The sequence below is a fragment of the Colwellia sp. MB02u-6 genome (genome assembly GCF_014077095.1).
In the GTDB taxonomy this organism is placed as follows: domain Bacteria; phylum Pseudomonadota; class Gammaproteobacteria; order Enterobacterales; family Alteromonadaceae; genus Cognaticolwellia.
The window spans coordinates 1-44592 of the sequence record NZ_JACGVG010000017.1; the positions used below are offsets into that span (position 1 = coordinate 1).

The window sequence follows — 44592 nt, forward strand, 5'->3', positions numbered from 1 at the left end:
ATTGAGGGTTTATATCAGCTCTTTATAAGGCTTCGCGTAGCGAAGCCGATATTTATGAATATCCATGCTTTATATTTTTTATTCGTTCAAAATTGCTGATGTTGGCTCCTATTTGAAACATATTTTGGTCTTTTAAGGAAAGATTTACCTCTTACGGCAACATCACTTCCTTCATCAATTTTTCTATTTCAAATATATTGAGCATTCTTTTTAAATTATACCCCAATACATGCAGGTTCAATTCTGTACTGACATTTTTAAACCCTCTTGTTAAAAGGTGCGTGGCTCCTGCCCACAACTTAATCGTACCAAATGGATGTTCAACCGATTGTTTTCGTTGAAGAATCTCATGAGACGCTGTTTCGAGCAAGGCTTCCATTTTTTCCATATCAGCTTCATGGATCCAACGTCTCATTCTTCTTGGATCTTTTTTAGAACGGGTACATTGGCTTCGGATAGTACAATTTTTACAAGCCATCCCATTGAAGTAAATTTTGATATCTAACCCTCCTTCTATCGCATTGAATCGATGTTGAAGCTCATTGCCCGCGGGGCAAATATAAACATCATTATCTTGATTGTATTGAAACAGTGACTTGTTAAAAATCCCCTTCTTTTCTGGGCCTGATGTATCGGGTTTAGGTACAAGAGTCGATACACCTAAATCTTGAGTATCTTTAATATCTTGTCGGTTGTAATAACCTTTATCTGCCAATATCGTCGTAACACTTTTCCCTAACGCTTTAAGTGTCTGTTTGGTCATGTTGCACAACTGGCCTCTATCGGTTGTATTGGTGACTTCGTGAGCAACAATTAAATGATGTTTCGTATCGACAGCGCTTTGTATGTTATAGCAAACCGCTCGTGTCATACCCTGTGTTTTCATCAAGCGACTATCTGGGTCGACCGTTGATATTTGTTTATCAGGATGATTATTTACGGCTAACTCCATCTCTTTTAGTTCGACGAGATGTAGTTTTTATCTTTGTTGTTTGACGCCTTAAATTTACTACCATCAATGGCAACGGTCGCTTCACTAAACATATTGAATTTATGGCACATTTGAACGAACGTTTTACAGGCGTTTTTAATTCCAAGATGGTTATCTTTTCTAAAGTCAGCGATTGTTTTAAAGTCTGGTGATAAACGCTCCGTGAGCCACATAAGTTCAAAATTACGTTGTGTTTCTCGCTCTAGACACCGTGATGACTGAATTCGGTTTAAATAACCATAGATATAAATTTTGAGTAATATGGCTGGATGATAACCAGGTCGGCCAGTTGCTTTAGATTGAACACCTTTGAAACCAAGGTTTTCTAAATCTAACCCCTCGACAAATACATCAATTACTCTAACAGGATTTTCTTTAGCGACAAAATCTTCAAGCATTTCTGGAAAGAGGGTTGCTTGGGAGCGAGATGAACCTTTAATATGACGTGACATATAGCCAACATATAATCAATTAACCTAATGAATATTATAGCAAATATAGAGTGATTTATTATCTTGTTTTGAGATTGATTGATCATAAGTATTCGGTGCTTATTCGAAAAAGTGATCAAAACGTTTTCACACAGGCTGAGCCATAACCGCTCATTGATTTTTTGATGAATCAACATCACTGACCCCGTCGATTTGTGGATCAAAAATAAAATGAATTCTGTTTTTCAACGAACCTGACTCCGCAGGTTCAGGCAGCTTTATGAGCAGCTAAGCATGAAAAAAGCCACCTCAAATGAGATGGCTTTGGCCTTAGGTTTGTATGTAAAACGTTGGCAGCGATGTCTCAGGGCTGGCCTGGGAACTAAGGGTTACAAATGCCGAATCGATGAAATATCCCTAAGAATATTTTGTTTTAATAAGGATTATTGAGTATTTCTAAATCGGCTTTGCAAGCGGCTGCAAACGTATCGAAATTTTCTGGATATAACGTATTATCTGTAACCGCCCACGTGCCCCACCACTTGTCAGTGTCTGTGCCGGGCTTAATGTATTGTGTTTTCTGGATCCAATACTCAGAAGAACTATCTACGCGATAGTCGACGATTATCGTTTCCGAGGTGATTCCGACCCATGTGTTTGTGTCATAATCGGTTATCCAATATTCCTCATTCCAAATTTCAAATGTATGTGGGTCCATCTGGTCTTGTCTCGCTAACCATTTGGCTTCTGTGTTCCAAAGCGGGCACACTTTGGTAATCTCAACCGGTCCGCATGTATCACCGATTGTCCGAATACCTATCGCGCCTGTGGCATATAAATTCCCACACTCGACGTCGCTCGTCGCGCCGCTAACGGCACCGTTAATATACGCTTTACCGTTAAACGTTGACCCGGCACCCAATGTGAGGGCTCCGCCCAATATCCACGTGACATTCGCACCTTCCTCCAGCAAAATTTGTGACCCAGCGCCCATGGTCATCGCCCCGCTAGTGATGACGGTTACGTCCCCACTTATCGTCAGCGTGGTACTCGCCGCCAGGTTTATCGCCCTGAAGTAATGAGGACTGTTATCGTCTTTAGGATTAATGGTAAGTTCAGATAGGTCCGTATACGTTTCGACTTCGTCAATAATCACTGGATTATCGACGAACTTCTGGTGTATCGCCTGTATCGCGGCTGTCATCATATTGGCATTATCGGTCGCTTCTTCGGCTTCGTAAGTTTCCCCCTCTATCTCCGCTCCGGCGCCCACTGTGATGGCGGCGCCAGCAGCGACATTGTGGACTGTAGCACTAGCGCCGACTACCACGGCGGCGCCCGCGACGATGTCTAGAGCGGTGGCATTCGCCCCTATTCCCACGCCACCACCCGCGTATATTTGTTCAACCCGTGACCAGGCACCTGTGGTAACAGCAGCGCCAGCATAGATGTCCTTTACGGTAGTATAGGCACCGATAGCAACAGCCGCTTGTGAAGCGAGATGTCCGCCAATATTGCTGGTCCCCGGCTGCGAATGTTTGGGCTGCGCTCCTATACTCACCGCACCACCCGATATTGCAGAATACGAGCCCATGGCGTCCTCAATTGCAGTGGCTTGTTGTGCATTAGCTAAACCAGCAACAGAAACTGCCAAAGCGGTTAAGCAGGTTTTTATTATTTTATTTTGCATTTTTTATACCTTTTAATTCCTTCACAAGCGTCTTGGAAGGTAATTACTAAAAGTGACATGTCATCACCACAATGATAAATAGTATACCCATATGTAAGTAAATGTAAGTAAATGTAAGTAAATGAACGAAAAATAAACTTTAATCTAATAAAGTGCAATAAGCCTTACAATACATCATGAATATATACAAAATGTTAATATTGCAATGGGTAAAAAATTTAGATGATACTTCTCAGTAATGTGAATAAACTGATAGTGCATGTTGGCATTAAACAACGCTCTTGTTTAAATAATCTGATAGAAATTTTTAACTATGCCGCCCATGATAATCCTACGTAATAATAATGCTCGAAACACTGATATCCATTGGTCAACAACAATGCATCTGCTTCATCTGGTAAGCCTTCGTATATCGATTTTTATATATTTTCATTAAATGAGTGAATTTCAGGCAAGCGCTACTTGCTACCCAAAGGGAGCCGTATTTTTCTTGCTGTCTTAGCATGTAGTTAAGTTTAAGCGCTATTCAAACAAGCTTGAGCATTGGCTTTACCGTGTGCTCGCTTTAAACCCACGTGTTTAGTAAATTCACACAAATGCTCTGCGGTGCCCACCGCGCCAGTGAATATACATTCAAAGTTTGTGGTGAGTTTTAGCCAACTTTCATCGCTGATGTGAAGTCTTGACAGTATATTGACAGTTTTAGCATCGATAGCGCCTCGTTTGTCTTCTCTTATGACGCGACCTGTTTCATCTACCAGGGTTAAATAGTCCTTCAAGCTAAAGCTTATACCTGAGGTTTTCTCCTGATGTGCATGGCCAGTAAAAGGTAATAACGTTGTCGGTTGCTCTCCCATGATGGCTGCTTTGATACGAAGTTGAATACTGGTAAAACTCGATTGCTCAGGTGTTTGCGCAATACCCGCACGGACTGGGTTTAAATCTACATAAACCATACAAGCGAGTAATGCACCTTCATCGAGCAGGGCTTGTGATGTAAAGCGTCCTTCCCAAAAGTGCCCTGTGCATTTATCTTCTTTATTGGCTTGTCGAGCAATGGGCTCGTTTAATGCCCGCATAAACCAACTGATATCGATTAAACGCTGTTTATAGACCTGTGCTGTTTCTTCAACGATTTCCATTTCGAATGTAGTTAATGATTGCTCTCGCTGATATTGACGGGTCAAAATGGTGCCTTTAAACAACTTATGCCAACGGGAAAGTACATCTAGCGTAGTCCAGTTTTTAACTTGTTCACTATCAACATGAAGTACTAAATGTAAGTGATTATGCATAACAGCGTGAGCACAAATATCAATGGCAAACACCTGAGATAATTGAAAAATACGCTGTTCAATCCAACTACGCCTATGCTCATAGTTGAGACCCGTTGCTTTATCAACACCACATAAAAAGGCTTTGCGGACGGTTCGACTGCAAATATGATAATACGGCGTATCAGATAAACTGATTTGTTGTGAACGAGGCTTGGGCATAACAACAAACAAGTTATTATGGGTGGCTTAATTAGTGTTAATTAAATAGCCAATTTTTACGGCCAATAACAAACGGTTTATCGAGCGTTCACTGCGATTGTTATCGATATTCCGTCGGCCATCTCCAATGTAACGGGTCAGTTTCATACCTTAGAACTACCTCACTTAGGGGTGGAAGCGCCTTAGAAATAACACTCTATATCATCTAGATTTTAAATAAAGCTAATGACTATATTGGTGGCTTTATTGTCTATCAAGATAAAGGTAAGTCAACGTTCATCGTACTAAAAACAGCTCCAAGAAGTTATTGATGTTAATGTCCATAATGTCGGATCACTTGTAGTTAGATAAACCAAGGCTAACGTCCGGAAAGTGGCAAAAGTTAACGTTCAGAAACGAAATGCGTCTGGCAGCTATGAGCTTGCAGGAGACGCTGATTTTATTTCTTAACCAGTGCCCTATCGACTGGCAATAAAGCCACCATAGTTGCCATTCACTTTTTGAATTGTTAACGGTCACTTTGTGCTTTGCAGACATTAAAAACTTAACTTAACTTAACGAGATGTAGTTATTAGAAAAACGACGAAATGCCATTTCACGTGCTTTTTCATTCGGCGTAAAATCAAGTGCAGTCATTGCTGCGGCTATTCGCTTCCTTGTTTTTTCTCCTACATTAGGTTTTGCGTTTAGTACTCTTGATACTGTTGTAATAGAAACACCTGCCAATTCAGCTACATCTTTTATAGTCGTATTTTTCATTGTTGCACCCTTTATTTATTAAGGTTGAGTATACCTAGACTGTGTAAAATTAATTTACTTGGGTTAATGCGATTCAACAAACGATTATAATTTGATTGATAAATGAAATAAAATCATCTGTTTTCTGCTCACATATCATCCTGATTCAAAAGTCCCTAAATAAAGAGATCGGCCACTGACGCTTAATCTATAACTCATTAATATTGAAATATATAAACAGATCCTAAAGATAGTATTTGAGAATGTTCATCTAATGCCCTTAGTGATTCACTTATCAATTCTGGGCCTCTAAAGTCATTCATCATTAGCTTATCGCGATAGTGTGTATTAACCCATTTAACTAATCGGGAATATAAAGGGTTTATTGGTGTGTTGTTTGCCATTATTCATTATATATTGGCTTTCTTTGTTAAATGTCTAAAATGCGGTAAGTTGTTAACAGTTCGTGGCTTTAAAAAATTAAGCTTGATACACATGTTAGTGGTTTAGAGGTTGCACTTTTATGGTTTACCATTAAAGTTCATTGTATGCCTTGCGGTGAGAAATTGGATGAAAATGGCATATAATAGTTTCAAGAGGAACAAAATATAATCCATTTCAACATATCGGTAGAACATATTAATTTCTGTTTTGTGCGTTATTTTTTCCTACTAGATAAAATGCCACCGGCAGCAATGAGCTTGAAGCTCACAATAAACCATACTTAGTTCTCTATTAATAACGGAGAACTATCATGTTTACTTTAACCGTTTATAAACCATCAGAGCCTTGGAATAAAAACAAAATTGTAGGACAGAAATTACCGCTTAAGCTTCAACAAATTTGGGCAATCCGAATCAGACTAGAATTAGTAAATAATATAAGAGACCTTGCTCTTTTTAATCTTGCTATCGCTAGTAAATTAAGAGGTTGCGATTTAGTAACTCTAAAAATAAGAGATATTGCTCACGGAAAAACTATTCAGTCGAGAGCTATTATTGTTCAACAAAAGACAGGATTACCTGTTCAATTTGAACTTACCGAAAACACTCGTAATTCAGTTCAAAATTTAATTACAAATTTTCAACTAAGCTCAAATGATTATTGATTCAAATCTCGTATTCATTCATCAGACACTTATCAACACGTCAGTATGGAAGGATTGTTGATGCTTGGGTTTCCATAATTGGTTTAGATCAAACCCAATATGGAACTCATTCGATGAGAAGAACGAAACCATCATTGATATATAAAAAAATAAAAACTTGAGAGCATGCCAACTATTGCTCGGACATCGAAAGCTTGAAAGTACTGTCAGGTATTTAGGGATATAGGTAGATGATGCTCTTGAGATATCAGAGAGTATCGATTCATAGGTGTAGGTAATGTGCTAGAACCATAACTGGTATTTGGCTCTCATGCCGCCAGTCACTTAATTATATTATCATGACTTCAAAGTTATCTTACCCTAATTTCGTGGTCACACTACTACTGTATCCACGGTTACGTACTCATAGCTGAAAGCACGAATTTTCATTCCGGAATCCAAAGTAAACTCAACAGTTGTTGAGCGAGGTGACAATAACACTGCATCGTGCTCTTCACCTGATGAGCACGTTTCTTGGCCACAGGCTAAGTCTTTAGTCAATTTTATCCGCATTACTACTCTTCACTATGTTAAATAATTAAACGGATTGTACCAACAATGCCATCATTTAGATGTAAAAAAATGACCTGAGTGACCCGCATCAATAAAAGATTATAAAGAGTTTACATGATTCACAGCATCACCAGCCCCGATTGAACATCACTGTGACTGGCTTCTGCGCCACCATTGCGGCCGTTCATCATCAAATTATTAATGCTAACTTTGTCCGCTTAGTTGACGTTAACTACTGGTTATTCTTTAGGTCAACTGATCGCTAAAAGCTGACGTTTTTTTTAAACTAATACTTGCTTAAAAGCTATAAAATTGAGGCTAGTAGTATTGCATCTTCAGTTGATATGTTTGAAAACTTATACTCATATGATATAGCAAATGATTAAGTATCCTATGGTGGTGCTTTAATAATGAAACTAACTTAATACCAATTAGCATATACAAAAAAACACCAATCATTACAATTGATGTTTTCTAAAATCAAATATTAAAAAACTATATTAATATTGTTTCTTAAATCGACGTGATGCTAAACCCATCATGCCTAATGCGAAAATAGCAAGTGTTGATGGCTCAGGGACCGCGCGAGGGGTCGCGCCCGCTTCGGCAAAAAAGGCAGAACCTCCAGCAGCGAAGAGGCCTTGTCCTGAATAGTCAACCAAGAATGCACCTGCCCCTGTTGCTTCGTTAATTGACAGCACACTGGTACCACCCACACCAAACAAATCGACATTGTTATTTGTTGCCAGACCAAAGACTGCATTAAAGCCGATATTGCCCACTAGAGTACCAAATCCTGTGCCGGTATCAAGTTTGAACAGGTTATCAGGGGTACCATTTGAGCTTAAAAATAGCTCTCCCCCAATAAAAGCCAAATCTCCAGACGAGCTGTATGCATCCCCACCATTGCCGATTATACTTGCCATGCCCGTCGCAACATTAATGGAATAAAGCGAAGTATTTGCCGCATATAAATTACCCGCAGCATCAAAAGTAAGTGAATTGAGAGAGGCACTACCAAAGTTACCAATCAGTGAAGCACTTGCGGTATTCTTATCAATGCTATATAAGTTATCAAAACTGACACCATATAGGTTGCCAAGTGGGTCAAAGGCAATATCAGTCATAAATGTACCCATATTACCGATAACATTTACATTACCGGTTGCAGCATCAACTGTTCCAAGATTACTGCCCACATCCCCAACCCAAAGTATTGGACTAGCGTTTGCCAAGCCTACATTCATTATTAAAGCTGTTACTCCAATTTTTAATATATTTATTATTTTCATTTAGTATTCCTTTTAATTATTTCACAACAAAGTTGAAAGGTTATTATTAAAATGATGCATAACCTTTGTACATGTAGGCACAATTCACGCCAAAACCATAAGGCATTGTTTTTCGATAATATACTTGAAGGTTTACATTTTTATATAATTACATTGTAAAATAGCCTGACACAGAATGAACAAAAATTAATGCTACAGTCACTGTTGATTTTATTAAAAACTTAAATCAAACAGAGTAGCTATAGTTTGAAAATACTATCAATCTTGCTGTTCAAAAGCGTCAGCTATCGTATCCAAACTGCCCCTTAGCTGGGACGATTTCACTCATAAATTTAGACCACTTTGTGGCATTAGCGACATTTTAGCGATATTGTTTATGCAATAGAAGTTCAAACTAAATTGCTACACATGTGCTACAAATAAAGTTACCACTTAATCAAGTGTGCATTAAGTCATCGATTTTAAACTACTAAATTAATTATTAACAAACCATTATTGGGGCGTTAGCAGTACAGGAGGTTTCGAGATTAAATTATGGATACGAATTCATCTAAAACTAAATTTTCATTTCTTTGGGCATTAGACATCTCGAAAGGTATTTTATTCTTAATCTTCGCTGTTGCTGGTATTAAGGTTTTATTATCGCCCGGTGAAGATCCAATAAATGTAATTCTCTGGCACTTGGCTGAGGTTTCGCTAATTCTGATACCTGCGGTAATCTTTTGTGCCTTCATTTATGCGTTATTCAACTATGATTATTTACTTGCAAGTGAAGTTGAGTCTCAAAAGAATAAAAAAGCAAATAGTTAAGTGGTAATGTACTGCTAACAAGGCGTTCAAACGGACAAATAACAGCTGGCTGTGGTTCGTGCCTCACAAATTTTATTTGCCGCTTAACGTGGCGTTAGGACTATAAATGATCACTCGTATTTCGAGCTATATTATCGCGTTAATTTTCTTCGCATCGGGCGGTGCTAAATTATTGTCGTTGACATTCGAAGTTGAAGCCTTTGCACGTTGGGGATACCCAATTGAATTTATGTATTTCACTGGTGTAGTTGAATTTGTTGGCGCCATAGGATTACTTATTCCTCGACTATCTTCGTTCGCTTCTCTATGCCTAGCAGTGCTTATGCTCGGCGCTATTGGAACGCACATCGTTCACAATGAGTGGTTAATGCTCGCTGTTGCTTCTGCTATAGCGCTAGCTGCATTGTGGCGTGCTTGGTTTGGTCGAGCAGAGGTTAAACAATTATTAATAACTCTTCGCCCCAATAAATAGCCCTAACAAGTCACTTGAAAGGACAAATAACAGTTGGTTTTTGCTCCTTTGTCGCTTATTTTAACCAACAATTAAAAGCCTCTTAATGGGGCGTTATCGATACAAAATCTAATCTGAATTCAATGGGTGTGTTAGCAATGAATATGACGCGAAACTTTTGATTGACTCTAACCAATCAGATATAGTCACTTTGGGTGAAGTTGCACTAGCAGATCAAAATTGACCTAATGTAGTTAAAGATAAACAAAAACTACAAGCATTTAGTTTCGACATGTTTAATCCCATTGCCGATCTAAAAATTGCGAACAAGTTTTTAGAAAAAAATGTCTAACACAAAACTTACATTTCTTCGTAGATTTGAATAAAGGAAATAGATATCCTACCAAAATAGCTAGTTGCACATCGCTGTGCAACTAGCTACCGTGCAATCCTTTAGGCTTAGCTTTCGCTACAGGAAGCACTCGGCTAGGTACGTCCATCGTTAAAGAGGCTCAGTAGAGAAAATTTAAAAACAGTTAAAAGATACAACTAAAAATCACAAAAAGACTATAGTCGAATTGAATATATAACAATATTCGATAAAATCTTTAATACGGAAGAAGCTATGTGGGAAGCCTTGCACGACATAGGTGATATGTCAAAACCGTTAGATCTGTGACAATGGTTTTTAAAGCACACTAACCTTTTGTGTTAAGCTGTTAAACGGAGCGTAAAGCTGATAAAGCTCACGCAAGAACTCTGATGTCTAGCTTAGCGTTAGGCCTATCAACGCGTTCATACTAAAAAAGGAACTTATGATGACAAAAACATACAACTTACGACTACTAATTAGCTGCAAAGTAATGCCAGTAGAATGGCGAGCTCGGCGAGCTATCAGTAACTTGGTCGCAACTAAAGCCATTAAGCTATGACGGGCAAACAGTTCGTACCTATGCACAAATGCGAACGGTGCAACGACCACAACATATACGAATTCCATAGTGACTATTGTACATGTTCCTTATTCATCGTTAGCCTTGCAAACAACGAGCAACATGAGGTCTACGCGCATGATAGTAAGTTAGCGGCGCTAAAATATGCAGAGTCCTCAAATATCGATAATGACAATTATTTACTGAAGTCCACCATTGTCGTTACCGTTAATGGCGAGGATTTCGCTATAGGCGCTGAGCCTAAGATCAACTACTTTGCAAATAAGGTAACAGTTTCCGATGATTAGGTTAGGCAGCAGAAAAGCCGTTAGACGAGCCCTTGTAAAAAAGTAACACCAAGTAAAACTAAAATACAAAATAAGTTAGGCCAAAGAGAGCTCAAATCATCCAAAATTTGAACTCTCTTTGGCTATCAATTTTGGAGTAATGCTTAGCTTTGCACGTTGCGCTGAAATTGGAAGTTATTTTGGAACAAGAATGAAAAACTACAAGCGTCGTCCATGGAAAATTCTAGTTCTAACAAAGTGACTTCAAGCATTTCAGAGTCAAATCAGGCTGATTCCCTGACATTAGTAATAAGGTCATTTTGGCATGGTCGAGGCTTGGATACTCAGCCATCATGTGGAACCAACTGTCGTCTGACGGCGCCGCTACCATAGCTTTAAACTGACAGCCGCCATCCTCAGATACAACCACCAATAAGTTAGACATTTATCTGTCACTATGAGCGGATATTAAGTATTACTAATGCTCGCTTTGTATCTAGGCGAGCATTAGATTAGATGATTTCACATAATAAATTAGATTGGCTTTGTAGCAGGAATTAATATGTAGTTTTTGATGTTTTAAGAAAAGAAATTAAAACACTAATGATGGCAGCTGGCCATCCGTGCCGCTTTTCAAAGAACATCCTAAATACCATTGGGGATCAATGAAGCTAATAGATAAATATTACTCATAAGATGATAAAACGTCTACTCAAGAGAATTGTTGATATGAAATAGTAAACCAGAATAACTCTTATGCCACTTCACAACTCAAATAAAACATCACTTCGGATTATATATTTAACTCCCTCAATAATCGGCACTGAACTGTGTATGTAACTTAAAGGATGCATGCCATGCGGAAAGCACAATATACTGCCGGCAGGGGTTCGAATATCAACATGACTAACCTTACCCCCCGCTGCTGCTGGTTTAGTAGGATCATCCGCATTGACCATGAAACGTGTTTCACCACCTTCGAAGCTTTCACTTAATAGCATTAAAAAGCTCATTTGGCTATAACGGTCAGGATAAGCATTAGCGACTAGCTCATTATTAATAATACGACTACCCGGCCAAGAACCATCAGAATGCGGTTTAAAATAATCCTCAGGATTATAACGATAAAATCGAAAACGCGCATTGATACCCAAGGCTTTACTGCCAGAAAAAATAGCTTGTCGGTCATCCATTAAATGTAAGATGCGTTGCCAAATAATCCCATCGGTTTGTTCATCAACAATCCAAGTCAAGCTGTCGTTATGTCGAATACTGCGTGGTAAAGAAACCGCAGCATCGGGCAGATAACCTAACGCTTCACTAATCGCGATCAATCGTTCACATTCATCTTTTGCCAAAACATTTAACAACTGGAATGCACCCGGCACTTTATCCAACTCATGTCGTTTAATATGACTGATGTCATAATGTTCATCTAAGTGTGCCGCATTCATATGGCGGTTACCCCATGCTGGTAAAGCGGGATGCTCGGCACCAGGTTCTAAAGCAGTGACAAAAAAATCGCCGACTGTATCTTTTGTTGTATTCATTGTTTACTCCATTAAATACTGACTTATTTACTGATAACGCGTACTTGCGCAAACTGACGATGTCCAGCAGCAGTACCATGAAAACCAAAACCACTTTGTTTTGCACCAACCCAAGGTCCAATGCCGCCAGCACCTTGGTTGATGCCTACCATGCCAGCTTCCATTTGTTGCGCAACTTTATCTGCTCCAGCGCCACCAAAAACCACAGCACCTAAGCCGTAAGCACTGGCATTGGCACGTTCAACCGCTTCAGATAATTGCTTAAAACGACTTATAGCAACAACGGGACCAAAAGTTTCATATTTTTCTAGCAGCATATCGGGTGTGATATTTGTCACGACTGTAGGCTGTATAAAAGGTAGTTCATAATGGTGCGTTCCTAATAAGAATGTTGCCCCTTTAACATGAGCATCTTTTAGTTGAGATAGTACATTTTTATGTTGCTGAGGGTTAACAATAGGTCCAATATTGACATTCCTTTGATCCCAAGCACCCGCTCGATATCGACGAGCTAAAGCGACGACTTTTTGCTCAAACTCATCAGCTATACGTTCATCAACATAAATGCGCTCAGTAGAGGTACACATTTGCCCCGTATTTTCAAAAGAGCTTGCCACCGCAAACTGAACAGCTTCATCAATATCAGCACTTGCCATTACGATAAGAGGGTCATTACCTCCTAACTCCAGGACTAAACGTTTTAGTCCTGATGCCGCACTAGCCATAATATGTTTGCCTGCGGCAAGTGAGCCTGTGAACGCTACCATATTGATCTCGCTGTTAACTAATGCTTTACCCGTTTGAGCATCACCTTGTGCGATTTGTAATACACCTTGGGGTAACACTTGATTTAACGTTTTAACAAAAAGTTCGGCAACCAGAGGCGTTTCTTCAGACGGCTTTAATACCACACTATTACCAGCAACAAGTGCAGGCAATAACAAGTTATTCCCCATAGCTAATGGGTAATTCCAAGGTGAAATCACAGCAACAATACCTAATGGTCGATATTGCATTTCAGCATTACGTCCCATTGGCTCAGTCTTCAGAGATTGCGCTATTTCCTGAGTAAAATAAGCGGCATTCTGGACGGTGCCAGCCACTTCATAACTTGCTCTACGGTGATCTTTTCCCATTTCTTTACTGATCAATAATGCTAGCTGATCTTCTATTGCAGCAAGACACTCGTAAGCCTGAACGACTATTTTTTGACGTTCATCAAGCGACAATGCTGCCCAAGATTTTTGCGCCTGCTTCGCACGTAGAACAATAGCCGGAATATCTGCCGGCTCGCAAATAGGTACATCACCCAATGGCGCTCGATTAATGGGGTTGTAGGAGGTAAGTGTTGGCATGAAAGGTTTCCTAAAATTACATTAGCTGTAATCTGTTAATTTTATGTTCTAAATCTGATGTATTAGATTTAAGCCATCAAATTTATCAATTGATAACAAAATAGAAGCACGATGATGTGCTGCGGTTATATCATCGTGTCTCATTATTTTTACGCGGTTTTATACGAGTTCATCTGGCCCAACACGTACAACTAACTTGCCGAAATTTTCACCTTGTAATAAACCAATAAAAGCATTTACTGCGTTCTCAAGGCCTTCAACTCTATGCTCTTTGTACTTTATTTCACCCGCATTTAACCATTTAGACATTTGCTGACTAAATTCAGGATAACAATGACCATAATCATCAAACACAATAAAACCCTGCATTTTAATGCGCTTAGTCAATAGTGTGCCCACTAATAAAGACAATCTGTCCGGTCCACTGGGTAATTCGGTTGCGTTATACTGAGAAATTAGTCCACATACAGGCACGCGCGCACAGCTATTTAATAATGGCATTACAGCGTCAAACACTTTACCGCCAACATTTTCAAAATATACATCAATGCCTGATGGACAAACCGCCGCTAATTGCTCAGCTAAATTTTCACTTTTATGATCTAAACAATAATCAAAACCTAAGGTTTCAACCGCATAGTTACATTTGGTATCGCCACCAGCAATGCCTATCACTTTACAGCCTTTTAATTTGGCAATTTGGCAATTTGGCCAACTAGGCTACCTACAGCACCGGTTGCCGCCGCAACAACGACCGTTTCGCCCGCCTTTGGCTGACCAATATCAAGTAAACCCATGTAAGCCGTTAAGCCTGGCATACCTAATACACCTAACGCATGCGAGTGGTTATCCATGTTGTTATCAAGCTTAAGTAATTCGCTACCATTGATAACGCTATAATCTTGCCAGCCACCAAAAGCGACAACCCAATCACCTTTGTTATAATCGCTATGGTTTGACTCTTCTACTCGACAAACACTACCACCGACCATGACTTCATTTAAAGCAACAGGGTCTGCATAAGATTTAGCATCATTCATTCGCCCGCGCATATAAGGGTCGAGTGAAAGAAAAATAGTACGAAGTAATACTTCACCGGCTTTAGGTGTTGGTTTTTCGCTATTTACCAGGTTAAAGTTTTCAGCTTTTGGCGCGCCAAAAGGTCTAGATGCCAAAAGAATTTGGCGATTTATATCAGTTTTTTGAGTCATGTTTATTCCTATGAAGAAAGCGCTAATGTAAAGAGATTGTGTTAATAGATATTAAAAAAGCCTGCGTGTGAACCTTGTAAAGTAATACACACGGCACTTATACCTGTCTTAATTATGATGAATCATTACAATGCTTGAGTTAAGATCTCACGGCTTATTGCTAAGGTAATATCGTCATTTTCGCCCAATGCCGTCATACCATGTTGCTCTAATCGTTCAATCAGTAAGTCGATATCTTTGCTACCAAGATCAACGTGGGATAAACGTGTTGGTACTTGCATTGTTTCGAAGAATGCCTCAGTTAAACTAATCGCTTTATCGATACGCGCGTTGTCATCACCATCCGTTATCTGCCAAACGCGTACTGCATATTGTAGTAACTTTTCACGTTTTTGTTCTTTACGCACTTTCATTACCGCAGGCAATACAATAGATAGGGTACGCGCATGGTCGATACCAAAAGCACCGGTAAGTTCATGACCTATCATATGCGTTGACCAATCTTGTGGTACACCTGCTCCTATAAGACCATTTAAGGCCATGGTTGCCGACCACATGATATTAGCTCGAACTTCTAAGTCTCCTTTAGTCGCTGGTGCTAACGCTTTTGGTCCTTCTTCAATCAATGTTTGTAATAAACCTTCACTAAAACGGTCTTGTACCTTGCCATTTACGCTGTAAGTTAAGTACTGCTCGATAGTATGAATAAAAGCATCAACAACGCCATTGCTGATTTGACGGTCCGATAATGACATAGTCACACTTGGGTCTAAAACAGCAAATAATGGACGAACTAACGGACTAGAGAAAGGTAGTTTATTACCATCACGTGTTACCACAGAGTTACCGTTACTTTCAGAGCCGGTAGCTGGTAAGGTTAATACCGCGCCAATAGGTAATGCTTTCGTGAACACTTGCTGTTTCGCAAGAATATCCCAAGGGTCATTACCTTCACTATTACCTTCGTAAAGTGCCGCTGCGGCAATAAATTTAGCGCCATCAACAACTGAACCGCCACCAACAGCGAGTAAATAATCAATGTTCTCTGCTTTAATTATTGCTTGCGCTTGCATCAAAGTGTCATAGGTTGGATTTGGTTCGATACCTGAAAATTCAAACCAAGTATGCTCTATAAGCGCATCACTCACTTGTTGATATACGCCATTACTTTTAATTGAACCACCACCATAAACCAGTAAAACTCTTGCATCTAGTGGGATCTCATGTGAAATGGCGGTAATTTGCCCTTCACCAAAATGAATACGGGTTGGGTTTTGAAAACTGAAATTTAACATTGTTATATCCTAAAATTTTTCAAGAAAGTAATTTATAAATGCGTTAGTTTAAGCGCCAGTTAATGACTCATTAATCCATGCCCCGCTTTTATAAAAACAGCTTATAAAGCGTACACAGGGTAATCGGTATAACCTTTATCAGTGCCACCATACATGCTTTTTGGGTCAACGTCGTTTAACGACCATTCGTTCTTAATACGCTCTGGTAAGTCAGGGTTAGCGATAAATGGGCGACCAAAACCAAAAATATCACCATTGCCTTCAGTTAAAATTCTTAATGCTTTTTCTGGCGTATATTTACCGGCGTACATCACTAAACCGTCAAAGGTTTTTCTTACCGCCTTGTAGAAGTTTTCAGGTAAATCAGGTGCATTATCCCAATCTGCTTCAGCAAGTGATAAATAAGCGATGCCAATATCATTTAGCGTTTTAATAGCGGCAATATAGGTTGCATGTGGATCGCTTTCTACTAAACCTAAATAAACCCGCACTTCATCAGTACTTTCAAATAATGGCGCGAACCTTACGCCTACTTTGTCAGCGCCCATAACGCCAGCAACGGCTTGCGTTATTTCCTTTAAAAATCGTAAGCGATTCTCTAAGCTACCACCATATTTATCAGTTCTATCGTTGCTATGTTCAGAAATAAATTGATTCACCAGATAACCATTACCACAATGTAATTCAACGCCATCAAAGCCGGCTTCTTTAGCATTTACCGCCGCTTGTTTGTACATTTGTACCAGCTCCTCAACTTCAAGAGTTGATAAGGCCCTAGGCTCACTTGGATCAGTTAATGCACCTTGCTCTGGAGCCGTTTCGATAAAAACTTTAACCGCATCAGCTTTCAATGCTGATGGGCCAACAGGTGCTGCTTGGTTTGGTTGTAATGAGGTATGAGAAACACGACCAACATGCCACAATTGACAAAAAATAATGCTACCCGCATCGTGTACTGCTTGTGTTACCTGTTGCCATCCTTGAATTTGCTCTGCACTATGAATACCGGGTGTCCACGCATAACCTTGCCCTCTTGGTTCAATTTGAGTGCCTTCAGTGACCATAAAGCCAGCGCCAGCACGTTGCGAATAATAATTAGCCATCAACTGGTTAGGTATATTGCCCGGTTGAGAGCTTCTAGAACGTGTTAATGGTGGCATAACAATACGATTCTTAAGGGTATAAGGGCCAAGCTCTGTTGTTTTAAATAAAGGTGAAAATGTCATGCGTTACTACTCCAAAATAAAGTTAATATAATCGTAGCGGTGATTAATAAATGAGTTCCAATGCTGTCACCGTTCTTCAACATCACTAGCACCACCAAGTGCTTAATTTATAATTTTTTTGTGCTATTTATTAGGTACGTGGCTAGAGTTTGTTATTTCCACACAGCCTATTGTTAATATGATTTCAATTAATTTATTTGTTAAATAACAAAATAGTTCTCAACTCAATACTGACGCGACTTTGCGCGTTTTTAGCCACCGAAGGCAGTGAGAAAGCACTATGCGGAATTCTATTAACTGCATTGCTTTCGTCGCTATCAAATACTTTAAAATTAAGTTGTTCTTTCGATGTCATTCGAGAGAAATAAAACCAACGATTGTTTGGGTTATAACTAAAACCTTCAATTTCCCCAACACGATCAGGATAGGCAACCTGAAGTAAATGTGATTGCTCTGAAGTAATACTGCGCGCATCGGCAAATGCGAGTGGGCTGTCTAACACCACATCAACTAACGGTATCCAAGTATTAATAAATTGATAGCGACGATAATCACTCGCTTTTAAGCCCTTTTTTTCAAGTTCAATATCTAAACGATTTTGTGCCGAACTAGCGACATAATCGTTATGTACCGTATGAATAGGAGAGCGTTTTTCAGCACAATGAGGCCTGTTTTCAACCGAACGAATTGTATGGTCGAATACCACGCCTTTGCTGGCATTGGTTAAGCTCATAAGGTGTTTGATGATTTGCGGATAAAGTTCACGGCTAACCACAGCGTCATCAAAATAATCAGCCACATGATACTTATTGGTAACTAAACCAAAACCATCTTCTTTTAGTGTCGCAGTTTTCGTTAATAAACGAGCATCCGTAATTTTGACCACACGTTTATCCACTTGATCGGTAAGTGTGTCGGTACTTTTTTTGCCTGTTGATAAATCAAACGTCGCTTGAATATTTGGCTTGATATAATTGATTTCAGCAGCAAGGGTCGGCTGATGTTGATTTGCGGCATTCAATAGCATAATAAGGTCCAATTAAGTTCAATAAATAACGAATTAACTTGATGGGATATATGCTAACCTTCCTTCAATACAAACAAAAACAATATGAACTTGTTAGAGATACAAAAATGAGTGGTATCAATCGACTAGACATTAAACAACTGCGGGTATTACAGCTATTACTTCAGGAAAGAAATTTGTCAAAAGTGGCTCATATTATGGGCTTAACTCAACAAGCGATTAGTGAGCAACTGAAAAAAATTAGACATAGCTTTGATGATGAAATGTTTATACGCACCAGTAATGGCGTAATTCCAACGCAAGTTGCAGAAAAGATGGAACATCGGGTAAATCAGATATTGGCGGATATTGACAACTTAATTACCGGCGAAAAATTTAACCCGGCTGAGCTTTCAGGAATATTACAAATAAGTTCATCGGACTATGCGCTAGTCACCATTCTTCCGATGTTATTAACGCAAGTGAATGCGTTAGCGCCAAACCTAAAAGTGATCATCAGGGATTTTGAGTCGGATAATTTAAACCAACTGATGGTGACGGGTGAGCTTGATCTGGTGTTTACTTTTCCTGAGTTTATTCCTGACAACTACCCGAACAAGCGTCTATTTGAAGACCATCATGTATGCGTAACAGGGAATAATTCAATTTATCGCGGGAAAAAATATAGCTTGTTAGCACTAGCGCAGCTGCCACAAATTGTTATCTCACCTTCAAGACCTAATTTAAAAGGCTCACATGACTCTTGGTTTGCTAAACAAGGATTAAAAAGACATATACTTATGTCAGTGCCTAGCTTCTCTGCTGCATCAGCCATTATTGAAGCGACCAACACCATTGCATTTTTACCATCGAGACTATTACCCGATCCTAAGTTAGTTGCGATAGAAATTGAACAAAACCCACCAAAATTTGACGTTATTGTTGCCTGGCATCAACGCTCAAATAACAATCCGTTACACCTGTGGTTATTGGGCTTACTGGATAATATTTTCTGCTCTGCTGAATAAATAAATCAACAGCAATTTAAGACGCTAGACTATTAGCTTGGCTCATTAATTATGATTTTAGTGTTGGTAAATAAGGCGACAAGCATGCTGAAGCCTTATTTTGTTAATGATTGAAGTGTATTGAAATATCTTTAATATCAAAGTTACCGTTAAAAGATTTTGAATAGTTACCCAGGGGTTTAAAGATAAAAAATTTACTTTTTTCCGCGGGTAATCTTAAAATTTCAGTATAGATAGCATCTAAAAATAATTGCGGTTTACATTCAGGTTGTAGTTGTTGATAAATGTTATTCACTAGCACTTTATCGCCTGGTGTTTTGATTAACGCTAACAGTATATCTTCTAGCCACTTTGCGCCTATGGGTGTTTCAACTGCTTTTTCAACATTGTCTTGTGTCATATCAAGAGAAGAATTATTGTCCCTTTCTTTTTTAAAACGTTCACCTTCCTCTAAGTTAAGCGATTGTGCCAGATCGATTAAATCATTGCGGGTTAGTAAACTCGACTCATCAGGATAAACATCGATGTTCATTGCTTTAACTAAGTTGGTGATGTTTGGCGGCATGCTAATGTCTTTAACACTGATAAGATCACTAAAGTCATGATCGGTTTTTGTGTCGAAGTATTGTTTAAATTGCCTAACAAGTTTACCTCTACCTTCCAATTTTCTAAAACCAATCAACAAGGCTTGCATCAGTGTCAGTGCATTAATGAGTTCTTTAATCGCACTTTGTTTACCACCAAATAAGTCGTTATTAATAATGGAACGTAGTCGTAAATCGGTGATAGGCCTTTCCAATAGTTCTGCTTCATCAATAATATTTAACGCTTGTCTAAGGGTTCTTGCTTCTGCAATGGCTTGTTCATTTTCTTTACGCTTTGCCGATATTGAATGCACATAACCAAATTGATTTTCAATACGGTTTCTTAATTGTTGTATGTTGTTGTTTATACCATCGAGTAATTGATAGATAGAGTCAATAACCAGTCTTTTATACATATCGCTGTCACTGTAAGCGCCAAGGGTATTTGAGTGGTTTAGTTGGTTTATATTAAATAAAATACTGCGCCAATAGCCACCCACATCCAGATTAATAGCCAATGTTCTTTCTGTTTTAAGCGCATTTTCTAAAAAATTTTGAAAGGCACTGCTGAGTCTTATACTGCCTGAGGCGGTTTCAAAAGCCAGATTATAATTGTGAAGTTCATCAAAACCTTTCAGGGCTTCTTCAGTCGGCGGAAGTACTCCCTCGGTTATAATGGTGTCAATGGTTGCCGCATGCTTTGCTAACATACGAAACATTTTTCTCATGGCACCCGACATTATATCAAATCATCCTGTGCTGGCTCATCTAAGTCGATGTCATCAAATTTCTCAGCTTGATAAGTCATAATAAATTCCATCAAGTTAATGTAGTAGGCAAGCTTACCCGTACAAAGATAGATATCTATCTTGGGTTCAATTTGCTTTAAAACATCAGTTTTAACTAGGCTATTAATCAATTGTTTGGTTTTATCAAAAACACTGCCTTTTAACTGACCTTTTATCTGGATAATGATCCGGTCTAATGATTTTAACAGTGATTTATCGTTTTCAATTTTACTGACAATTTGAGCCAGGTGAATTTCATCACCGGTATAGAGTGAATGTTCGTCATTACTCACGCGCATCATTAAACTTAGAAACTCAACTACTGGCCTTATTTCTTGCTGAGTTTGCTTAAATACTGCTCTTGACGCTCGCCTTCTATCGGGGGTCATAGACTCATACGACGCATAATAAAATTCGCGGTCGATATCAGATAATGTTTTACCGGTTTGATACAAATAGGTCTGTACACGCTCTCTGTTGATATCTGAACTTAGAAAGTCGTAACTTGTAGCACAGGTTATAGGACAAATGAATTTACCGGCTAAAAGTGACTCTACTGTGTTTGTGAACACTTCATCAAAAATCATGACGGGGTACCTACTGCACTGGTTTGTGCGGCACTGATTGCTTTAAGCAAAGGATCATCGTTAGCGGTGATTTGTTCAAACCTATTTTTCGGTTTATTAATAAAATAGCGTTTGTGATAAACCCCCATGAAGTTATTATCTGCATTAGGAATAGCGGTAAAAATGGTATCTCTTTCTTTATCAAACATCGCAAATAGTGAGTCGACGTTTTCAACTGAGATTTCACCTAATTCATCAACGCCATATAGAATATCAACATTTTGTGTCCCTTTGATCATAGAGCCTAATGAAGTGGTAAACGCCAGCAGAATTAAGTAACTCATGCCATTAGAAGATATGTCTTTTAAATCACTACCTGAACGCGCGATTTTTCTTTCATTATTAACCACAGCTTCAAAAGAAATATCATATAAATTAGAGTGCCTCTCTACCAGTTTGTTATGGGTAAATTTTGTCAAAACTTCTGACATAGCAACGCCATAACTTTCAGGAGGTAAGCTTTGTTGATTATCTTTGCTCCAAGCTTCATAGGTTTTTTTAAATGATTTTAAGGCCGAAAACACTTCGTGAGATTCGAGTAAAGGTGTTAGGTTAATTGATATTTTACCTAAGGCGCTAAAGACAGTTTTTTTCTCTAAGTAGCTATTAACTCTTAAACTAAAAGCATTAATATCAGATTCATAACGTTTGAGCTGATCATAAAAACCAGATAATTCCATACCCCGTAGCGCCGCATTCTCGATAATTAAATCACGTACTTCATTAATCACTAAGGGTAACTCTTTGACAATATAATCTGAAATAAGCCTTAGATTAGGATCTATCTCCAAGGCATTACTTTTCATATCGATGGATTTTTTTATCGCACTATTCAAATGGATATTCATTTGGGAGATAACTTGTTCAGCATATCCTTTAATGCTTTTTAATGCCTTACGATGACTTTTTAATATGTTATCTAATTCACCGCAAATTGTTTCAAATGAATGGGTTTGTGCCGTGTCAAAAGCTTGCTCAAATTCGCCTAATCGATTGGTTAAGCGCAAGGCCATTTCGTGCTGTTGGCTAACCTTTGACAGCTTACCGGTAATCGCGTCACGGTTGATGATAAAAGCGGCTTTACGGGCTTTAATCCTGTCATTAAGTTCAGTAAGTGATTGAGTCAGGTTTGTTACCCCTTGCGAAGCCTTAAACGATTTATCATTAAGGCTGTCAAGTTGGCTATAGCTGTTGCTCATAAAGGCGTTATAACTGCTAATGATACCTGGAGCATTTTTTAATCGGCTAAGTTGTTTTTCTAAAGTGACTATTTCATTATCAAGTTTGATTAGTGATTCGGTATCAATATTTTTATCATTTAATTGATTTTTTTCATCCGCGGCTAAGCGGCTGATCGCTACGGTATATTCTGTAGTGTTTTGGCTTATTTTTTCTTCTGTCTGCTTGATATAACCTTCTAGCTCAACATTTTGCCCCATATGTTGTTCTTGTAAACTTCGAATACGGTCTAAGTGCTGTTGATTAATCTGACTTAGTTTTTCTTTATTTTCTCGACCCAGTTTACTCAGGGCATTGTTAAGCGCTTTAGCTTCAGTCTCTAAAGCTAACTTGGCTTGTTCAATTTCATTTTTTTGTTCAATATGAAGCTGATTGATATTGGCATTGATAGATTCAAGTAATTGCTGCTTTAACGCTGTTTTAGCTTTAATCTTAATGAGGTCTTGTTGCAGTACATTTTGCTCGTTGGCAATGGCTTTAACTTTGTCTGACAGTTTTTCTTTTGTCTCATTTAATTGTAAAATATGCTGGTCAATTTGTTCAATTTCGGCGCTAATAGTGTCACTTGTTTTCGCAAAATCATTATAAACACCAGCCCAATCTAGCGTTAAGCCTTTAAAGTGATTTTTTGAGTGTTCAGCGCTAAAATCAGGATTAAGATGGGTTGACGCTAATACCGCGGGTGCAAGAAACTTACCTATACTTTCAGACCAGTCATCAACATTGTTCACCAAGAACTCATGCAGCGAATGTTTTTTTGGATTGAGTAAGCGCTCTAAGTCATTTTTTGCTGATACCTTAGTTTTTATTTTGTCGGCTGTATCGGCCATTTCGCTCAGTATTTTATCCGTTTGCATCGCACTATTTTGCGCTTGACGCTCAAAATCGATTGCTTGTCTTGAGTCTGCGTTAAGCGCTTCGTTTGCCCGTTGCAATTCCTGTTGTGCTAAATTAAATTGTGTTCTTGCTTCCTTACTGACATCAACACTTTGTAATTTAAAATGACAATGGCTGAGTTTATTTTCATAATCGGCAGAAAGTTGCTGTAATTGATTTTCATTATCTGAAATGGCGATTTTTAGATCATATCCCACTTCGCTCATTACCGTGCTTTGTTTTACTGTAATATTGCTATATTCAGCATTGGCAACACTAAGCTGGCTACTAAGCTGATCTTTTAAGCTATAAAATTGTGCTTGTCGTTTAGATTTAAGTTTGTCAAATTTCGCGGTAATGTTTTGAGCTTCGTCCAGTAAATTTTCTTTTTCAACACTAGCATTGTCAAGTTGTGCTTGATAATGATCAATATTGGCATAGTCACTTTTTAAGCTGCCAACATCTTTTTCTTCCCAAGAAAGTTTTTCAGCTTCAATGGTCTCGATTTGTCTTTTGGCGCCGTCAACGATACGACTATTGTCACTTATTTGATCGGCTAAGCTATTTTTTTCATCTGATGTTTTTAGATTTTCAGTCGAGTTTTCAGTATTTAATGCCGCAAGTTCAAGCGTTAGCGCTTTAAGTGAATAATCGAATTGTTCAGTATAGGCCAACAAGTTATGTTTATATTCAGCCAACATGGCTTCAGAATTTTCTGCCGTATAAAGAGATTTAGATAATTTGGGTAATATGCTACTGGCTAAATCATCGTAAGTCCTAAGCGCGTTATAATCAGTTTTCCAGATAGATAGACTCGCTACGTCCATATTAAACTCAAGTTCATTTTTACCGCCATTGAGCATAATGGACGATAGCAGTTCTTTAATACGTTTGAAGTCCGTATTGCGCTCTAATGCAGCACCAACCACGGTATTGAGCATTGATAAATTTTTGCCCGGTGCGGCAAGCGAAAACCTATGCTTTGCTTCTGTCAGATCCTTATCACTAAATACTGCCGTACCGAGAATAATTTTTTGATAATGTGATGGCGAAGATACCGCTTTAACAGGCACCTGCTTTAAATGGAAATGGCGATAGATGTTTGTACAGGGAATTAAATTTAGTGTCCCATCTGGCGAAGGCTCAGCCGTGTAATCGGCAAGGTCAAATGGCTTATCTACAAATAGGTAGTTTATACTTTCGTTTTTACTAAAACACACGGCTTGCTTAATGCCTGAGTGCGTTTGATATTCAAAAATAATATAGCTGGTCAGTCTAGGTAGGTAATAGTTTACAAAAGACTCTCTGATTTTACCCCGTACTTTAACAACATCACCGGGAGCATCAGCAAAAAATATTCTGACCAGTTTTAAAAAGGTAGTTTTGCCCGCCGCATTGGTGCCACTGAGATTAGTATGGCCACTAACGTCAACCTCAACCCTTCTTCCCTTAAAGTAGCTATCGATTAAAATTATGCGTAATAGTTTGCTACTTGGTGCAACTTTCAAGGTCATTTATCTTCCTATTGACGGTATTATTTATGCTTTAATCTGCTGGTGATTAGTGTAATACGACTGGCTCATTGATACCATGGCAAGAACAGAGAATATTGAGTTTGGGTTTGGTATTTCGCTACGGTTCAAAGCTGTGCTGTAGCGGTAAGTTTTAGCGGCTGTTTTTAGAGCATAAGATACCTGAAAACTATGATCTGAAGATGATAATAAACTGGCTATTTAATGTAATTATCGCGGGAGAGAAAACTAGTGTTACTTATATTATTTGATAAGAGTAACCAAAGATGACGTTAATGGAGGTGTTGTAAGGAGTAAGGTATTCAACCATTAACACCTTATTACTAGAAATAACAACCTTTGAAAACAAACCGCCTTATTGTATTCACATATCAATAAGGCGGTTAATGAAATACTTGACTAAGAGTTTGCTCGACAACCATTAACTGCTGCGAAAACAACGAGCATAATTAGAAATAGCTAACGTAATCGTCGAATTCTCTAGCTTTTTTCACTGGTAATTCTTTCGACTTTTCGCCGATATAGAGAAAACCAACAATTTCCTCATGTAGCTCAATGTTTAAACGCTCTTTGACTAAAGGATGGTAACTCATTTCACCCGTGCGCCACACAGCACCTAAATTTAAGGTGGTTGCTGCCATCTGCATTGCATGCACTGTACACCCTGCCGCTATTAACTGCTCTTGTTTTGGCACTTTAACGTGTTGATGAAACTTAGTACTAATTACAATAATTAAAGGCGCACGAAAAGGCATTTTAGCCGCTTTTTCTACTTTAAGCTCATCGCCACCGTCAGTGATCGCCGCTGATTTGAACGCTTTGCTAAGCTTTGTCAGACCCTCACCTTTTACAATAGTGAACCGCCATGGTGTTAAACCTGCATGGTCGGGGACGCGCATGCCGGCCTTAAGAATATTACTAATGGCGTGCTCATCAGGACTATTTCCGTGTAAATAAGGATTAGACTGACGAGTATGTAAAAATTCCAAAACGTTCATAAAACTGTAGATTCCTGTTGTTTCGTTCTTTAGGGTTTAATGACTAATAGCTTGTTAAATACGGCAACTAAGTTCAGTACATTTAAACGCTATCTCCTTGTTATCTTATACATTAACATTAATTTGTCATTAAAATCATACAAGTTGATAATTTATTCTAATTTATATACGAAATAGCTTATAAATCGGATCAGCGATATTTATAGGAGTACGTTATCAGCCAAAATTGTTTCAATTATCTAAAAACAAAAATATTTATATTTACGACTACTTAAACTGGACAATATTCAGTAGCATATGGCTATCTAATATTAAAGCAAACTATAGACAGCGATTTATGAAAGAAAAAAAAAGTACGATAGCAAGAATAACCTTAGGGCTATTTAGTTTGCTCAATACCTCACGAAAAATCATTATTAATTTAGTGTTTTTTACACTGCTATTGATTTTTATAGTTGCTATTACCCGTGATGAAACAAATATTACCGTTGAACCAGGATCAGCGCTGATATTAAATATACGCGGTGATATTGTTGAGCAAAAGCATGATATTGACCCCATGGACGCTTTTATCAACGAAGCACTTGAACAACCTAATACCGCCTCTGAAGTGTTGTTAACTGATATATTATCTGTCATCAAACAGGCCTCAACTGATGACCGTATTAGTATGATGGTGCTAGATCTAGAAAATATGCAAGGCTCTGGCATTACTAAACTAAGTGATATAGCCAAAGCATTAACAGAATTTAAAAGTCAGGGTAAAAAAATAATCGCTATTGGCGAGCAATACAGCCAAAACCAGTATTACTTGGCCAGTTATGCAGATGATATTTGGCTTAATCCCAAAGGTTGGATGTTATTAGACGGTTATGGACGTTATCAACTTTACTTTAAATCTGCTTTGGAAAAGCTTTCCATTAGCCAGCATATTTTTCGCGTAGGCACTTATAAATCTGCTGTTGAACCTTATATTCGCGACAGTATGTCAGCTGCAGCTAAAGAAGCTAACCAATTGTGGTTAACCGACCTGTGGCAACAATATAAAATGGATGTTGCCCAACAGCGCAATTTTGCAGTCAGTAATTTTGATGAAAATATTGATGTGTTAGTCACTAAGCTAAAAGCAGCTAATGGTAATATTGCCGAGTATGCTTTAGCCAACAATTGGGTTGATGCATTAAAAACACGAGAACAGATGAAGCAAAATTTGATCAAGGTGGTTGGCAGTAACGGCGATAAAGGTTATAAAAACATAGCATTTGATGATTATTTAACGCTGATCAACTCATACACCTCAATGGAAAGTACCAGCACCAATAAGGTTGCCGTTGTCGTAGCCAAAGGCACCATTTTAGCAGGTAACCAAAAACCTGGCACCATTGGTGGCACAAGTACCGCCGCTTTATTACGCCAAGCCCGTGATGATAAAAATGTTAAAGCCGTGGTACTGCGTGTTGACAGCCCAGGTGGTAGCGCATACGCTTCAGAAATTATCCGCCAAGAAGTCGAATTATTAAAAGCGTCTGGCAAACCTGTGGTAGCTTCAATGGGAACTTATGCCGCCTCAGGGGGATATTGGATATCTGCCCCGGCTGATAAAATTTATGCATCACCTACTACTATTACTGGGTCAATTGGTATATTTGGTTTTTTTATGACCTTTGAAAATACCTTAAGTAAATTAGGTATTTATACCGATGGAGTTGGTACCACAGATATTGCTGGTTTTGGTATCACACGTGAGTTAACCCCAAGTATGGCTAATATTATACAATTAAATATCGAACGAGGTTATCGCGACTTTGTTGAATTGGTGGCAAATAATAGAAATATGACAACAGCGCAAGTTGATGCTATTGCTCAAGGCCGTGTATGGTCTGGATCAAAAGCCTTAGAACTAGGTTTAGTTGATGCCTTGGGCAATCTTGATAACGCTATTGAAGCAGCAGCCCAACTAGCAAATTTAGACGATTACGATAGGCTTTTAATTGAAAAAGAAAAAAGCCCTCGTACACTGTTCTTACAAAGCTTGCTTGGGCAAGCGTCAATATTTTTTGGCCAGCCATCAGATAACCATTACAGTGAAAATAAGCTCACTAGTCTTATTCGCACACTGTCACTTGAACTTAAGCAACTAGCACAATTAAATGATCCTCAAGGTATTTATTCCTTTTGCCTTGCCTGTGAAGTTGAATAATTATTTAACTTAATCAAGCTATATAAGCCTCGAATTGTCGGGGCTTTTTTTATCGCTAGCTAGCCGTTTTACATTGCGTGCTTTGTGTTACAATCTCGAGCAATTTCATCACTTTGTTGGCACTATTTATTGATGCCAATTTCTATATTAAGACTTAAGCTATGAGAAAACGCATATATATCGCTTATACTGGTGGTACCATAGGTATGAAGCCTAGCGAAAATGGTTACATTCCACAGAAGCAGCATTTAACCGACGCGATAATGAAAGCGCCTGATTTTCATCGTGAAGAAATGCCAGAATTTACCATTAATGAATATGACCCATTGATTGACTCATCAAATATGTCACCTTCAGATTGGCAACATATTGCTGATGATATCAAAAAAAATTATGATAAATACGACGGTTTTGTCGTGTTGCATGGCACAGACACCATGGCTTACACAAGTTCTGCGCTTTCATTTATGTTGGAGAATTTAGGTAAACCTGTCATTGTTACGGGCTCGCAAATACCCTTTAGCCAATTACGTTCAGACGGCCAAGAAAACCTACTAAATTCATTATATATTGCCGCTAACTTTCCTATTAGCGAAGTAGGCTTATATTTTAATAATAAGCTTTTTCGAGGTAATCGCAGTATAAAAGCTTATGCCGATGGCTTTAATGCCTTTGATTCGCCAAACTTACCCGCTTTGCTAGAAGCGGGGATTAACATTAAGTTAATCGAAGGGAAAATTTCAACGCCAGTATCTCAACCTTTAACATTAGCGCAAATTACGCCTCAACCTATTGGTGTTGTACATTTATATCCGGGTATATCAGTAGAATTGATTAAAAACATCATTAAACAGCCAGTCAAAGCGTTAATAATTCGTAGTTATGGTGTCGGTAATGCGCCACAAAACCAGGCGATGTTAGATTGTTTAAAGCAAGCCAATGATAATGGAATTGTTATTGTTAATTGTAGTCAGTGTATTAAAGGCACAGTAAATATGAAAGGCTATGCAACCGGTAATGCGTTGAGTGAAATAGGCGTTATTAGTGGTCATGATATGACTTTAGAAGCGACATTAACTAAGTTGCATTACTTGTTGAGTAAAAATTACAGCCAAGAAAAAGTTTGCCAATTACTGGAAGTGAATTTACGCGGAGAATTAAGTTAATCACTGGTAGCGATTAGCTATAAAAATCGGCTCTGTTGTAGGTAATTATTGTCAGGGCAATAGCACGCGAAAAAGCAACATTACGCTGTAAATTCTTTTTCGCCCACTTTAATCCAACAACTTAAATACAATTAAACTGTTATTAACAAAAATGCCAAACGCCATATTCTTACCCGTAAAAGTAATTTTGGCTAACATACTCAATTTATCTCTAACCCTTTAAGCAGAAAAATTTATAACTTAACAACAGTATTGTGTGGAAAAAAATCAGCAATTGATTGCTGATTTTTTATAGTCCAATTATAAAAACTATCTTATTGAAAAATAGGTTTTATTCTTTCTAGTAACCCAAGGTCTTGTTGAGAAAATTTTCCTAACATTAACCACTGAGAAAACTTAGCAGGTAAATCAATCGCCGTGCCTGACGACATTTGCGCTTGCATTAAACTGACTTGCACTGTCATGCGCTGTTGTTGTAAATTACTTGGTGAAGGATTACCTGATAAAATTTCAAGCTCTAACGTCGCATCTTCTCTATTAAAATGTGTAGTGTTATTCTCTAATTCTTTTAACTTTTTCTGCCAAGAAGCTGTTAACTGTAAATATTCTTTTTGCTCAGTAAAACTTTCTGCATTACTGATACTTTCTTCAAGGGTCAAAAATAAATAACCCCATTGGCGCTTTTCATCAGCAAGTTTGCAATCAACAATTCTCTGGGCGATGGTTTTTTCTTTAGCGCTAATTTGTTTTTCGAGGTTCAACATTTTAGGCTTTTGTTGCGCAACATCTTTATTTAACACATGCAACGCTTGCTCAAACATCTGCAGATCGTTTAATTGTGTTACTTGCGAATATTTTTCTTCAAGCGTTTTTAGAGCACTTTCTAATTCTGCGACCCTAGCTGACGTGGCTGATTTTTCTAATACATTTTTTTGTGCACGTTTAGCAAAAATATCATCATTAATTTTTCTGAAATTTTGCCAAAGTGTATTTTCTACTTTTGGTCCGGCATAACCCGTGATGCGCCATTGTGTTTGCAAGGCTTTAACTTGCGTAACTGCGGTAACAACATCTTCTGTCGCCAGTAATTTTTCAGCCTCAGTAATAAGTTGCTGCTTTAAGGCTTTATTTTCTTGGTGAAAAACTTTAATTGCAGATTTTATTGGCTGTAACGTGAGATTAAATTGGTTATTAATATCTTGATACACAGCTCGATCAACCTGGCCGGCACTTTGCCACTGTTTTATCAGTTGGTTTAATTCTACTTCTAAGGTTTTATAATCAACAGTCAGACTCTCATCGTTAGTTTTTTTACCACGGCTTAGTTGCTCGTGAAGTAATTTTGCCTGTTCAACAAATGATTCGCGAGTGATCAAGTGCTGCGCTCTTAAATTTTCTTGTTCGGCAAAAAATAAGCGACAAGGTGTGAACGCTGTTTCGCATAGTTGATTAAATTCATTATTTAAAGTTTTTTCTGCGTCATCATCGGCATGACCTAAACTATTCCAAATCTTACGATATTGCTTAACCTTCTCTGCCTGTTCGCTGGGATTATCGAGTGGCGTTTCAACAATCGCTTTAATGTCCGCTAATAGTTTTTGCTTGCGTGGTGTGGCAATGTAGCGTTCCCAATCAGCTAACTCGGCAATTTTTTCACTGAGTGAATCATAATCTTTTTGAATACGGTATTGTTGCTGTTCAGCTAAAGCATTAAATAATTGTTTAGCTTTTTTGAAAACACCAAACGCTGCATTGTACTTTCCAGCAGAGATTAATCTTCTAACATCGTGGAGTTTTTTCTGTGTTATAGAAAATTCTTGTTTTTTTGCTTCTTGCAAAGGTTTTAATGCTTGGCGCCAGTTTTGCTGAATTTTATTGGCCGCAGTTTTAATTGAATCAGGTAAAGCACCAGAGGTGTTTTTCTCAGCACTTTTCCAATCGCTCAACCATGTTTGATAAACCGGCAGTCGTTCATCCATTTCTTCAGCCGTTGTTGGTAGGGCTAACTGTGATATTTTTGAAATTAAATGTGTAGCCTCACTGACCGATTTTGCAATTTCTGGTAATTGCTGTAACTTTTTTTGTTGTTGACAGATTTTAGCAATAAATTCGTTCTGTTCATTTTTAGCTAATACTGAAACAATAATTTCGCTGGTTAATTTATCAAATAGCGTTTGATATTGCTGCTCTTCAATTTTATCATTTTCAAAAATACTGGTGGTTAACGTTTGGTTAATAACCGCTAGGGTTTTATCAAAGTGAATACGCGCTTGCTGTTTTTGTTCATTAAGCTGACGAATAATTTCAGCTTGCACATGTTGCTCAGCTTTGGCGATAAACAATTTATCGAGTTGCGCTAAAATGGCTAATTTTTTATCTTTAAACGTTGTTATTTCAGCGGCGTCAAAACAACTAAACTCAGTAGCTAATACCTGCCATTCATGACTTAACAGCTCACGTTTATTAAGATAGTCTTGGTACTCGTATTGATCTTTGAGTGCTTGGAGCTTAGCTAAGACTAAATTTACTTTTTTGCGTAATGCTATCGGTTGTTCAATGGCAAACTGCATTTGAGCAATTTTTTCAGTCAACTGCTGTGTGATCTCAGCCTGCTGTGATTTTTTCTTTAGCTTTTCTAAAGTATCTAAGTCAGCTACTTTTTCAATGATATATTGTTGAACCTGTACATTTTGCTTTTGAGTGAAGAGGTTAAGTAATAACTGAGGTTTTAATGCTAACTTATTGCTTTGCTCGTTCACTTGATTTTTATTGGCAATTTTTTCAAATAATACAATAATCAAATCAGCATCTTCGGTAGTTTTCAACCAGTTTTCATACAAACTATAATGCTTGTGCTCAGCAATATAACTGAGTTTTTCTTGCTGAGAAACTCTAATAGCATCTTGATCCATTAAAATAGCCGCTACTTTGTCACTAGCATATTGCTTTACTTTTGCCATGGTATTTTCTTGGCTCTGATTTAACCAAGATTGAAAGCTAGCAAGCTTTATCAAGCCGGCTCGTCGAACATTTTCGTTGTCGTCGTTTTTGATCAGCGCTATGATAATGTCTCGTTGCGCTGGATCATCAGCTGACAAACTACTGTTAATCGCTTCAACACGCACTACACTGTTTTTATGTTGCCATTTCTTTTTTAAAAATTTAGAGAAAATCATAGATTTGAAAACCTAGCAATATCATTGCTATCTAACGCTGGCGGGAAGTCTGCACGCAGTTCATGTTTTGTTTTAATGATCATCTCACCTTTAGGGCCAATAGACAGTGTTTGATCTGAGTTTAGATGCTTGGATTGATAAGCCATAGTAATTTGTACTGCGCTTGATTGCTGCTCTTTATCAACCTGAGTCCCTTCTGGCCATTTACCGGTTTCAGCGGCACACTTTAAACGCAAATACATTTCTTCTGACATATTGTCGACTAATTGAATTATATCCATGAATTTCTCTTTTAGGTAATGTTGATTATGATCGGTTGCGCTTTATTAATATAAGTCTGACTCGGGTGATAAGATATAGAATAAAGCCTAGAATTGCACTGGCGATAGACACAACATATTGCCAAGTACCCGGTTGAGCATTTTGCGAATAAAGAAATAAGAAACCACCACAAAATAACAACATGGCGATAAAAGAATGATTCATCAATTGTTGCGATTTTGCCACGACACTTACACGCTTTAAACTCGCTATTTTATCTGCGTCCAACACGGTTAAATCTAACTGACAATGCTCGCACGTCTTTGCTTTATCGGAAATTTTCTTCTTACAATTTGGGCAGTTTATAACAGCCATATTTACACCTCTTTTTCGATACTTTATTTTACCTAAAAAAAACGCCCTTGCGGGCGTTTTTTTACACTAAATAGCATTTATTTTTTATTTTCTTCTTCTAAACGCTTTTCCCAGAAGTCAGCATTTTTAATTTCCAGACTTTTTGGATCAAAAGTGTAAGTTTTAACACCGGCTTTTTGCTGTCGCTCATAATCTTTTAAGGCTTTAATCGCCGGTTTAGCCATAAAGAAAATGGCAATAATACCGACAATATTTAACCAAGCCATTAAACCAACACCAATGTCGCCTAAACCCCAAGCAGCACTTGGTTGTGCTACTGTACCGTAAAATACAGCTGACATAAGTACCAATTTAAGTACAAACCTAAGTATTGGCATTTTGATGGTTTTATTAATGTAAGAAACGTTATTTTCTGCAATAAAGTAATAAGCTAGCACAGTCGTAAAGGCAAAGAAAAATAAAGCTATTGCAATAAACGGCTTACCAAATCCAGTTAATACACTGTCCACGGCAATCTGTGTAAAAGCAGGACCATTAATAACCACATCATTGGCTAAATTGTTAACAATAAAGCTTGTTGACCCTTCAGGCATAACATTATACGAATTAGTGATTAAAATCATAAATGCCGTTGCAGAACAAACAAATAGTGTATCAATATAAACAGAGAACGCTTGAACTAAGCCTTGTTGCGCGGGATGATCAACTTCAGCAGCCGCCGCAGCATGAGGGCCAGTACCTTGACCCGCTTCATTGGAATAAACTCCACGTTTTACGCCCCAACCGATCGCCGCACCAAAGCCCGCCATAGGAGTGAATGCATCAGTGATAATCAACATAAAAATACCTGGTAGTTGATCAATATGTAAACCAATAATTGAACAGGCAATTATAATGTACGCTAACGCCATAAAAGGGACGACAACTTGGGTAAAGTTGGCTATGCGTTTAACGCCACCAAAAATAATAAAACCGAGTAATAAAACAATAAATACCGCACTATAAACTTTCGTCAAAGGTAATTCACCCATGAAAGAGTTAACTGTGCCGCCACTACCAAAAACATTGACCATAGCATCGCCAATACCATTGGATTGCACAACTGGTAAAAGTACACCACAAGCTAGAATTGTTGCTAAAGCAAAGATCCACGCATACCATTTTTGACCTAACGCTTTTTCTATATAATATGCTGGACCACCACGGTATTGGCCATCTTCTTCTTCTTTGTATATTTGTGCATTGGTTGATTCAATATAAGCAGTCGCCGCACCTAAAAATGCTACCACCCACATCCAAAATACAGCACCAGGGCCACCAAAACCGATAGCCGCAGCAACACCGGCAATATTACCCGTACCGACACGACCAGATAATGAAACAGCGAGTGCTTGAAATGAGGAGATGCCTTTTTCTGAGCTTTTACCTGAAAGTAATAAACGGAACATTTCACGGAAATGACGTATTTGTACAAAACGCGTTAAAATAGAGAAGAAAACACCCGTGCCCAAACAAAGATAAATTAAATATGGGCTCCAAATATAGCCATTAATGTTATTAACAATTTCTTGCATCCTAGACTCCTAATAATTATTATTTTTTTAAAGTTATTTTGCGTTGTAATATATACCCGAACCACTTGCCTTTAGCCAGCTAAACTAGAGAACCAAGATTACCCCATGTATTTACTTAGTTTTTGTTTAGTACACAAAACCTAAGTAATACCGGATAAAGGAATTACCCTTATCCTCACATGACGCTTTAATCGGTTGACCTAGTTTACCGCTGAAATACACTTTAACGTGGAACAGTTATCGACCTATGTTATGCCTAACAACTAACGTAAGTCATCTACCACGTGGTAAATGGCAGTTAAAAAGTCTCGACCAAATAAACTACTGCGCTCATCTGACCAACCGACACTGTAGTCGGGTAATAAATTGTTGTCTTTAAATGGCATTTCAACTGTGTAGGCTAAGCATTTAAATTGTTCGCCCACCCAATTAGCCGCAACCGTTAAGTTAGCTTGGCCAGGCTCGTCTTTATCGTAACCTTTGTCATCTTGAAACTCTGGTGTTATAGCTAAAAGTACATTTTTGAATTTGTCTTCAAGGCCTTTAATGCGCTCGTTGTATGAAGGAACACCTTCACTACCGGCAACAAAATTAAAAGGTAAAGCTTCATCACCATGAATATCTAGATGCATGTCTACGCCTGTCGCAAGCATTTTTTCACGCACAAGATACACCTCAGGGCTATTTTCCATCGTAGGTGTTTGCCATTCACGGTTTAAGTTAACCCCTTTAGCATTAGTACGCAGATGGCCACGAGCTGAGCCATCAGGATTCATGTTAGGTACTAAATAAAAGACTGCACTGTTTAATAATGACCGCGCAACCCCATCATCTTCATCTAATAAGCGATCAATAAAGCCTTCCATAAACCATTCGGCCATAGATTCACCCGGATGCTGACGTGCAGTTATCCAAATAACTTTTTTACCTACACCCTCTTCACCTACTTTCAATACCGACATATCACGGCCATCGAGTGTTTGCCCCAATACCTGTAACTGACAATCAATATCTAATTGTGCACTGTGAATTAAATCTTGATGACGTTCATAACTGTAAGGTGCAAAGTAGGCAAAATAAGTCGCATCATATTCTGGAGTGAAAGTAATAGTAAGATTTTCACCATCAAATTCTGTTGGTACACGAAACCAATGTTGGCGGTCATAAGATGCAACTGCTTGATAATCTTTCCAACCGTCGACATAAGCCGACTTGCCTGCATTAGTTAAATGCATGACATGTTCAGCGTGTTCAGTATTATGAAGTTTGAAGTGAAACCATTGGTAGAATGCTGATTGATTATCTTTTTTAATAGCTAGTTGAATATTACTTGGGTCTTTTGCTGAGATAACATCGATATTACCTGAGTCAAAGTTTGCGGAAATTTGCATAAGGCCTTTTGCTCATGATTGTTTTGATGGCCTTAGTGTACACAAACCCGTAAAAGATCAGAAGCCTAAAGACTCCTTAAATACAGACCAATTTCAGAAGAATAGCCTAGAGAACGACCAATAATGGCATTTTCTTCATTTAACACATAATAACTTGGATAACCCTGCACTTGAAAATCAGCTTTTACTGACTCATTACCCAAAGCAACCGGGAAGGTTAATTGATGATTATTAGTAAATTTTTTAACTTCATCAACATCAACAAAATCTAACGCGACAGCGATCACATTTATTTCAGGATTCTTTTGATAAACACTTTGCAAATTATCAATACTAAAATTACATACCTGGCACCAAGGTGCAAAAAAGTAAACAATAGTCTTTTTACCCTTAGCTTCAAGCATTATATCATTATGTATTAGCGTTTTTAGTTGATGTTTGACCGGTACAACATCGGCGCTAGTAGATAACATACTCGTTTCTCGCCACATCGAGATAGCATTAAAAATAAATAAAAAAACCAGTACCTGTATTAATAAACTACGCAACAAAAGAGTAACTTCCAAAAACTCACATCATAATAGTTAAGACCGGTTTAGTTATTTTTTTATTCATCTTAATCATTAAAATATGACTGACTACACGTAATACTTAATATTTTCATATCAAAAAACAGATTTACCGCCTGATTAGCAACTGTTTAATAACTTTTATCAAACAGAACGCTACGTTATGATTACCGCAGTGCATGGCGTTTATAGTTTTTATAGTTATTTATCTGCTGCTTTTAAACTACTGCCTATTAATACGCTGATAATCATTTACTAAGTCGTGGCGCCAAAAAAAAATAACCGTTAGTCTCTGCTCTTTTCATCATGTAATTCAATGTTGAGTTCTAAGACGTTTAAATTACCCTCTTTTTTATCAAGATTTATTGAAAAACTTTCATCTGATACTTTAATATATTTACGCAAAACGTTAAGAATATCCTCAGTGAGTTGCGGTAAGTAATCAGGCTGTTTATTTCGACAAGTCCGTTCGTGCGCAACAATAATCTGCAAGCGTTCTTTGGCTTTAAAAGCTGTTGTTACCTGTTTTTCTTTTTTCTGTAAAAAGTAATCTAATAGGGCCATGTTATCCTCCAAACATACGGGTAAAAATGCCTTTTTTCTCGGCAACTAAAAATCTAAATTCAACTGTCTCACCTAATAATCGTTCTATAACATCCTGATAAGCTTTACCTGCATCACTTTCAATATCTAAAATTACTGGCTCACCGGAATTCGATGCTTTAAGTACAGCTTGTGATTCTGGAATAACGCCTAATAAGGGTATTGAAAGAATATCTACGACGTCTTCAACACTGAGCATTTCACCTTCTTCCACTCGTTTAGGAGAGTAGCGTGTCAATAATAAATGCTCTTTTATTGGTTCTAAACCAAGTTCTGCTCTGCGTGAGCGACTCGCTAACATACCCAAAATACGGTCAGAATCACGTACCGATGAAACTTCAGGGTTGGTCGTCACTATAGCTTCATCCGCATAATAAAGCGCCATCATCGCGCCCGCTTCAATGCCTGCAGGCGAATCACAGATAATATAATCAAAAGTTTTTGCCAGTTCTTCCAATATTTTACCAACGTTTTCTTTAGTTAATGCATCTTTGTCGCGCGTCTGTGAAGCCGGTAATATAGATAAGCTGCTAACGCGTTTATCTTTAATAAGTGCCTGATTTAGAGTCGCTTCACCGTTAATAACATTAACAAAATCATAAACAACGCGACGTTCGCAGCCCATAATTAAGTCAAGATTTCGTAAACCAATATCAAAGTCAATTAAAACAACTTTATGACCTTTTAATGCTAAACCAATACCAATGGCAGCACTTGATGTTGTTTTACCCACACCACCTTTGCCTGATGTAACTACTATTATGCGTGCCATAGAACTAATATCCTTTATAAGTTAGAAATTAAATAAGTTTTGATGACGTTAATTCGCTGTCAGTCAAGTGTATAAATGCGGGTGAGCCCCAATGTTGCTGCATTGACTCACTGAGCCAATAATTACCATTAATGGAGACCAACTCAGCTTCAAGATTCTGGCAATATATTTGCGCTTTATGATGACCTTTTGCGCCAGCAATTGCTCGACCACGTAACGAACCATAGACATGAATATTACCATCAGCAATCACTTCAGCACCGGCTGAAACTGAGCCAATAACCACTAAATTTTGATCTTTAGCATAAAGTTGCTGGCCAGAGCGAACTTGGCCTCGGTGGACTTTGTCAGTATATAGGCGACATTCAGCACTAGTGGCTATCTCTGTCACACTTTCTTGTGCAATCGCCGTTTTTGTTGCGGTACTAACTTTTGTCGTATTAACAAAAGAAAAACCAAGTTCACGAATGAGTTTGCGTTGCTCTGTCGCTACATCACCAGTAAAACCAACGAAAGTAAAATTGAATTCTTCGACTAATGTTTTTAGCGCTTGATATTCAATACCACCCACAAGTTTTTCGATACTGACTACAACAGGCACTAGGTAAAAAAAATCGGGGGCTTGGGCAACTTTCTTTATTAAATCAGCACGAATATCCGCTAATGCTGACGTTCTTAAATGTAAAACAGAAAGGGTAAAGCTTGACCCTTTAAATTCGATGCTTGCAGCAGCCATAATGAAGGTGTTCCTAAATAAAAACTCAATGTATCTAGATGCAATTTACCTGATAAGTGCAACTAAACATAATGCAATGTGACATAAAATAGTTAGTATTACTGTTATCTTACCAATAGATAGCAGTAATGCTAGAAAATTAGAGTACTATAACGCACTTTTCAGTTTTAAAATCAAAGCCTCTTGATCGTGTTGAGACAGCTTAATTTTATTATTTGCCATGAGGAGTGAATAACTTAAATTAACTGATGCCACCAATAAAGCACGCTCACTGCTTGCTGTACTTTTTTGTTTCTTAATGTCATCACACATAGCAGCAAGATTACTCGCTGCTTGCTTTAAATCATCTACTTGTTCAGCTGGACAAAAAAATTGGTGTTGCTTGCCCATAATTTCAATGCTGATACCTTTGGAGTCTTCAACCAACATTAACTAAGCTCTTCTACACTTTGTAATTTACTTAATAGGCTGGTTAATACACTATTTGTTTGCTTTTGTTTTTCTTCACCTTCAAGCGCTTCTAGTTGTAACATTTCATTTTCATCGACTAGCACTGATTTTTGTAGTTCTAATTCTGCCACTTGGCTTTTTAATAGGTTATTCTTTGCAATGATCTGTTCAATCAGTTGTTCGAGTTGAGGAAGAGTATTTTCTAACATAAGGCGCTCTGGTTAACTGTAGTAAATAAAGGCGACAAACTTAATCTAAAGTGAGACAAAATGCTACTTTTTAGCGTAAGTATTAGCTTAATTTATGTAACAATTATCAACCGTAAAGTTAAACAGGTCATTATGACTAAAAAACATACAGTTAGGCGTAAAATCAAGCAGTAATACTTACCACTGTTCCAACTTATTATTCTGTATGATATTAACTACCACAATCAATGGTAAAATTAGTTTAGGATGCGGGCTTTTTCTTATGCCCTGGTGGGTGTTAAAGTTTTCTATTTAATTTAGCGGTAGAACAAATATTTAACTCTTTTGGAAAAACACTAAGCATTCTTTAAACTGAATTTTATATAAAAATCACTAACCTTATGATTAACAGCTTTGCTATAATTGACAGTAAGATGGTGACTTTAAAGCTGCTTATAAATTTAAAACGACATCAAACCTTATTCAAACAGTTAAGGCGCTTATCTTAATAAAATTTTTCATGAGAACCTTTAGTAAAAAAATTATTAAACAATCAACTAAATCTTATCTATAAAAGCTCAATATACTTGTCCATTAAGTTTTTTCTTGAGTTAAATATATTTGATTTATTAACTGTACTACTTTTTCATCCAAAGAAATGGCTAAATACCAGAAATAAAATCTAGTCCGTTGTTACGCTACGTTGAGTTTTTATCTCTGGCATTTACCTTTCACCATTAGAAAAAATCTCATAATTAATCAAATTTTCAAGCAAACTGTATACAGTATCTTTTAAATAGGAGCACTTAGTGCCAACATCTTCACTTATATCAGCTATGTCAAACAATAAAGTTGCCGCGCCAATAGCTAAAAAAATACCACATAAAATGGCCATTCACCATCATCAGCGGGTGGATAATTATTATTGGATGCGTGATGACGATCGGATTGACGAAGAGGTATTGGCACACCTCAAGGATGAAAATGATTATGCTGATACTATGTTAGCCGAGCAAAAGCCTTTACAAGAATTACTTTTTCAAGAGCTTAAAGCCCGAGTGGTAAAAGACGATAATACTGTGCCAGCAAAAGACGGTAAGTATTGGTATCATAGCGAAATTAGTGGCGAACAAGAGTTTTCAAATTTTTATCGAGCGACCAGCTTTGCTGGTGAAAACAAAACCCTGTTATTAGATGTTAATGAACGCGCCAAAGACCATGAGTTTTATGATTTAGGCGATGTCTCAATAAGTCCTAACGATCAATTAATGTCAATCTCTGAAGACACTGATAGCCGCCGTATTTACACCATCATCTTTAAAGATTTAAACCAAGCTATCGACTTAGCCGATATTTATTTAACAGATATTCTCGTCGAAACTGAAGGCGAAGTGGTTTGGGCTAACGACAATCAAACCGTATTCTATGTCAAAAAAGATCTCGAAACCTTGTTAGGTACGCAAGTTTATCGTCACAAATTAGGCACTGCGCAATCTGATGATGTGCTGGTTTATGAAGAAAAAGATCACAGCTTTTACATGAGCTTGGATAAGAGCAGAGATGACAGTCAAATTTATATTTGTTTACACGCCACTGAATCAACACATTGTTTAGCGCTAAGTGCTGAGGAGCCTGATGGCAAGTTTGTTGCGCTGTTTCCATATCAAGAGCAACACGAATACCACGCTGATAAAATGGCTGAACACTTTTACATTGTCACTAACTATCAAGCGAAAAACTTTAGATTAATGAAAGTAGAAGTTGATCGGGTTAATGATATCAATAACTGGCAAGAAGTTATTCCGCATAGAAGCAATGTGCTGTTAGAAGGTATTGAATTATTTCATCACTTCATTGTGGTTACCGAACGAGAAAATGGCCAAATTCGTTTTATAGTTCACACCACACAGGGTGAAAATGCAGGTCATCAATATCCCCTCTCGTTTGATGACCCGTGCTATTTTTCTTGCTTAGGTGATAACCCTGAGCCAGAAAGTACTACGGCAAGACTCTATTATTCAAGTTTAACAACACCCGGATCTTTATATGATTTTGACTTAGCCACTGGTGAGCGAAAGCTGATTAAACAGCAAAAAGTATTAGGTGACTTTAACAAAGAAGATTACCAATCAGAGCGCTTATTTATTAGCGCACGTGATGGCACACAAGTACCCGTATCGCTTGTATATCGTAGCAGTAGCTTTAAAAAAGATGGCACTAACCCGCTGCTGCAATATGGTTATGGTGCGTATGGTATTACTATAGATCCTAATTTTTCTAGTCAAACCTTAAGCTTACTTGACCGAGGTTTTGTTTACGTTATCGCCCATGTTCGTGGCTCAGAGATGTTAGGAAGAGCATGGTACGAAAACGGTAAAATGGCACATAAACAAAATACCTTTAATGACTTTATTGATGTTACTCAAGCACTGGTAGCACAAGGTTATGGCGCTAAAGATAAAATATTTGCCTCAGGCGGCAGCGCTGGTGGCTTATTAATGGGCGCTATAGCAAACCAAGCACCTGAGTTGTATTTAGGCATTGGCGCCCATGTACCCTTTTTAGACGTGTTAACGACTATGCTAGATGAAACCATACCGCTAACCACCAATGAATATGACGAATGGGGTAATCCAAACGAAGCAAAAGCTTACCAGGATATTTTAGCTTATTCGCCTATTGACAATATCAGCGCGCAGCACTACCCCAATATACTGGTGACCACCGGCTTGCACGACTCACAAGTACAGTACTTTGAACCCATGAAGTGGGTAGCAAAACTGCGAGAGTTTAAAACAGATGATAACCTACTGCTCTTTAAAACAGATATGGACGCGGGCCATGGCGGTGCATCAGGACGCTTTAAACGCCTAAAAGAAAGCGCCTTGGAGATGAGCTTTTTTATCTCATTACTACCAGAAAGTAGTAATGATATTTAAGGAGAATAAAGTTAACTAAGTGAAGTTACCTGATTAGAAATATCAGAGTAGAGTTAACAAAGTAAGTCATTGATATTGTTATTCATAAGTTTTATTTTTGTCACTTTTGAATAACAATACCCCTGCACAATACATGATCACATCTAGCACAAAACAGACGTTTTTATCAAGGGAGTTCGTCCCAACTACTACTTGCTTACCACCTGAAATACATCAGTAGAAAAAGGCAATATAAGAAGTAATTTGTCATTACTTTCCTTAACATTTTACCTTAGCAGTTGACCTTAATAAGGTTATTTAAATTTTTAGTGCTAAATGCCAGGTATTCAAACAACAGGTAAGTTTTGAGCAAGCCATTGGGTAAGTTGTGCTTTCGGTAAAGCCCCTGACATACGCGCGATTTCTTTACCGTGATGAAATATCATTAAAGTAGGAATTGAACGAATACTATAACCGCCCGCGGTATTTTGATTATGTTCTGTGTCTAACTTCACAAAACAAGCCTGGGTAGACATCTCGCCTGCCACTTGTTCAAAAGTGGGTGCAAATTGTTTACACGGCCCGCACCATGATGCCCAAAAATCAACCACTACCGGCAAATCATTGTCGGTAACATAACGGCTAAAGTTTTTATCACTACCTGTAATAGGGCTCGTTGAAAGCACTGATTTTCCACACTTGCCACAAACAGGTTTATTATTGAGCTTGTCTTTAGCTAAGCGATTTTTTGTACTGCAATGTGCGCAAACTATTTGAATAGGTGAATTAGACATAGTAAACCTCAGTAAAAGTGTTTTAACATTCGTTTAAAAATAGCAAATAAAGTCCTGAAATGGGCTTTTGCCGGTTTTAATTTAAGTAGGTCGATTTTATTAATAACTTTATAGTATAAAAATCAGCGTGTTTTTAATAAATTATGTTCTGCTACACATTATTGACATTGCCGGTAAGTAAAAAGGCAGGTCTTTCATTTGTGCTCTCAAATTAACCCATGATTGAAAGAACAGAATAAACCTCTCGCTTTTAACTCATATGCCTTTGTTGTCGCTGCAGTGATTTATTTTTCACTATGGTTGCTGCTTGTGGAACCGCATAAAGGCTCAAGCTGCTAAACAAGCTTTTCAAATTAGCTGCCTCGTAATCCTGCTCTATTTTTTCGATAACTGTTTCATGTTTTTCAGGATACAAAGCTTCAACCGCTTGTGAAATTAGCTCAAATAGCTTTTTCAGGTTAATTTTATGAATTTGCCCAGTTTTATTAAAAATCCACTCGGTAATCGCCATAAAATCATCAAACGGTTCATTCGACAACATATGGGGTAAGGCGTATTTAAAACGCCCTGAATTACCTATCATGTCCCAATAGCGAGCAAAGCGGTTAATACGTTGCATGGTAGTAAAACTTACCCGGTCGGTACTTAAGATATTAAAAGGTGGCAAGGGATTAAAACGCAAATCAAATGCTTCGGTATGTCGAATGATCGGGCTACCTTTCAAACGTTTCAATATACCCATTTGAATTTCATGCGGACGACAATGATAAAGTTGGTTGAAACTGTCTTTAAAGGTCTCAAAAGTTTCACCGGGTAAACCAAAAATAAGATCAGCATGAATATGCGCGTGGGTATTATCTTTTAACCAGATTAAATTGTCTTTCGACTTAGCATTGTTTTGCTTACGGCTAATATTTTTTTGCACTTGTGTATTAAAGGTTTGTATACCAATTTCAAATTGCAAACTGCCTTCTGGAAATTGCGCTAACACCTCTTTTAACTTTCTAGGCAGATGATCAGGCACTACTTCAAAATGCAGATAAAGATCGTTAGTCATTCGGTCTAGGAAAAACTGCATAATTTGCATTGTGGTATTAATATTTAAATTAAAGGTTCTATCGATAAACTTAAAGTTACGTGCACCACGATTATATAAAATTTCCATTTGCTCAAGAAATATTACTATCTCAAATGGCACAGAGGTTTTATCTAAAGACGATAAACAAAATTCACACTTAAACGGACAACCACGCGAGGCTTCAACATATAGCAGACGATGGGTTAAATCTTCATCGGTATAATACTGATAAGGTGATGCTAGCTCATT

General features: G+C 37.9%; 36 protein-coding genes and 3 pseudogenes. 7 read left to right on the plus strand and 32 right to left on the minus strand.

Translation table 11 applies throughout. The features are described from left to right. Positions 1 to 151: 151 nt before the first annotated feature. The 6 genes and pseudogenes from H4J46_RS01050 to H4J46_RS01075 all read right to left on the minus strand — a co-directional run bounded on the left by H4J46_RS01050 (position 152) and on the right by H4J46_RS01075 (position 5750). Positions 152 to 1443, minus strand: a pseudogene (locus tag H4J46_RS01050) (transposase). Positions 1444 to 1855: 412 nt separating this feature from the next. Continuing rightward, complete coding sequence (locus H4J46_RS01055; RefSeq protein WP_182231742.1) at positions 1856 to 3112, minus strand: hypothetical protein; 1257 nt, start codon at positions 3110 to 3112, stop codon at positions 1856 to 1858. 515 nt (positions 3113 to 3627) lie between these two features. Further along, positions 3628 to 4608, minus strand: a complete 981-nt coding sequence (locus H4J46_RS01060) for a transposase (protein ID WP_182231743.1) — start codon at positions 4606 to 4608, stop codon at positions 3628 to 3630. Between the two features lie 37 nt (positions 4609 to 4645). Then, positions 4646 to 4752, minus strand: a pseudogene (locus H4J46_RS01065) (transposase); the annotation flags it as partial. 405 nt (positions 4753 to 5157) lie between these two features. Further along, entirely contained in the window at positions 5158 to 5367 is a 210-nt protein-coding gene (locus tag H4J46_RS01070) for a LacI family DNA-binding transcriptional regulator (RefSeq protein WP_182231744.1), read from the minus strand. A gap of 197 nt (positions 5368 to 5564) precedes the next feature. Next, positions 5565 to 5750 (minus strand): N-succinylarginine dihydrolase, encoded by a 186-nt coding sequence (locus H4J46_RS01075; RefSeq protein ID WP_182231745.1) that lies wholly within the window; start codon positions 5748 to 5750, stop codon positions 5565 to 5567. A gap of 350 nt (positions 5751 to 6100) precedes the next feature. Between H4J46_RS01075 and H4J46_RS17600 the strand changes: the two genes are divergently transcribed. Further along, entirely contained in the window at positions 6101 to 6454 is a 354-nt protein-coding gene (locus tag H4J46_RS17600; RefSeq protein ID WP_404851629.1) for a hypothetical protein, read from the plus strand. 372 nt (positions 6455 to 6826) lie between these two features. Here H4J46_RS17600 and H4J46_RS01085 read toward each other — a convergent pair whose 3' ends face one another. Both H4J46_RS01085 and H4J46_RS01090 read right to left on the minus strand, forming a co-directional pair. Further along, a complete protein-coding gene (locus H4J46_RS01085; RefSeq protein WP_182231746.1) occupies positions 6827 to 7006 on the minus strand; it encodes a hypothetical protein in 180 nt (59 codons plus the stop codon). Between the two features lie 500 nt (positions 7007 to 7506). Further along, the gene (locus tag H4J46_RS01090; RefSeq protein WP_182231747.1) at positions 7507 to 8298 is read right to left on the minus strand and encodes a PEP-CTERM sorting domain-containing protein; all 792 of its coding nucleotides are present in this window, start codon (positions 8296 to 8298) and stop codon (positions 7507 to 7509) included. 534 nt (positions 8299 to 8832) lie between these two features. Here H4J46_RS01090 and H4J46_RS01095 point away from each other — a divergent pair. Next, positions 8833 to 9108: a hypothetical protein gene (locus tag H4J46_RS01095; RefSeq protein ID WP_182231748.1), complete on the plus strand. Its 276-nt coding sequence runs from the start codon at positions 8833 to 8835 to the stop codon at positions 9106 to 9108. 106 nt (positions 9109 to 9214) lie between these two features. Beyond that, on the plus strand, positions 9215 to 9580 hold the full coding sequence (locus tag H4J46_RS01100) for a DoxX family protein (RefSeq protein ID WP_182231749.1): 366 nt from the start codon (positions 9215 to 9217) through the stop codon (positions 9578 to 9580). Positions 9581 to 11028: 1448 nt separating this feature from the next. On the opposite strand, the gene H4J46_RS01105 is transcribed toward H4J46_RS01100, so the two are convergent. From H4J46_RS01105 to H4J46_RS01135, 7 genes and pseudogenes are all read right to left on the minus strand, one after another. Continuing rightward, positions 11029 to 11223 (minus strand): hypothetical protein, encoded by a 195-nt coding sequence (locus tag H4J46_RS01105; protein WP_182231750.1) that lies wholly within the window; start codon positions 11221 to 11223, stop codon positions 11029 to 11031. Positions 11224 to 11542: 319 nt separating this feature from the next. Beyond that, on the minus strand, positions 11543 to 12328 hold the full coding sequence (locus H4J46_RS01110; protein ID WP_182231751.1) for a 2OG-Fe(II) oxygenase: 786 nt from the start codon (positions 12326 to 12328) through the stop codon (positions 11543 to 11545). Positions 12329 to 12351: 23 nt separating this feature from the next. Continuing rightward, positions 12352 to 13683: an aldehyde dehydrogenase gene (locus H4J46_RS01115; protein ID WP_182231752.1), complete on the minus strand. Its 1332-nt coding sequence runs from the start codon at positions 13681 to 13683 to the stop codon at positions 12352 to 12354. A gap of 159 nt (positions 13684 to 13842) precedes the next feature. After that, positions 13843 to 14894 (minus strand): annotated as a pseudogene (locus H4J46_RS01120) (NADP-dependent oxidoreductase). A gap of 125 nt (positions 14895 to 15019) precedes the next feature. Further along, positions 15020 to 16189 (minus strand): iron-containing alcohol dehydrogenase, encoded by a 1170-nt coding sequence (locus H4J46_RS01125; protein ID WP_182231753.1) that lies wholly within the window; start codon positions 16187 to 16189, stop codon positions 15020 to 15022. Between the two features lie 101 nt (positions 16190 to 16290). Continuing rightward, positions 16291 to 17415 carry an alkene reductase gene (locus H4J46_RS01130; RefSeq protein WP_182231754.1) on the minus strand — a complete coding sequence of 375 codons (1125 nt, stop codon included), beginning with the start codon at positions 17413 to 17415 and terminating at the stop codon, positions 16291 to 16293. 193 nt (positions 17416 to 17608) lie between these two features. Continuing rightward, complete coding sequence (locus H4J46_RS01135; protein ID WP_182231755.1) at positions 17609 to 18442, minus strand: CmcJ/NvfI family oxidoreductase; 834 nt, start codon at positions 18440 to 18442, stop codon at positions 17609 to 17611. 107 nt (positions 18443 to 18549) lie between these two features. Between H4J46_RS01135 and H4J46_RS01140 the strand changes: the two genes are divergently transcribed. Next, complete coding sequence (locus H4J46_RS01140; protein WP_182231756.1) at positions 18550 to 19449, plus strand: LysR family transcriptional regulator; 900 nt, start codon at positions 18550 to 18552, stop codon at positions 19447 to 19449. Positions 19450 to 19552: 103 nt separating this feature from the next. On the opposite strand, the gene H4J46_RS01145 is transcribed toward H4J46_RS01140, so the two are convergent. The 4 genes from H4J46_RS01145 to H4J46_RS01160 form a co-directional block, all read right to left on the minus strand. Continuing rightward, entirely contained in the window at positions 19553 to 20773 is a 1221-nt protein-coding gene (locus H4J46_RS01145; RefSeq protein ID WP_182231757.1) for a hypothetical protein, read from the minus strand. After that, a complete protein-coding gene (locus H4J46_RS01150) occupies positions 20773 to 21408 on the minus strand; it encodes a condensin complex protein MksE (protein ID WP_182231758.1) in 636 nt (211 codons plus the stop codon). The genes H4J46_RS01145 and H4J46_RS01150 overlap by 1 nt, the downstream gene beginning before the upstream one ends. Beyond that, a complete protein-coding gene (locus tag H4J46_RS01155; RefSeq protein ID WP_182231759.1) occupies positions 21405 to 25076 on the minus strand; it encodes an ATP-binding protein in 3672 nt (1223 codons plus the stop codon). Before H4J46_RS01155 ends, H4J46_RS01150 begins: the two co-directional genes overlap by 4 nt. 467 nt (positions 25077 to 25543) lie before the next feature. Beyond that, a complete protein-coding gene (locus tag H4J46_RS01160) occupies positions 25544 to 26092 on the minus strand; it encodes a nitroreductase family protein (RefSeq protein ID WP_182231760.1) in 549 nt (182 codons plus the stop codon). A 337-nt stretch (positions 26093 to 26429) separates the two neighbouring features. Here H4J46_RS01160 and sppA point away from each other — a divergent pair, with 337 nt between their 5' ends. Both sppA and ansA read left to right on the plus strand, forming a co-directional pair. Next, on the plus strand, positions 26430 to 28292 hold the full coding sequence (sppA, locus tag H4J46_RS01165) for a signal peptide peptidase SppA (RefSeq protein WP_182231761.1): 1863 nt from the start codon (positions 26430 to 26432) through the stop codon (positions 28290 to 28292). 161 nt (positions 28293 to 28453) lie between these two features. Then, positions 28454 to 29458, plus strand: a complete 1005-nt coding sequence (gene ansA, locus H4J46_RS01170; RefSeq protein WP_182231762.1) for an asparaginase — start codon at positions 28454 to 28456, stop codon at positions 29456 to 29458. 314 nt (positions 29459 to 29772) lie between these two features. Here the strand turns inward: ansA and H4J46_RS01175 are convergent, their stop codons facing one another. The 11 genes from H4J46_RS01175 to H4J46_RS01225 form a co-directional block, all read right to left on the minus strand. After that, positions 29773 to 32634: a DUF349 domain-containing protein gene (locus tag H4J46_RS01175; RefSeq protein ID WP_182231763.1), complete on the minus strand. Its 2862-nt coding sequence runs from the start codon at positions 32632 to 32634 to the stop codon at positions 29773 to 29775. Then, positions 32631 to 32915: a YeaC family protein gene (locus tag H4J46_RS01180; RefSeq protein ID WP_182231764.1), complete on the minus strand. Its 285-nt coding sequence runs from the start codon at positions 32913 to 32915 to the stop codon at positions 32631 to 32633. The genes H4J46_RS01175 and H4J46_RS01180 overlap by 4 nt, the downstream gene beginning before the upstream one ends. A 25-nt stretch (positions 32916 to 32940) precedes the next feature. Then, positions 32941 to 33270 (minus strand): zinc ribbon domain-containing protein, encoded by a 330-nt coding sequence (locus H4J46_RS01185; RefSeq protein WP_182231765.1) that lies wholly within the window; start codon positions 33268 to 33270, stop codon positions 32941 to 32943. A gap of 77 nt (positions 33271 to 33347) precedes the next feature. Further along, the gene (locus H4J46_RS01190; protein WP_182231766.1) at positions 33348 to 34844 is read right to left on the minus strand and encodes a sodium:alanine symporter family protein; all 1497 of its coding nucleotides are present in this window, start codon (positions 34842 to 34844) and stop codon (positions 33348 to 33350) included. 263 nt (positions 34845 to 35107) lie between these two features. Further along, the gene (locus tag H4J46_RS01195) at positions 35108 to 36235 is read right to left on the minus strand and encodes a carboxypeptidase family protein (protein ID WP_182231767.1); all 1128 of its coding nucleotides are present in this window, start codon (positions 36233 to 36235) and stop codon (positions 35108 to 35110) included. A gap of 65 nt (positions 36236 to 36300) precedes the next feature. After that, a complete protein-coding gene (locus H4J46_RS01200) occupies positions 36301 to 36708 on the minus strand; it encodes a redoxin domain-containing protein (RefSeq protein WP_259365630.1) in 408 nt (135 codons plus the stop codon). Between the two features lie 381 nt (positions 36709 to 37089). Continuing rightward, positions 37090 to 37368, minus strand: a complete 279-nt coding sequence (gene minE / locus H4J46_RS01205) for a cell division topological specificity factor MinE (protein WP_182231768.1) — start codon at positions 37366 to 37368, stop codon at positions 37090 to 37092. Between the two features lies 1 nt (position 37369). Continuing rightward, the gene (gene minD, locus H4J46_RS01210; protein WP_182231769.1) at positions 37370 to 38179 is read right to left on the minus strand and encodes a septum site-determining protein MinD; all 810 of its coding nucleotides are present in this window, start codon (positions 38177 to 38179) and stop codon (positions 37370 to 37372) included. A gap of 28 nt (positions 38180 to 38207) precedes the next feature. After that, complete coding sequence (gene minC / locus H4J46_RS01215; protein ID WP_182231770.1) at positions 38208 to 38915, minus strand: septum site-determining protein MinC; 708 nt, start codon at positions 38913 to 38915, stop codon at positions 38208 to 38210. A 147-nt stretch (positions 38916 to 39062) separates the two neighbouring features. Beyond that, a complete protein-coding gene (locus tag H4J46_RS01220) occupies positions 39063 to 39344 on the minus strand; it encodes a cell division protein ZapA (protein WP_182231771.1) in 282 nt (93 codons plus the stop codon). Next, the gene (locus H4J46_RS01225) at positions 39344 to 39574 is read right to left on the minus strand and encodes a DUF904 domain-containing protein (RefSeq protein WP_182231772.1); all 231 of its coding nucleotides are present in this window, start codon (positions 39572 to 39574) and stop codon (positions 39344 to 39346) included. Before H4J46_RS01225 ends, H4J46_RS01220 begins: the two co-directional genes overlap by 1 nt. 815 nt (positions 39575 to 40389) lie before the next feature. On the opposite strand from H4J46_RS01225, the gene H4J46_RS01230 reads away from it, so the two are divergent. Beyond that, complete coding sequence (locus H4J46_RS01230; RefSeq protein WP_182231776.1) at positions 40390 to 42492, plus strand: S9 family peptidase; 2103 nt, start codon at positions 40390 to 40392, stop codon at positions 42490 to 42492. A gap of 326 nt (positions 42493 to 42818) precedes the next feature. Here H4J46_RS01230 and trxC read toward each other — a convergent pair whose 3' ends face one another. Both trxC and H4J46_RS01240 read right to left on the minus strand, forming a co-directional pair. Beyond that, positions 42819 to 43265, minus strand: a complete 447-nt coding sequence (trxC, locus tag H4J46_RS01235; RefSeq protein WP_182231773.1) for a thioredoxin TrxC — start codon at positions 43263 to 43265, stop codon at positions 42819 to 42821. A gap of 250 nt (positions 43266 to 43515) precedes the next feature. Then, the coding region (locus tag H4J46_RS01240) for a B12-binding domain-containing radical SAM protein (protein WP_182231774.1) at positions 43516 to 44592 on the minus strand (1077 nt) is incomplete at its 5' end.

Excerpts from the sequence above, each read along its gene's own strand:
- H4J46_RS01200 (WP_259365630.1), bottom strand. The coding sequence starts at position 36,708 with ATGTTATCTACTAGCGCCGATGTTGTACCGGTCAAACATCAACTAAAA.
- H4J46_RS01095 (WP_182231748.1), top strand. The coding sequence starts at position 8,833 with ATGGATACGAATTCATCTAAAACTAAATTTTCATTTCTTTGGGCATTA.
- minE (WP_182231768.1), bottom strand. The coding sequence starts at position 37,368 with ATGGCCCTATTAGATTACTTTTTACAGAAAAAAGAAAAACAGGTAACA.
- H4J46_RS01070 (WP_182231744.1), bottom strand. The coding sequence starts at position 5,367 with ATGAAAAATACGACTATAAAAGATGTAGCTGAATTGGCAGGTGTTTCT.
- H4J46_RS01125 (WP_182231753.1), bottom strand. The coding sequence starts at position 16,189 with ATGTTAAATTTCAGTTTTCAAAACCCAACCCGTATTCATTTTGGTGAA.
- H4J46_RS01075 (WP_182231745.1), bottom strand. The coding sequence starts at position 5,750 with ATGGCAAACAACACACCAATAAACCCTTTATATTCCCGATTAGTTAAA.
- trxC (WP_182231773.1), bottom strand. The coding sequence starts at position 43,265 with ATGTCTAATTCACCTATTCAAATAGTTTGCGCACATTGCAGTACAAAA.
- H4J46_RS01130 (WP_182231754.1), bottom strand. The coding sequence starts at position 17,415 with ATGACATTTTCACCTTTATTTAAAACAACAGAGCTTGGCCCTTATACC.
- H4J46_RS01180 (WP_182231764.1), bottom strand. The coding sequence starts at position 32,915 with ATGGATATAATTCAATTAGTCGACAATATGTCAGAAGAAATGTATTTG.
- H4J46_RS01055 (WP_182231742.1), bottom strand. The coding sequence starts at position 3,112 with ATGCAAAATAAAATAATAAAAACCTGCTTAACCGCTTTGGCAGTTTCT.
- H4J46_RS01060 (WP_182231743.1), bottom strand. The coding sequence starts at position 4,608 with ATGCCCAAGCCTCGTTCACAACAAATCAGTTTATCTGATACGCCGTAT.
- H4J46_RS01175 (WP_182231763.1), bottom strand. The coding sequence starts at position 32,634 with ATGATTTTCTCTAAATTTTTAAAAAAGAAATGGCAACATAAAAACAGT.
- H4J46_RS01090 (WP_182231747.1), bottom strand. The coding sequence starts at position 8,298 with ATGAAAATAATAAATATATTAAAAATTGGAGTAACAGCTTTAATAATG.
- H4J46_RS01225 (WP_182231772.1), bottom strand. The coding sequence starts at position 39,574 with ATGTTAGAAAATACTCTTCCTCAACTCGAACAACTGATTGAACAGATC.
- minD (WP_182231769.1), bottom strand. The coding sequence starts at position 38,179 with ATGGCACGCATAATAGTAGTTACATCAGGCAAAGGTGGTGTGGGTAAA.
- H4J46_RS01140 (WP_182231756.1), top strand. The coding sequence starts at position 18,550 with ATGAGTGGTATCAATCGACTAGACATTAAACAACTGCGGGTATTACAG.
- H4J46_RS01115 (WP_182231752.1), bottom strand. The coding sequence starts at position 13,683 with ATGCCAACACTTACCTCCTACAACCCCATTAATCGAGCGCCATTGGGT.
- H4J46_RS01190 (WP_182231766.1), bottom strand. The coding sequence starts at position 34,844 with ATGCAAGAAATTGTTAATAACATTAATGGCTATATTTGGAGCCCATAT.
- H4J46_RS01220 (WP_182231771.1), bottom strand. The coding sequence starts at position 39,344 with ATGTTGGTTGAAGACTCCAAAGGTATCAGCATTGAAATTATGGGCAAG.
- H4J46_RS01135 (WP_182231755.1), bottom strand. The coding sequence starts at position 18,442 with ATGCTATTGAATGCCGCAAATCAACATCAGCCGACCCTTGCTGCTGAA.
- minC (WP_182231770.1), bottom strand. The coding sequence starts at position 38,915 with ATGGCTGCTGCAAGCATCGAATTTAAAGGGTCAAGCTTTACCCTTTCT.
- H4J46_RS01105 (WP_182231750.1), bottom strand. The coding sequence starts at position 11,223 with ATGTCTAACTTATTGGTGGTTGTATCTGAGGATGGCGGCTGTCAGTTT.
- H4J46_RS01155 (WP_182231759.1), bottom strand. The coding sequence starts at position 25,076 with ATGACCTTGAAAGTTGCACCAAGTAGCAAACTATTACGCATAATTTTA.
- H4J46_RS01085 (WP_182231746.1), bottom strand. The coding sequence starts at position 7,006 with ATGCGGATAAAATTGACTAAAGACTTAGCCTGTGGCCAAGAAACGTGC.
- sppA (WP_182231761.1), top strand. The coding sequence starts at position 26,430 with ATGAAAGAAAAAAAAAGTACGATAGCAAGAATAACCTTAGGGCTATTT.
- H4J46_RS01230 (WP_182231776.1), top strand. The coding sequence starts at position 40,390 with ATGTCAAACAATAAAGTTGCCGCGCCAATAGCTAAAAAAATACCACAT.
- H4J46_RS01160 (WP_182231760.1), bottom strand. The coding sequence starts at position 26,092 with ATGAACGTTTTGGAATTTTTACATACTCGTCAGTCTAATCCTTATTTA.
- H4J46_RS01110 (WP_182231751.1), bottom strand. The coding sequence starts at position 12,328 with ATGAATACAACAAAAGATACAGTCGGCGATTTTTTTGTCACTGCTTTA.
- H4J46_RS01185 (WP_182231765.1), bottom strand. The coding sequence starts at position 33,270 with ATGGCTGTTATAAACTGCCCAAATTGTAAGAAGAAAATTTCCGATAAA.
- H4J46_RS01195 (WP_182231767.1), bottom strand. The coding sequence starts at position 36,235 with ATGCAAATTTCCGCAAACTTTGACTCAGGTAATATCGATGTTATCTCA.
- H4J46_RS01145 (WP_182231757.1), bottom strand. The coding sequence starts at position 20,773 with ATGTCGGGTGCCATGAGAAAAATGTTTCGTATGTTAGCAAAGCATGCG.
- H4J46_RS01150 (WP_182231758.1), bottom strand. The coding sequence starts at position 21,408 with ATGATTTTTGATGAAGTGTTCACAAACACAGTAGAGTCACTTTTAGCC.
- H4J46_RS17600 (WP_404851629.1), top strand. The coding sequence starts at position 6,101 with ATGTTTACTTTAACCGTTTATAAACCATCAGAGCCTTGGAATAAAAAC.
- ansA (WP_182231762.1), top strand. The coding sequence starts at position 28,454 with ATGAGAAAACGCATATATATCGCTTATACTGGTGGTACCATAGGTATG.
- H4J46_RS01100 (WP_182231749.1), top strand. The coding sequence starts at position 9,215 with ATGATCACTCGTATTTCGAGCTATATTATCGCGTTAATTTTCTTCGCA.